Genomic DNA, 57,671 nt, shown 5'->3' with positions numbered 1-57,671 from the left:
TGAACACGGAGCAACGAATGACGTCGACCCCCTCCCCGACCGGACCCTCGAGCGACCAGGATCAGGCCCCGCACACGGCCGCACAGGTGCACGAGGGTGCACCCGGCATCGAAGAGGTGGATCGTCCCACCGCCGAGGCCGACTCCCGCCCCCAGGGCGAGGGCGACGGCCGCGCCAACATCGGCGTCGTGGGCCTCGCGGTCATGGGCTCGAACCTCGCCCGCAACCTCGCGAGCCGCGAGGGCAACACGGTTGCGATCTTCAACCGCAGCAAGGACAAGACCGAGCACGTGCTCGAGCAGCACCCCGAAGCGAACTTCGTCGCCTCGTTCTCGTACGAGGACTTCGCCGCGTCGCTGTCGAAGCCGCGCACCGCGATCATCATGGTCAAGGCCGGCCGCCCCACCGACTTCGTCATCGACGAGCTCGTCAAGGTCTTCGAACCCGGCGACATCATCGTCGACGGCGGCAACGCGCTGTTCACCGATACCATCCGCCGCGAGAAGGCCGTGCGCGACACCGGCATCAACTTCGTCGGCATGGGCGTCTCGGGCGGCGAAGAGGGTGCCCTCCGCGGCCCCTCGATCATGCCCGGCGGCTCCGACGAGGCCTGGGCCACGCTCGGCCCGATCCTGAAGTCGATCGCCGCGGTCGCCGAGGGCGAGCCCTGCGTCACGCACGTCGGCCACGACGGCGCCGGCCACTTCGTCAAGATGGTGCACAACGGCATCGAGTACGCCGACATGCAGCTCATCGCCGAGGCCTACGACCTCATCCGCCGCGCCACGGGCAAGAGCCCGGCCGAGATCGCCGACGTGTTCGCCGAGTGGAACCGCGGCGAGCTCGAGTCGTACCTCATCGAGATCACCGCCGAGGTGCTGCGCCAGACCGACGCCGACACGGGCAAGCCCCTCGTCGACGTGATCCTCGACCAGGCCGGCGCCAAGGGCACCGGCGCGTGGACCGTGCAGACCGCCCTCGACCTGGGCGTGCCCGTGTCGGGCATCGCCGAGGCCACCTTCGCGCGGTCGCTGTCGAGCCACCCCGAGCAGCGCTCGGTCTCGCGCGAGCTCCCCGGCCCCTCGGGTACCGAGGTGCTGTCGGGAGAGGACGCCGACGCGTTCATCGAGCAGGTGCGCCTGGCGCTGTACGCCTCGAAGATCGTCGCCTACTCGCAGGGCTTCGACGAGATCCGCGCCGGTGCCGCCCAGTACGACTGGAGCATCGACCTGGGTGCCGTATCGAAGATCTGGCGCGGCGGCTGCATCATCCGCGCGCAGTTCCTCAACCGCATCGCCGAGGCGTACGACGCCGAGGCCGAGCTGCCGGTGCTGCTGACCGCTCCGTACTTCGTCGAGGCGCTCGGCCGCGCGCAGGACGCGTGGCGCCACATCGTGTCGCTGTCGGCTGCCAGTGGCATCCCGGCCCCCGCCTTCAGCTCGTCGCTGGCGTACTACGACGGCCTGCGCGCCGAGCGTCTGCCCGCCGCCCTCATCCAGGGCCAGCGCGACTTCTTCGGTGCGCACACCTACCGCCGCATCGACAAGGAGGGCACGTTCCACACCCTTTGGTCGGGCGACCGCACCGAGATCGAAGCCGAAGACACCCACTGATCGCGGGATTCCGACAGTGACGAAGCGGCGGCGGGCATGGCTCGTCGCCGCTTCGTGCGTCTACGCGGTCACGGTGTGGTGGATGACGCTGCGACCGTCGATCTACGACCCCGAGGTCGGCGGCCTGCTGGCCCGGGTCCTCGCGGCTCTGCAGCTGTCGCCCCTGACGTCGTGGATCACGTTCGACGTCGTGGAGTCGGCCTCGAACGTCGCGATGTTCGTGCCGCTCGGCGTGCTGGTGATCGCCTGGGGCGGGCGGTGGTGGCACGGCCTCGTGCTGGGGACGGCGGTGTCGAGCGCGATCGAGCTGTGCCAGCTGCTGTTCCTCCCCACCCGGGTGGCCGATCTGCGCGACGTCGCGGCGAACACCCTGGGCGCGGCGATCGGGGTGGGTCTGATGCTCGTTCTCAGCCGGGCGCGACGCAGCTCACAGCATTCCCATAACGCTCGCCATAGAAAGCTCATAGATACGAGCGCACAATGAGTTCCATGACCGCGACCGCCGCCGCCCCCGCCTTCACCCGCCCCGACGGGAGCGCCCTGCGCGTGCTCGTCGTCGATGACGAGCAGATGCTCACCGACCTGTTGTCGATGGCGCTGCGCATGGAGGGCTGGGACGTGCGCACCGCCGGCTCGGGCTTCGACGCCCTGTCGGCCGCCCGGGATTTCGAACCGGATGCCATGGTGCTCGACATCATGATGCCCGACCTCGACGGCATGGCCGTGCTGCAGCGCCTGCGCCATTCGGGCAACGACGTGCCGGTGCTGTTCCTCACCGCGAAGGACGCGGTCGCCGACCGCGTGGCCGGCCTCACCGCGGGCGGCGACGACTACGTGACGAAGCCCTTCAGCCTCGAAGAGGTCGTGGCGCGCCTGCGCGGCCTGATGCGTCGTGCCGGTACCGCCCTCACCCGCGACTCGGAGCCGATCCTGCGCGTGGGCGACCTGTCGCTGAACGAGGACAGCCACGAGGTCGTGCGCGGCGACCGCGAGATCGAGCTGACCGCGACCGAGTTCGAGCTGTTGCGCTTCCTCATGCGCAACCAGCGTCGCGTGGTGTCGAAGGCGCAGATCCTCGACCGCGTGTGGAACTACGACTTCGGCGGGCGCTCGAGCGTCGTCGAGCTGTACATCTCGTACCTGCGCAAGAAGATCGACGCGGGCCACGAGCCGCTGATCCACACCGTGCGCGGCGTCGGCTACATGATCAAAGCTCCGCAGTGAGCCTTCCCCCGCGCCCCGCTCCCCCCGTCCCGCCCGAGCCCCGCGAACCGCTGCGGGCGCGCCTGCGCCGACCGTGGACGCTGCAGGCGCGGTTGATGACCGCCGTGATCGGCATGGTCGCGTTCATCCTCGTGATGATCGGCATCTCGACCAGCGCGATCTTGAGCCAGGTGCTGTTCGTCAACCTCGACGCCTCAGTGACCGAGACGGCATCCGGTCTCCAGCCCCGCGTCGTGTTCCAAGACACCGCCGACGAGGTGCTCGAGTCGGGGCGCTTTCCCGCCGGCACGCTGCTGGTGATGAATTCGCGCTCCGGCTACACCGGCGCCGTGGTCGCCGACGAGGGCGTGCGCGCACTGTCGTCGGATGACCTCGGCCAGATCGTCGACCGGCTGCGCACGGCGGATCCGACCGCCGAGACGGTCGATCTGCCGAACCTCGGCGAGTATTTGGTGCGCCTGTACCCGACCCCGGGCAGCGACGCGGCCTTCCTCGTCGGCCTCCCGCTCTCGAACGTCACCGGCACGATCGGGGCGATCCTCACCACCGTCGCCCTCGTGACCGCCGGCGGACTGCTGCTTCTCGCCGTGGTCATCGCCGTCGTGATCCGCCTCGGTCTGCGCCCCCTGCGCGCCGTGGCAGAGACGGCGACGCGTGTCGCCTCGTTGCGCATGGAAGAAGGCGACATCTCCATCGACGAGCGCGTGCCCGCTGACCTCGTCGACGAGCACACCGAGACGGGACAGGTGGCCGCCGCCCTCAACACCCTGCTCGATCGCGTCGACGCCTCGCTCACCGCGCGCCAGCGCAACGAGGAGCTCATGCGTCGCTTCGTCGCCGACGCGAGCCACGAGTTGCGCACCCCCTTGGCCTCCATCCGCGGGTTCAGCGAGCTGTCGCTGCGCGCGATGCGTCAGGCGCAGGACGACGAGAGCCGCCAGCGCACGGCCCTGGCCGTGGAGACCACCGAGCAGTCGCTCGAGCGCATCCAGGCCCAGTCGTTGCGGATGACCACGCTCGTCGAAGACCTGCTGCTGCTCGCCCGCCTCGACGAGGGGCAGGAGCTGGTCTACGGCTCGGTGGACCTCACGCGGCTCGCCGTCGAGGCCGTCGGCGACGCGCGCCCCGCCGGCCCGGACCACTCGTGGACGATCGACGTGCCCGACACCCCCGTCGAGCTCGCCGGCGACGCCTCACGCCTCCACCAGGTGATCGCGAACCTGCTCGCCAACGCCCGCACCCACACTCCCGCCGGGAGCGTGGTGAACGTCTCGGTCGCGCACGAAGGCGCCGAGGCGGTGCTGCGGGTGCACGACAACGGGCCCGGAATCGACCCCTCGGTCGCCTCGCAGCTGTTCGAGCGCTTCGCCCGCGGCGACCGATCGCGCGACCGCAAGACCGGCGGCACGGGCCTGGGCCTGTCGATCGCGCGGGCGATCGTCGACGCGCACCGCGGCACGATCACGGTGACCAGTTCGCCCGGCGACACGACCTTCGAGGTGCGCCTCCCCGCCAAGCCGGCCGACCCCGCGGGCGCGGCGACGGCCTGAGACGTCCCGCGGACTCGGCGGGTCCGTTGCGGGCGCGGCGACGGCCTGAGCAGAAGACGGCTCCGGATGCCGAGACTCAGGCGCTCAGCGCTCGCCTCAGCCCCACAGCGGCTTCACCGACGGCGCGAGAGCGGCGATCCGCCCGCCGTCGAGGACGACCCGCGACTCGCCGATGCCGAACGCCGGCCACTGCACGACCAGTTCGAGCGGCCCCTCGGGGGGAAGCGGGTGGACCCAGAGCTGATTGCGCATCGTGTAGCGGTCGTCGTCACCGCTCCCGCTGCCGCCGTTGACGCGCATCGTGTGCCGGTCGGGGTCGGCGTCGAAGGGTGCACCGAAGCGATCCTCGGCGAACAGCCGCGTGCCGTCGCCGAGTACGAGACCCCAGCGCAGGCGATCGGGCGCGAGCGCGCCCCTCCCCCAGTGCTCCGCGAACATCTCATGCACCTGACGCCAGTCGCCTTCGTCGATCGAACCGCGCCGCAGGTGACGATCGACCAGCAGTTCGATGCCGTCGGAGAAGACCCGGACACCCGTCAGCGCGATGACGACGTTCTCTCCGCGCGCGATCACCTCGGACACGGCGAACAGCACGGGCAGCTCGTCGGCGGACGGCTCGAACGACGGATTGCGCTCTCGACGCGGCTCGACGGGCGGCTCGGTGGCGGGCGGGTCGGCGGGGAAGAATCCGGACTCCATGCCCCCACTCTCCCCGACGCCGGCCGCGCCCGCCACCTTCTCCGTCAGTACCCCGCGAACGCGTCGGTGGTCAGCGACTTCGCTTTCGACAGGGCCGGGGCGAGTGCGGAGATGAGCCGCGGCGGGCCCGACACATAGGCCGCGCGCTGCGCGAGGTCGGGCACCGCGCGCACGAGCGACGAGGCGTCGACGCGGTCCGGCCCCGCCCACTCCCAGCCCGCCGGCAGGTCACGCGGTTCGTCGCGCGAGAAGATGACGACGCGGATGCCGCTGGCGGCGATGTCGTCGCGGAACGCGAGCTCCTCGGCATCCGACACCACGTACACCAGCACGACGTCGCGCTGCTGATCGGTGGCCACGAGGTGACGCAGCTGCGAGACGAACGGCGTCACACCGATGCCCGCCGCCACCAGCAGGACGGGTGCCGTGGGCCGCGACGGCAGCACGAAATCGCCCCACACGCCCGTCACCGCGAGGGTCGAGCCCGGCTCGACCGCCGCGAGGGCGCGCTTGTACGACGACTGCGAGCCGTCTTTGAAGGCGATCCGCACCTCGGGCAGGTCTTCGGGGGCCGAAGCGATCGAGAACTCGCGACGGGTCCCGCGTCCGTCGGGCTTGCGGTGCGGCACGTCGAGCTCGAGGTACTGCCCGGGCGAGAACGAGAACGGACGCGCCGCGCGGAAGGTCAGCTCGCGCACCGTGGGGGTCAGGTCGCGGCGCCCCTCGACCTGCAGGCGCACGGCAGCGCGCAGGCAGAACAGGAAGGCCACGAGGTTGCCGACCAGCAGGGCGCGCTCCTGACCGAGCGTGACCTCGCCGACGGGGATCGGCCAGCCGGCGAGCACGCCCACCAGCACCGCCACGACGTACTGCTGCATCCGCCGCGGCGGCAGGGTCAGGGGCTCCGACAGCATGAACGCCCCGAGGAACAGGAACGGCGACGAGAACGCCACCTGCAGCAGCACGCTCGGCACATCGACGGGGAAGCCCGCCGCCTGGAACTGCACGCTCGTGCGCGTGAACGCCACCGCCATCGCGACGACCCAGAAGACCACGACGATCGGCAGCTTGTCGGTGCGCAGCAGCAGAAGCACCCCGAGCACGAGCACGGGCGCAGCGAGCCACGGCGACCCCACCCACCAGGCCGAGGAGCCCAGGTCGGGCGCCCAGATGCTGACGATCGTGAGCACCGACGCGCCGGTGGCAGCCGGGTTGAAGATGTGCCGGCCCCGCCACACGAGAAGGTACTTCGACGCGGATGCCACGACCCCGGCCAGCGCGAGTCCGGCGAGTCCCACCGGCTCGAGCGTGGGCCGCAGCACGAACAACAGGATCGCGGCCGTGATGAGCGAGGACTCCACACGCCGCGGCATCCGGAGCACGCCCTGCGCGACCAGGTCCGTCGCCACGCACGCGAGGGCGAGCACGACGGCGCTCGCGACCAGTTCGAGCGGCTCGGGGACGACGAGGCCGGCGAACGACAGCACGAGCGAGATCACCGCGAGCAGGCCGAGAGAGGCCATGACCAGGCGGTACATCGACACGCGGCCGATCAGACCGAGCACGCGGGTCGAGCCCGCGGTGAGCGTGACGCTCATGAGAACACTTCTCCTTCGAATCCGGGCGACCACTCCACGCGGCCGTCGGTGCGCATGCGAACCCACTGCGCGTTCCACGAGGCCGCGAGGCGCGGGCCACCGTCGAAGAACAACGCGGTGGCCAGGGCGTCGGCGTGCATCGCGGTGTCGGCGAGGGCCCAGGTCGCCGCGAACGCGTTCACCGGCGCACCGGTGCGGGCGTCGAGAACGTGGTGCAGGCCCTCGCCCCACGCGCGACGGTTGATGGCCGAGGCCGCCAGCGCGCCATCGGTCACGGTGGCGATACCGATCGCGCGCGAGGCGTCGTACGGGTGCTCGAGACCGACCCGCACGGGCTCCCCGCGAACGGCCAGATCGCCCGAGGCGTCGACGACGACATCGCCCTCCACGTGGGCGGTGACCACGTCGAGCACCAGGTCGACGAGTCGCCCCTTGCCGAGAGCACCGACGTCGATCGTGGCCGGGGCGCCCAGCGACAGCGTGTCGCCCCAGGTGAGCAGATCGCGCCACGCGGGCGCGGGCTGCGGCCCTCCCCACGGGGCGAGGGTGAGGCGCGCGTCGTAGCCGAGGCGCGCCAGCGCGTCGCCGACCAACGGGTTCACGGCCCCGGCGGTCGCCTCGTCGAGCTCGCGGTAGAGCGAGAGCATGGCATCCGCGTCGCTCGGAGCGGGAACGGATGCCGCGCGCCCCTCGGCCAGCTCCGACACGAGCGAGTCGGCACGGAACCTCGACCATTCGCGGTCGAAACGCTCGATGACGGCCGACACGGCGTCGCGGGCGACCGTGGGCAGCTCGGCCGCCGTGTCGATCGCCCACGACGTGCCGATCGCGTCGAACGCCCAGGTCGAGGCCGTCGCGGTCGGGGTGACCATGATCGTCAGGCCTTGGCCTCGGTCTTGATCGTGTCGACCGCCTTGTTGAAGCCGCCGCTGGTCAGCGACGAACCGGCGACCTTGCTGACCGACAGCTCGTCGAGCTTCTTGCCGACGACCTCGCTCTGGATGCCGCCGATGAACTCGCCCTGGTAGCGCTTGGATTCCGCGGCCTGGGGGTCTCCGGTCACCTCGACGGCGGTGACGGTGTCGCCGGCCACCGTGAGGGTGACGTCGATCGTCTCGACGCTCTCGGGGGTCGCGTACTGCCCGGTGGCCTCGTACGTGCCGTCCTTGTACGCACCCGACGTGCTCGAGGCGTCGGCGGCCGCGCTGGTCGACGGCGCCGAGCTCGCCGCGGGGGCGGCCTCGCTCGCGGCGGGGGCCGCGGCGTCCGACGTGCCGCCGGAGCAGCCGGCGAGCGTGACGATGCCGGCCACGCCCAACAGGGCGGTTCCGACGCGGACGGGACGGGGTACGGCTGTGGTGCGGATCATGAGGGTCCTCCTTCGGTCGTGCCTCGCGGCTCGGTCGAGCTCACGCTAGGGACACGACCTTGACGGCGAGCGGGTTCACACATTTGTGCCACCTGTGAGCGCTCGGTGCGCCGTCGTGCGGACGAGACGGTCGACACGCCCCCTCGCTAGCCGTCGGGACCGGCGTGTCGGCCCCGGAGTCCGCACGACGGCGCACGCGCGGCCTTCGAACGAACCCAGCCGCCTCCCCCGGAGGGCAGGCGGCTGGGAATGGTCGATCGGGAACTTGCTACGCGTCGCCGCCGAACATGCTCGTGACCGAGCCGTCTTCGAAGACCTCGTGGATCGCGCGCGCCAGCAGCGGCGCGATCGGCAGGACGGTGAGCCGGTCGAACCGACGCTCGGCGGAGATCGGGATGGTGTCGGTGACGACGACCTCGTCGATCGCGGGATCCTGCAGACGTTCGGTGGCCGGGTCGCTGAAGATCGCGTGCGTCGCCGCGACGATGACCTTGCGGGCACCCGACGCCTTGAGCGCCTGGGCGGCCTTCTGGATCGTGCCGCCGGTGTCGATCATGTCGTCGACGAGCAGGCAGGTGCGGCCCTTCACGTCACCGACGATCTCGTGCACCGAGACCTGGTTGGCGACCTTCGGGTCACGACGCTTGTGGATGATCGCCAGGGGCGCGCCCAGGCTGTCCGACCAGGTGTCGGCCACGCGCACGCGGCCCATGTCGGGCGAGACCACCGTGAGGGTCTCGCGGTCTTCGGTCGACAGGCCCTGCTCGAAGTGCTCGAGCAGCACCGGCTTGGCGAAAAGGTGGTCGACGGGACCGTCGAAGAAGCCCTGGATCTGCGCGGCGTGCAGGTCGACGCTCATGATGCGGTCGGCACCGGCGGTCTTGAGCAGGTCGGCGACGAGGCGCGCGCTGATGGGCTCGCGGCCGCGACCCTTCTTGTCCTGACGCGAGTACGGGAAGTACGGGGCGACCACCGTGATGCGCTTGGCCGAGGCGCGCTTGAGCGCGTCGAGCATGATGAGCAGCTCCATGAGCCACTCGTTGACCGGAGGGCCGAACGACTGGATGACGAACACGTCGCAGCCGCGGATCGACACCTCGAAGCGGGTGTAGATCTCGCCCGAGGCGAAGGTGCGGTGCTCGGTGGGGGCGAGCTCGGTGCCCAGGTGCTGCGTGACCTGCGCGGCGAGCTCGGGGTGCGACCGACCCGAGGCGACGACGAGCCGCTTCTTGGTCTTGGCGACGAGCCCGGGGGCGATGCCGTTGTCGCGGTCGAGGTCTACACGATTCTTCTTACGAGCCATCGGCCGCTTCCTGTTCAGCCCGAGCCCGCGCAGCCACGTCGGCCGCAGCGGTGCCCGGTCGGTTCTTCTCGACCCACCCCTCGATGTTGCGCTGGGGGGACACGCTGAGCGCCAGAGCACCGGCCGGAACGTCCTTGCGGATGACCGCACCGGCACCTGTCTTGGCACCGGCTCCAATCGTAACCGGCGCGACGAAGACGTTGTGCGATCCGCTGTGAACCTGGTCGCCGATGACGGTGCGGTGCTTGGCGACATCGTCGTAGTTCGCGGTGATCGCGCCGGCGCCGAGGTTGACCCCGCGGCCGATCTCGGTGTCGCCGATGTACGACAGGTGGGGCACCTTGCTGCCCTCGCCGATCGAGGAGTTCTTCACCTCGACGAAGGTGCCGACCTTACCGTTCACGCCGACGCGCGCGTTGGCGCGGAGGTAGGCGAACGGGCCGACGGTGGCGCCGGCCTCGACGACCGCGAGCGTGCCGTCGGTGCGGGTCACGGTGGCGTTCTCGCCCACCTCGCAGTCGGTCAGGCTCGTGTCGGGGCCGATGGTCGCGCCCGAGGCGATGGCTGTGGCGCCGCGCACGTGCGTGTTCGGCAGGATCGTGACGTCGGGGGCGAGCGTCGCGGTGACGTCGATCCACGTGGTGGCGGGGTCGACGACGGTGACGCCCTCGAGCTGCCAGCGGCGCACCGTGCGCGCGTTGAGGGTGCGGCCGGCCTCGGACAACTGCACGCGGTCGTTCACGCCGAGCGCCGCGGAGGCGTCGCGGGTGACGGATGCCGCGACCCCGAGCTCGGCCTCGCGCAGCAGGGCGACGACGTCGGTGAGGTACTTCTCGCCCTGCGCGTTGGCGGTGCCCACGCGCGCGAGCTGCGTGCGCAGCGGTGACGCCTGGAACACGTACACGCCGACGTTGATCTCGGTGACCGCGGCCTCTTCGGCCGAGGCGTCCTTCTGCTCGACGATGCGGCTCACGCCGTCGGTGTGATCGCGCAGGATGCGGCCGTAGCCGAAGGGCTCGTCGACGCGCGCGCTCAACAGCGTCACGGCGGTCCCGCCGGAGCGGTGGGTGGCGAGCAGCTCGGTGAGGGTGCCGGTCTCGAGCAGCGGGACGTCGGCACTGAGCACGAGGACGTCGCCCTCGAAGCCGTCGAGCGCGTCGAGGGCGACCTCGACCGCGCGCCCCGTGCCGGGCACCTCGTCCTGATCGACGACGACGACGCCGGGAGCGAGCTCCGACACCGTCTCGGCGACGAGCTCGCGCTCGTGCCGCACGACGACGACGATGCGCGCCGGGTCGAGCGAGGCGGCGGTGTCGAGCACGTGCCCGACGAGCGGGCGACCGCCCACCGGATGCAGCACCTTGGGGGTGCGCGACTTCATACGGGTGCCTTGACCCGCGGCGAGGACGACGACGGCCAGCTCGGTCGATGATGTCATGCTCCGCCGCCAGGATTCGAACCTGGACCTAACAGCTCCAAAGGCTGTCGTGCTGCCGTTACACCACGGCGGACCGCGCCCGAGGGCACCGGTCAAGTCTGCCAGACGCGGGCCCCACCGATGAGGGGCGCGCTGTCGCGACGCGGTGGGCTGGCCATAATGAGAGCGTGAGCACGAGCCAGGACAGCGACGAGGTCGACCGCATCGTCGAGGCCTGGATGCGTCAGCGCCCCGACCTCGACTTCTCGCCCCTCGAGGTGCTCTCCCGCGTCGCGCGCCTGTCGCGCCATCTCGACATCGCCCGCAAAGAGGCCTTCCGCCGCAGCGACATCGAGTCGTGGGAGTGGGACGTGCTCTCGGCCCTGCGCCGCGCGGGCGAGCCGTACCAGCTGAGCCCCAAGCAGCTGCTGCAGCAGACCCTCGTCTCGAGCGGCACGATGACCAACCGCATCGATCGCTTGGTGGCCCGCCGGTTCGTGCGCCGCGAGGCCGATCCCGGCGACGGACGCAGCATCCTGGTCACGCTCACCGAAGACGGACGCGTTCGGGTGGATGCCGCGATCACGCGCCTGGTCGACGCCGAGGCCCTGCTGCTCGACGGGCTCGCCCGCAACGACCGCGACCGCCTCGCCACGCTGCTGCGCAAGCTCAGCCTGGGGTTCGACGCGTGAGCGCGCCGACGGACGCCCCCACCCGCTGGCAGCGGGTGAAGTCGTGGTTCGACGTACGCTTCCGCTCCCCCGCCGCCATCTACGGCCTCATCGTGTTCGCGGCGTTCGTGACCATCGCCGACGACCACGCCGATTCCGTCGGCGAGGTGCTGCTGAGCGCCGCCACCTCGCTCGTCGTCTTCTTCATCGCCCACGTTTTCGCCCACACGCTCACCGAGCACGCCGATCACGGTCTGCGGCACGCGACCCGCGAGGGCATGCGGCACGGCGCGGGCATGCTCTACGCCTCGGTCCCCTCGGTGCTCGTGCTGCTCATCGCGGGCGCGACGGGCGTGTCGGTCGACGACGCGGCCGACCTGAGCATGTGGTCGACCTTCATCGTGCTCGCCCTGCTGGGCTACAACGCCTACCGCCGTCGCGGCGCGGGCCTCGCGGGCCGACTGCTCGGGGCGTTCGCCACCGCGTGCCTGGGGGTCTTCATCGTGCTACTGGAGTACGCGATCCACTGACGCGCACGAAGGCGGTTCCGGATGCCGTCAGCCGATCGTCTCGGTGAGCTCGAACCACCGCATCTCGAGCTCGTCGCGCTCGCCCTCGAGAGCGGAGATGCGCTGCATCTCCTTGCCGAGCCCCTCGTAGTCCGCCTGGTCGTGGTCGACGAGCGCGGCCTTGGCCTTGTCGATCTGCTGCTGCAGCTTCTCGATGCGCCGCTCGGTGGCAGAGGCCTCCTTCTGCGCGGCACGGAGTTCCGCGCCCTGCAGGCCCGGAGTCGAGGCGGAACCGCCGGTCGACGCGGACCGCGACGGCTCGGCATCCTGCATCGCCCGAAGACGGAGGTATTCGTCGACTCCTCCGGGGAGGTGCCGGAGCTTGGCGTCGAGGATCGCGTACTGCTGGTCGGTGACGCGCTCGAGGAAGTAGCGGTCGTGCGAGACGACGAGGAGGGTGCCCGACCACGAGTCGAGCAGGTCTTCCATCGCCGCGAGCATGTCGGTGTCGAGGTCGTTGGTGGGCTCGTCGAGGATCAGCACGTTCGGCTGGTCGAGGATGACCAGCAGCAGCTGGAGGCGCCGCTTCTGCCCACCCGAGAGGTCTTTCACCGGCGTCGACAGCTGCGCGCTCGAGAAGCCGAGTCGCTCGAGAAGCTGACCTGGAGTGAGCTCCTGCGACTTCGAGCCGGCACCGAAGGCGTAGGTCGTGCGGAGTCCCGCGATGACGACGCGCACCGGGTCGTTCAGGTGCTGGTCGAGCTCGTCGAGGCGCTGGGTGAGGGTGGCGACCTTGACCGTCTTGCCACGCTTGACGCGGCCGCTCGTCGGCTCGAGCGATCCGGTGACGAGGCTCAACAGCGTGGACTTGCCCGCGCCGTTCACGCCCAGGATGCCGGTGCGCTCGCCCGGCGCGATGCGCCACTCGACGTCCTTCAGCACCGTCTTGCCGCCGAAGGAGACGCCCGCGTCGAGCAGATCGACGACGTCTTTGCCCAGCCGCGCGACCGCGAGGGACTGCAGGGCCACCTTGTCGCGGATCTCGGGCACGTCGGCGATGAGCTCGTTCGCCGCGTCGATGCGGAACTTCGGCTTCGACGTGCGCGCCGGGGCGCCGCGGCGCAGCCACGCGAGCTCTTTGCGCGCGAGGTTCTGCCGGCGCTGCTCGATCGACGCCGCCTGGCGGTCGCGCTCGACGCGCTGCAGGATGTACGCCGCGTACCCGCCCTCGAACGGCTCGACGATGCGGTCGTGCACCTCCCAGGTCGCGGTGCAGATCTCGTCGAGGAACCACCGGTCGTGCGTGACGACGAGCAGGCCGCCCGCCGAGGGCGCCCACCGCTTCTTGAGGTGGGCGGCGAGCCAGGTGATGGCCTCGACGTCGAGGTGGTTGGTGGGCTCGTCGAGGAACAGCACGTCCCAGTCGCCTGAGAGCAGCTTCGCCAACGCGACGCGGCGGCGCTGACCACCCGAGAGGTCGCCGAGACGGGCGTCCCACGGCAGGTCGCCGAGCAGTCCCGCGATCACGTCGCGCGTGCGGGAGTCGCCCGCCCACTCGTGCTCGGCGCGATCTCCGACCACCGCGTGGCCGATCGTGTCGTCGTCGTCGAGCGTGTCCTGCTGGTCGAGCACGCCGACGGTGACCCCGCCACGCACGGTCACGCGACCGCCGTCGGGTTCGCGGATGCCGGCGAGCATGCCGAGCAGACTCGACTTGCCGTCACCGTTGCGGCCGACGATCCCGATGCGATCGCCCTCGTTCACGCCGAGCGAGACGGAGTCGAAGACGACCTTGGTCGGGTATTCCAGGTGCAGGGCTTCGCCCCCGAGCAGGTGTGCCATATCCGTCCCAGGCTACGCGGTGCCCGGGGCGTCGGCATCCGCCCGCCTTTTCCGCGCGAAACGCTCGGACGCGGGCCCCTCCTTCGCGCCGAGACGGCAACCCGCTGACAACCGGGCTGCACCCTGACATCGACATGTCAGCGAGATGCAGTCTCGCGGGCGAAAACGACGCGGGGCCGCCCGGCGAACCGGACGACCCCGCGTGAGCGGTACGGGCTCAGAAGCCGTTGGCCGAGAGCCACTCCTTGGCGATGTCGGGCGTCGACTCCTCGTCGACCGTGGACTTCACGTTCAGCTCGACGAGTCCCTCAGGGGTGAGCGCGGCGCTGACCTTGTTCAGCACGTCCGACACCTCGGACGCGACGTTCGAGTTGACGACCGGTACCACGTTGGACGCGAGGAACAGGCCCTTCGGGTCGGTCAGGGTGACGAGGTCGTCGGTCTGGATGCGAGGCTCCGACGTGTACACGTTCGCGACCTGCACGGTGCCGGCGACCAGGTCGTCGACGGTGGTCTCGCCGGTTGCCGAGAACTGCACCTTCACGCCGTAGGTCGACTCGAGTCCGGCGGGCCCGTACGGGCGCTCGGCGAGCTCGGCGTTGCCGCCCAGGGTGAGCCCCGTCGTCACCTTGGCGAGGTCGGCGATGCTGGTCAGGCCGTTCGCGTCGGCGAACGCCTTCGTGACCGTGTAGGAGTCCTGGTCGGTTGCGGACGACTGGTCGAGGACCTCGAGGCCCTCGGGGAGGGCCGCCGGCAGCGCCGCATACACATCGTCTGCGGTGCGCGCGGTGGTGTCCTTCTCGAAGAACTGCAGGAGGTTGCCGGTGTACTCCGGGAAGACCGAGACGGTTCCGTCTTCGAGGAGCGGGATGTACGCGTCGCGCTGACCGATCTGGAACTGGCGCGTCACGGTCTTGCCGGCGCCCTCGAGGGCCTGGGCGTAGATCTCGGCGATGATCTCATTCGAGTAGTACGCCTGCGATCCGACGACGATGGTGTCGGACGAGCCGCTGGCGGCGCCGCCGCCGTTGCTCAGCGGGTCGGACGAGCCGCCGCTGCAGCCTGCGAAGGCGAGCGAGGCGACCGCGAGGCCGGCGATCAGGCCGAGGCCCTTGGTGGTTCGTGCTGTGAACATGGGTGCTCTCTTTTCTGGTGGTTCGGGAGTCGGGTGGGGTCAGGGCGCGGTCGGCGGTGCAGCCGGGGCACCCACGGCGATGGCCTCCGCGCGTCGCTGTCGTGCGGATCGACGCTGCGGCTGCGCAGCACCGGCCGCGCGGATGCCGCGGGGTACGACCAGGTGCTGGAGGAGGGCGAAGAGACCGTCGATCACCAGGGCCAGCACGGCCACGAGAATGGCGCCGCCGATGAGGATGTCGAAGCGGCGCAGCGGGATGGCGGCGATGATGTACTGGCCGAGTCCACCGAGGCCGATGTAGGCCGCGATCGTGACGGTTGCGAGCACCTGCAGGGTCGCCGCGCGGATGCCTCCGACGAGCAGGGGGAGCCCGAGGGGCACCTCGATGCGCCAGAACACCTGCGTCTCGGTCATCCCCATCGACCGTCCCGCGTCGATGACGCGACGATCGATCGCCTCGAACCCGGTGTACGCGCCCGCGAGCAGCGACGGGATGGCGAGAACGATGAAAGAGATGACCGCCGCTTCGGGCTTGTGCAGCACTCCCAGCAGCAGGGTCAGCAGGATGAGGAGACCGAACGAGGGGATCGCCCGCGCGGCCCCGGAGATCGCGACGGCGGTCTCGCGCCCCTTGCCGGTGTGACCGATGAACCAGCCGAGGGGGATGGCGATCGTGCCGGCGATGACCATGGCGATGAGCGTGTACAGCAGCTGGCCTGCGATGGCGACCGGGATGGGGTCGAACTGCCCCGTGTCGCCGCCGAAGATCCATCCGATCGCGTCGCCGATGAGGTTCATGCCTTCACCAACGTCCGGTTGCCCTGCCGGGACACGGTCTTCGCTCCCCGCGTCCAGGGCATGAGAAGCCGTCCCGCCACGACGAGGAGCAGGTCGATGACCAGAGCGAGAACGACGACCGCGATCACGCCCGCGAAGACTTCAGGGATGATGCGCCGCTGCAACCCGTTGGTGAAGAGATAGCCGATGTTCTGGATGCCGACGAGGATGCCCACCGTCGCCAGCGCGATTGTGCTCGCGGAGGCCACGCGGAGCCCGGCGAGGACGACCGGACCGGCCAGGGGGAAGTCCACGGCCACAAAGCGCCGGAACGACCCGTAGCCGATCGCAGTGGAGGCTTGGCGAACCCCCGCGTCGACCGAGTCGAGGCCGTCGGCCACCGCTCGCACGAGGATCGCCACGGCGTAGATGGCCAGCGCCACGACGAGGTTCGTCTCGCTGACGATGCTGTACCACCCGGTCACGACGGGCACCAGGATGAGAAGGGCCAGCGACGGGATCGTGTAGAGCAGCCCGGTGATGGTGATGACACTGCTGCGCACCAGGCGGTACCGCCAGGCCACCCACCCGAGCGGAATGCTGATGACGAAACCGACCACGAGCGCAATGAGGCTCTGCCGCAGGTGCACGACGGTCAGCTGCGCGATGAGGTCGAGGTTGTTCCCTACCCAATTCACGGGTGAGCATCCTCCACGATCGCGCCCTGCGTACGCCCCTCGGCGTCGACCACGACCGTGCCGGTCGGCGTCTGCTTCAGGTGCAGCGCGCGCTTACCCTTGACCGCGCCGATGAAGCTGGCCACGAAGTCGCTCGCGGGGTTCTCGATGATCTCGCTGGGGGTGCCGACCTGGGCGATCTTGGCACCCTTCTCGAGGATCACGACCTGGTCGCCGAGCAGGAACGCCTCATCGATGTCGTGCGTGACGAAGACGATCGTCTTGCCGATGTCGCGCTGCAGGCGGAGGAGCTCCTGCTGCAGTTCGTCGCGCACGATCGGGTCGACGGCTCCGAACGGCTCGTCCATGAGCAGGATGTTGGGGTCGGCCGCGAGCCCGCGGGCGACACCGACGCGCTGCTGCTGGCCGCCCGAGAGCTGGCTCGGGTACCGGTCGGCCATGGCCGTGTCGAGACCGACGGTGGTCATGAGCTCGAGCGCACGCGCACGAGCGGCCTTGCGGCTCTGGCCCTGCAGCACGGGGACCGTGGAGATGTTGTCGGCCACGGTGAAGTGCGGCATGAGCCCGGAATTCTGCATGACGTAGCCGATGCTGCGACGCAACTGCACGGCGGGCTTGCCGCTGATGTCGGCACCGTCGATCTGGATCGTGCCCGACGAGGGCTCGACCATGCGGTTGATCATGCGCAGCAGCGTCGTCTTGCCGCAGCCGGACGACCCGACGAACACGGTGGTCTGGCGAGAGGGGATGACGAGGTTGAAGTCGTCGACGGCGCGCGTGCCGTCGGGAAACACCTTCGAGACGGCGGAGAACTCGATCATGTGAGTGCCCGACCTCAGTCGGAGACCACGACCTTGCGGTCGAACGCGACGAATCCGGCGAAGTCCTTGCCGACGCGATCCACAGCGCCCGGGTACAGATCGGGGTACGACCATGCGCCGTCGGGGAGTTCCGCACCGTCGACCGAGATGTTCCAGTACTGGGCGGCGCCCTTCCACGGGCAGGTGTAGGGCGTGGGGCTCTCGTGCAGCGCGCCCTCGCGCACCGCCTGCGGCGGGAAGTACCAGTTGCCCTCGATCGAGGCCAGGTCGTCGCGGTCGGCTTCGGCGATTACGACGCCGTCGAGTGTTGCCTTCATGGGAAACCCCCTTCGTGGCGCCCCGCGGGCACGGCACCCAGCGGTGACGAACCACCTCGAACGAGGCTAACCAGGTCGCGGGGCCCCGAGGCGAAGATTGCTCCGTGTGTCGACCTGCACTATGGTGCGCCGCGGTCAGACCACACGGGCGCCCGGCACGGGGCCGTGCACGTGCAGAGCGACGAGTCCCGCCGCGCTGAGGGTGACCTGCAGGTCGATCGCGGAAGACTCGTCGGCGGTGAGGAACGCGAGCGTGGGACCGGATCCCGACACGATGCCCGCGAGCGCTCCCGAGCTCTCGCCGCGCTCGAGCACGCGCGCGAGATCGGGCCGCAGGTGCAGCGCGGGCGCCTGCAGATCGTTGCGCAGGGTCTGAGCGAGCATCTCGGCGTCGCCCTGGCGCAGCGCGTGCAGCACGTCGGGGTCGACAGCGGGCACGCGCGGCGCCGGGCCGATGTCGACGGCGTGGCGGCGGCGGTGCGCGTCGAGCTCGCCGTAGACGACGGGTGTCGACATGCCCTCGTCGTTGGGCACGAGCACCCAGTCGAACCGCCCGCGTGCGAGAGCGGGGCTGAGCTCGTCGCCGCGGCCTGTTCCGACCGCGGTCCCGCCGAGCAGGGCGAACGGAACGTCCGCGCCCAGTCGCGCCGCGAGACGGGCCAGCTCGCTCATCGGCATGCCGAGTCCCCACAGTGCATCGCACGCAACCAGGGCGGCGGCGGCATCCGCCGATCCCCCGCCCATCCCGCCGGCCACCGGAACGGCCTTGCGGATCGACAGATGGGCACCGCGGTCGATGCCGGCGGTCTGCGCGAGCAGGCGCGCGGCGCGCACGGCGAGGTTGCGGTCGTCGGTGGGCACGCCCCCGATGTCGACGGGGCCCTTCGCCGTCACGCTCAAGGTGATGTCATCGGCAGGGGTCGCCGTCATCTCCTCGTACAGCGACACCGCTTGGAAGGCCGTGGCGAGCTCGTGATACCCGTCGTCCTGGACGTCGCCGACCTCGAGGAAGACGTTGATCTTGCCGGGGGCGCGGACGCGGACGGATGCCGGCGGAGCAGCGCTCATCGCGCGGGCCGCTCGAACGTGCGTCCGACGGAGCCGGCGTGTGCGAAACTGGAACGTCGGCCCGGTTCCCGCCGTCGCTCGCAAAGCGGTTCGGGACAGACCGGGCCGGAGCGAGCGATTCGAGTCACTCTTCGACAGTAGCGCGCCGCTCCCCGCCGTTCGGCGCCGCCGCCGAAACGTCTTCGTAACCCCGGAACCCTACGGTGACGGGAGCCCGTCACCTATCCCCGTGGAGGCACTATGCGCCCGATGGTCCCCCTGTCGATCGACACCGACCCCTGGCGCGCGCTGCTCTCCCGCTCCGATATCCGGATGCACGACGGCATCCTGCACGTCGTCGACGACTCCTCCACGCCCTCGATGTCCGAGCGCGACGACCTTCTCACCGCGGCCGCCGCGATCGAGGCCGCGGGCGTGCGCGTCATGCTCGTGCGCGACGCGAACCGTCGCCCCAAGCTCGTCGTCGACACGGCGGATGCCGAGGCGGCGCTCACCGCTCTGCGCGACCCCGAGCTGGGCCCGGTGTACCTGAAGGCCCGCGGCGAAGACCCCGTGCCCGCGCACAGCGTGCACCCCTCGCCCGGCTCCGTGCAGGCGTACGCGGTGTTCCGCCCCCGCACCTCGACCGAGGGCTCGTACCGTTACGGGGCGTCGCTCGCCCCGCGACTCGAGCTCTGGCGTTTCGGCGACAAGACCATCGAGGCCCCGCGGCCCAGCGCCCTCACCCGCCGCAAGTTCGCCGCGGCCGACCTCGACCTGGTCGAGGTGGAGCGCTACGGACGACGGTGGACGACGGTGGCGGGCATGTTCGACCCGCACCCGAACGAGCTCACGGCCGAGGTCGACATGGTCTTCTCGTGGGTCGACGGCTCGTCGAGCGAGTTCCAGCGCCAGCGCGCCGCGCGCATGAAGGGCTACGTCGTCGGCGACGGCGACGACAACGCCGCGCGTTACCGGCAGGTCGACGAGCTGCGCTACGCGCTGCGCAGCGTGCACATGTACGCGCCGTGGGTGCGCCGCATCTTCATCGCGACCGACTCCCCCACCCCCGAGTGGCTCGCCGATCACCCGAAGGTGACGATCGTGCGCAGCGAGGAGTTCTTCGCCGATCCCGCGGTGCTGCCCACCCACAACTCCCACGCCGTCGAGGCGCAGCTCCACCGCATCCCGGGGCTGGCCGAGCACTTCCTCTACAGCAACGACGACATGTTCTTCGGTCGTCCCGTGACCCCCGAGCTGTTCTTCAGCGGCGGCGGGGTCAGCCGGTTCGTCGAGAGCGGCGTGCGCATCGGCAGCGGCCCCGCGCACATCGACCGCTCGGGCCACGACAACGGCCTGCGCGTCAACCGCGCGCTGCTCAAGGAGCGCTTCGGCCGGGTCATCACCCTCGACCTCGAGCACTGCGCGACGCCGCTTCGTCGCTCGGTCGCATTCGAGCTCGAGCAGGAGTTCGCCGACGACTACGCCCGCACCGCCGCGAGCCGGTTCCGTTCGGCGACCGACATCTCGGTGACCAACAGCCTGTACCACCACTACGCGCTGGCGACCGGCCGGGCGGTCATCACGACCGAGCCCCGCACGCGCTACGTGCAGACCACGCAGCTCGACTCGCTGCGCACGATGGAGCGCCTCGTCTCGCGCCGCGACACCGACATGTTCTGCCTGAACGACGGCAGCGTGCCCGAGATCCCCGAAGAGGTGCGCGTCCCCGCGCTCCGGGCGTGCCTCGAGCGCTACTTCCCCGTCGCCGCTCCCTGGGAGAAGACGGCGGTCAACGAAGGATCGGCAGCGGCGTCGTCGGCGGCGACACCGGTCCGCTGAACGCCCGCGACGCCGGCACCACGATGCCAGCGTCGTGCAGGCGTCGCTGCGACTCCGCGGCATCCACGTACTGCAGAGCCTGAGTCGCCGCGAGCGGCACGACCGAGTGCACCACGGTGTCGTCGTAGACGTGCACGGTGTTGAACCCCTGCGCGGCGTCCTGCGGGCGGGTTCCGCCCACGGGCACCATGAGGTCTTGCGTGTAGCAGGTGGCGGATGCCACTGACACGGGGATTCCGGCGAACGTGGCGAACGTCGAGTAGTGCAGGTGACCCGCGAGGATCGCGCGCACGTCGGTGCCGCGCAGCACCGCGGCGAGGCTGCGCTGGTCGCGCAGTTCGACGGAGGCGGCGAGGTCGAGCACGCTGGGCACGGGCGGGTGGTGCATCGCAAGGATCGTGCCGAGCGGGGCCGGCGTCGCCAGCACCTCGGTGAGCCACTCGAGCTGGGCGGCGGTGACCTCTCCGTGGTGCGCGCCGGGCACCGAGGTGTCGAGGGTCACGACGCGCAGGCCGTCGATCTCGTCGACGCGGTCGACCGGGGCGGTCGCATCGGCGGCATCGCCGGGAAGCAGTTCGGCGCGGAACGCCGCGCGGTCGTCGTGGTTGCCCATCACCCAGATGACGCGCGTGCCGAGGCGCTCCGCGAGCGGCTCGACCAGTCGGCGCACGCGCTCGTAGGCGTCAGCCTCGCCGAAGTCGGCCAGATCACCCGTGAACACCAGGGCGTGGGGGCGGATTCCCGAGGCACCGATCGCCTCGACCGCCCGGGCGAGGTAGGCCTCGGAGTCGACGCTGTCGTACAGCGGCGCACCGCCGGCGCGCAGGTGGGTGTCACTCAGGTGCAGCAGCACCCTCTCAGCACGGGGGTACTCGGCGTAACGCATCTCGTTCCTTCCGGGCCGTCGGGTACGGCCTCGTGACCGGCGTGATGCTCCCGGTTGCCTCGAAATGTTACAGACATGTTTCGCAAACGCGTGATGAACACGGCGGGAATTCACCCTGCGCGCGTTGTGGGTCGGCAGAGCAGGCGGTGGGCCGAGCACAACCGCGGGCGTCGCCGACGACAAGCCGGACACCGGCCGGACCCACGCGGCGTGTCGCCGAACGCCCCGCCGTTGTGCACACGCGGGCCGGATGCCGCGACCACCCACGCGGGCCGGATCCCGCGATCAGCGCGGAATCGTCAGGAGGCGCCGGCGATGCGGGCGTAGTCGTCGACCGTGAGCTGCTCGCCGCGCAGGGTCGGGTCGACACCCGCCGCCTCCAGGCGTGCCGATGCCTCGGCCGCGGTGCCGCCGAGCACGCCCGACAGCGCCTGTCGCAGCATCTTGCGGCGCTGCTGGAACGCGGCATCCACGATCCGGAAAGTCCGCAGCCGGTGCTCTTCGGTGCCGCGGGGCTCGGCGTCGCGATCGAACCCGACGAGCACGCTGTCGACGTTGGGCACCGGCCAGAAGACCTGGCGCGACACGGTGCCCGCGAGACGCCACGAGCCGTACCAGGCGGCCTTGACGCTGGGTGCGCCGTACACCTTCGACCCGGGAGGGGCCGCCAGGCGCTCGCCCACCTCGGCCTGCACCATGACGACGCCGCGCTGCAGATAGGGGAAGCTCTCGAGGAAGTGCAGCAGCACCGGCACCGACACGTTGTACGGCAGGTTCGCGACCAGCACCTCGGGCTCGCCCGGCAGCTCGGTCACGCGCAGGGCGTCGGCGTCGATCACGGTGAGGCGATCGGCGGGCACGTCGTGGGCGGCGGCGGTGACGGGAAGGCGCTCGGCGAGGCGGTGATCGATCTCGACGGCGACCACCGAAGCCCCCGTCTCGAGGATTGCCAGGGTGAGCGAACCGAGGCCCGGTCCGATCTCGACGACACGGTCGGATGCCGTGACCCGGGCCGCGTGCACGATCTTGCGGACCGTGTTGGCGTCGACGACGAAGTTCTGCCCCAGCTTCTTGGTCGGGGTCACGTCGAGGTCGGCGGCGAGCCGACGGATCTCGGCGGCACCGAGGAGCAGAACGGGCATTGTTCCACTGTAGTCAGGGCTCCGCCAGAACCCTTGCTGCGAACCAGCCGGGAGTAGCGTGGTCGGGTGAGTCAGACACAGTCGATCCCCGCCAATGCCTTCACCCTGCGGAGCCCGTACGGGCGACGAGCGATCGGGCTGTCCGTCGCCGCCGCCGTGGGCGGTTTCCTCTTCGGCTTCGACTCCTCCGTCATCAACGGCGCGGTCGATGCGGTCGACGGCAACTTCGAGCTGGGGCAGGTGCTCACCGGTTTCGTCGTCGCGGTCGCCCTGCTGGGTTGCGCGGTGGGAGCCATCATCGCAGGTGCCCTCTCCGATCGCTGGGGTCGCCTGAAGGTCATGCTGCTCGGCGCCGTGCTGTTCTTCGTGTCGTCGATCGGTGCGGCGCTCACCTTCAGCGTCCCCGACCTGATCCTCTGGCGCGTGATGAGCGGCCTCGGCATCGGCATCGCCTCGGTGGTCGCTCCCGCGTACATCGCCGAGGTCGCGCCCCGGCAGATCCGCGGCTCGCTCGCGTCGCTGCAGCAGCTGGCCATCACGCTCGGTATCTTCGGCGCCCTGCTGTCCGACGCCCTGCTGGCCAACACCGCGGGCGGTGCGGCCAATCAGCTGTGGCTGGGCCTCGAGGCCTGGCGCTGGATGTTCCTGGTCGGTGTGATCCCCGCCGCCGTCTACGGCATCCTGTCGTTCACTGTTCCCGAGTCGCCGCGCTATCTGCTCGCCAAGGGCAAGCGCGACGAGGCCAAGGCGATCTTCGCCCGCCTGGTGCCGCCGGCCGATCTCGACAAGACGATGAACGAGCTGTCGAACACGATCGAAGCCGACCGCAAGAACAAGAACGTGTCGCTGCGCGGACCTGTGCTGGGTCTGCAGGGCATCGTCTGGACCGGCATTCTGCTGTCGATGTTCCAGCAGTTCGTCGGCATCAACGTGATCTTCTACTACTCCACGACCCTCTGGAAGGCCGTCGGCTTCGACGAGAGCAACTCGCTGTTGATCTCGGTGATCACCTCGATCACCAACGTCGTGGTCACCTTCGTCGCGATCTTCCTCGTTGACCGCGTCGGCCGGAAGCCGATCCTGCTCACCGGCTCGATCCTGATGACCGTGTCGCTGGGCGCCATGGCGCTGGCGTTCACGTTCGCGACCGGCTCGGGCCAGGACGTGTCGCTCCCCGCTCCCTGGGGCAGCGTCGCCCTCGTCGCCGCGAACGTGTTCGTCGTCGGCTTCGGCGCCTCGTGGGGCCCGCTGGTGTGGGTGCTGCTGGGCGAGATCTTCCCGAGCCGCATCCGCGGTAAGGCGCTCGGCGTGGCCGCCGGTGCGCAGTGGATCGCGAACTTCGCCATCACGGTGTCGTTCCCGGCGATGTCGAGCTGGTCGCTCCCGCTCACCTACGGCATGTACGCGCTGTTCGCCGGCCTGTCGTTCGTCTACGTGCTGCTGCGCATCCCCGAGACGAAGGGCATGGAGCTCGAGCAGACCGAGACGCTCTTCGTGCGCAAACCGAAGGACAAGGCCAAGGCCTGATCTCGGATGCCAGAAGGCCGGCGCCCCGTGGGGTGCCGGCCTTCGTCGTTCTCGGTGTCGTCGCGCCCGCGCAATCTCCGCGATCCGCGCAACCTCAGCGGCATCCGCGGCCATCCGGCTGAGGATGCGCAAATCACTGAGGTTGTGCAGCGCCAGCGGCACCTGCCGCCACAACCTCCGCGATCAGCGCATACTCAGCGGCGTCCTCAGGATTCCGGCTGAAGACGTGCGAACAACTGAGCCAGTGCAGCGCCAGCGGCACCCGCCGCCACAACCTCCCCGATCCGCACAATCTCAGCGGCATCCCCGGCCATCGCGATGAAGATGCGCGGAATCACTCAACCTGCGCCACGCCCGCGACAGCGGCGCACGCCGTCACAACCTCCGCGATCCGCACAACCTCAGCGGCATCCGCGGCCATCCGGCTGGAGATGCGCGAATCACCGAGGATCCGCGCGCTCAGCCCTCGAACGCGCCGTAGACCTCGAGGGTGTTCGCGGCGACCTGGGCGGCGAGCTCGTCGGCATCCATCGCCAACTCGGCCGCGAGGAAGCGCAGCGTCACGGGGATCAGGTACGGCGCGTTGGGCCGGCCGCGATACGGCGCGGGGGTCAGGAACGGGGCGTCGGTCTCGACCAGGATGCGGTCGAGAGGCGTGACCGCGAGTGCGTCGCGCAGGTTCTGCGCGTTCTTGAACGTGACGTTGCCGGCGAACGAGAGGTAGTAGCCGCGGTCGGCGGCGATGCGCGCCATGTCGGCGTCGCCCGAGAAGCAGTGGAAGACCGTCTTGTCGGGAGCGCCGACGCGCAGCAGGGTCTCGAGCACGGCGTCGTGGGCGTCGCGGTCGTGGATCTGCATCGCGATCCCGTGCTTCTTCGCCAGCGCGATGTGCGCCTCGAACGAGCGGCTCTGGGCCGGGATGCCGTCGGCCTCGGTGCGGAAGAAGTCGAGCCCCGTCTCGCCGATGGCCCTCACCCGCGGCTCGGCGGCGAGTTCGTCGATGACGGCGATCGCGGCATCCAACTCCCCCGCCTGCTCGTACGCGGGAGCCTCGTTGGGGTGGATCGCCACCGCCGCGAGGACGCGCGGGTGCGACCGTGCCGCCCACGCCGACCACCGCGAGGAGTCGATGTCGCCGCCCGCCTGCACGACCCCGTGCACACCGACCGCGAGAGCGCGCTCGAGCTGCTCGTCCAGTGACAATCCGTCGATGGTCCCTGAGCCTGTCGAAGGGCCGTCTTCGATCTCGAGGTGCGTGTGGTTGTCGTAGACCGGGATGCCGAGGGGCTCGGGCGCCGGCGGATAGCTCACGTCGCGACGGCCGTCGACCGAACGCTCGCGCACGTACTGGCTCGGGTCGCCGTCGCCGATCGTGTCGCGGGGACGCTCGACCGGCGTGGAGCCGGGCGCGGCGGGCCGGGCGGCGGACCCTTCGACAGGCTCAGGGACCGTCGCCGACGCCGCCGATTCGGAAGGCACCTGCGTCACGCCTGCTCGACGCGCGGGAAGAGCGGGGTGAGCGGCGTGACCGTGGCGCCCGCCGGCAGCAGGCCCCAGGTGCCCGCCTCGCGGATCGGCTGCTCGACGAGAGCACCGAGCCCCTCAGCCGCCCCCAGCGCGACCCAGAGCTTAGACGTCGACTCCGGCATGACCGGCGACAGCAGCACCGCGAGGGCGCGCAGGCCCTCGGCCGCGGTGTACAGCACCGTGCCGAGGCGCTTGCGCGTCGACTCGTCCTTGGCAAGAGCCCACGGCTCGTTCTCGGTGATGTAACCGTTCAGCGCGTCGACGATCGTCCAGATCGCCGCGATCGCCTCGTCGGTGCGGAAGCGCTCGATGGCGGCGTCGGCGGTGGTCGCGGCATCCGCCACGATCTTCTGGATCGTCAGATCGCCCTCGGTGTACGAGGCCGGTGCCGGCACGACGCCCTCGAAGTACTTCGAGATCATCGCGACCGTGCGCGACGCCAGGTTGCCGAAACCGTTGGCGAGCTCGGCCTGGTAGCGCGCCGACAGGTCTTCCCACGAGAACGAGCCGTCTTGACCGAACGCGATCGCCGAGAGGAAGTAGAACCGGTACGCGTCGGACCCGAAGACGTCGGTGATCTCGGTGGGCGCGATGCCGGTGAGCTTCGACTTCGACATCTTCTCGCCGCCGACGAGCAGCCACCCGTGTGCGAAGACGCCGCGCGGCACGTCGAGGCCCGCGGCCATCAGCATGGCCGGCCAGATCACGGCGTGGAAGCGCAGGATGTCTTTGCCGACCACGTGGAACGCCGGCCAGCGGCGCTCGAACTCGGCGGGGTCGGTGCCGTAGCCCACGGCGGTGGCGTAGTTGAGCAGCGCGTCGACCCACACGTAGATGACGTGCGAGGGATCCCACGGAACCGTGATGCCCCAGTCGAACGCCGAACGCGAGATCGAGAGGTCTTTCAGGCCGCTGCGCACGAACGACACGACCTCGTTGCGCGCCGATTCGGGGCGCACGAAGTCGGGCTCGGTCTTGTACAGCTCGAGCAGGCGGTCCTGGAACTCACTGAGCTTGAAGAAGTAGTTCTTCTCCTGCAGCAGCTCGAGGGGCTTGGAGTGGATCGCGCAGACTTTGAGGCCCTCGAAGGGCCCGGTGCCGTCGACGATCTCGGCCTCGGGCTTGAACTCCTCGCAGCCGACGCAGTACAGGGCCTCGTACTCGCCCGCGTAGATGTAGCCGCGGTCGAACAACGCCTTCACGAACTGCTGCACGCGCTCTTCGTGGCGGGGCTGCGTCGTGCGGATGAAGTCGTCGTTGGCGACGTCGAGCGTCTCGAGCAGCGGGAACCACGACTCGGTGACGAGCTTGTCGACCCACTCCTGCGGAGTGACGCCGTTGGCGGCGGCGGCGCGGAGCATCTTCTGCCCGTGCTCGTCGGTGCCGGTCAGCATCCAGGTGTCATCCCCCGCCTGGCGATGCCAGCGGGCGAGCGTGTCGACGGCGACGGTCGTGTACCCGTGCCCGATGTGGGGCAGATCGCTGGGGTAGTAGATCGGCGTCGTGATGTAGAAGGATCGGCCGGAAGTCACCTGGAGATTCTACGGGGAGCCTCCGACACTCCCGCCGCGTGTGACGCGCCCCCGCGCGTGAGGGGTCGAGAACTGGCGCCGAGACAGGGGCAGGGCGACGCTTCTCGACCCCTCGCGCGCGACGACGCGGGGAGACGCTCAGCGCTTGACGGCCAGCGCCGCCTGGTACAGCTCGCGCGACGAGTGCCCCGTCTGCGACGCCACCTCGGCGGCGGCCTCCTTGAGCCGCGTGCCGCCGCGCACGAGCTCGAGCACCTGGGTCACGGCATCCGGGAACGCGACCTCACGCGCCGAGGCGCCGCCGACGACGATCGCGATCTCTCCGCGCACGCCCTCGGCCGCCCACGCGGCGAGTTCGGCCAGAGTGCCGCGCTTGACCTCTTCGTAGAGCTTCGTCAGCTCGCGGCAGACGGCGGCGGGACGATCGGCGCCGAACGCGCTCGCGAGATCTTCGAGAGTGGATGCCACGCGCGAAGGCGACTCGAAGAAGACGAGGGTCCGTTCCTCCGACGCGAGCTGCGCGAAGGCCTTGCGGCGATCCCCCGGCTTGCGGCGCGGGAAGCCCTCGAAGGCGAAGCGGTCGGTGGGGAGCCCCGCGACCGCGAGAGCGGTGACGACGGCGCTCGGCCCGGGGATGGCCGTAACGGTGACGCCGGCGGCGGCCGCGGCGGCGACGAGGCCGAAGCCCGGGTCGCTGACGGTGGGCATTCCCGCGTCGCTCAGCACGAGCAGGTCGTCTTCGCGCGCGAGTTCGACGAGCTCCGCCGCGCGCTCCTTCTCGTTGTGGTCGTGCAGGGCGATCAGGCGCGGGCGGTTCTCGACCCCGAGGCCCGCGAGCAGACGCTGCGTGGTGCGGGTGTCTTCGGCCGCGACGACCGTGGCGTTCTCGAGCGCCTCGACCAGGCGGCGCGACGCATCGCCCAGGTTGCCGATGGGGGTCGCCGCGAGGATGATCACCGTTCCACCTTAGGCTGGGGCACGTGACCACCGCCGTGCCTCCGCTGCTCCCCACGGTCGAGCAGACGCGCATCGACCGGTGGCGCGACGCCCTCCTCGCGAGCCCCCGCGGGTACCGCCTGTGGAGATGGCTCGCACCCTTGCTCGTCACGGTCGTGGCGGCGGTGCTGCGCCTGATCGACATCGGCAACCCGCACCAGCTGGTGTTCGACGAGACCTATTACGTGAAGGACTCGTGGAGTCAGTGGGTGCTCGGCTACCCCTCCACTTGGGAGCCCGACGACACCGACGCCCGCTTCGCGGCGGGCCAGACCGACATCTTCACCGGCATCGGCAGCTACGTCGTACACCCGCCGCTCGGGCGCATCCTCATCGGCGCGGGCATGGCCTTGTTCGGGCCCGACTCCGCGACCGGCTGGCGCATCTCGGCCGCGGTCTTCGGCACCGCGACCGTGCTGCTGGTCTACCTCGTCGCGCGCACGCTCACGCGGTCGATCCCCTTCGCCACCGTGGCATCCGGTCTCATCGCGATCGACGGCCTCGGCATCGTTCTCAGCCGCATCGCGCTGCTCGACATCTTCCTCACGTTCTTCATCCTGCTGACGTTCTGGTTCGTCGCCCTCGACCATCTGCGCACCGGTGATCGCATCGCCGAGCTCGTCGCGAGGCGCGGCGAACGGCCGATGTGGGGCCCGATCCTCTGGAACCGGCCGTGGCTGATCGCCGCCGGCACCGCCGCGGGCGCTGCGACCGCCGTGAAGTGGTCGGGGCTGTACGTGCTCGCCGCGATCGGCGTCTACGCGGTCGTGACCGACGCGCTCGCCCGGCGTCGCGCGGGTGTCGTGCAATGGCCGATGGATGCCGTGCGCCAGGGCCTCGCCTCGTTCGTGCTGCTCGTGCCCGTGGCGCTGGTGGTCTACCTCGCGAGCTGGTCGGGATGGCTCTTCACCAGCGGCGGATACATGCGCAGCACGCCGGTGGCGACGAGTCCGCTGTGGTCGTGGGTTCCCGAAGCGCTCCAACGGCTGTGGGCCTACCACCAGGCGATGTACGCCTTCCACGTCGGGCTCGTCACGCCGCACAGCTACGCGAGTCCCGCGTGGCAGTGGCCGCTGCTCATCCGTCCGACCTCGATGTACTGGCATCAGGATGCCGCAGGCGTGAACGGCTGCACCCTGCCGACCGGCTGCACCGAGGCGATCTCGAGCCTGGCGAACCCGATCATCTGGTGGGCCGGGATCGCGGCATCCGTCTTCTTGCTCGTGCGCTTCGTGATGGTGCGCGACTGGCGCTACGCCCTGGTGCTGACGGGCCTGGCCGCCACCTACGTGCCGTGGCTGCTCTACCCCGAGCGCACGATCTTCCAGTTCTACACGGTCGCGATGCTGCCCTTCCTCGTGATCGCCCTCACCTTCGCGCTGCGCGAGATCGCGAGCCCGGCGCGCGCGGCATCGCGGATCACCGGACAGGTGGGAGTGCTGGTGTTCCTCGGCTTCTGCGTCGTGGTCTCGGCGTTCTGGTACCCCGTGTGGGCCGGGCTGCCGGTGCCCTACGAGTTCTGGCGCCTGCACAACTGGCTGCCGACCTGGATCTGAGCGCGATGTCGGTGCGCGTTCGGCTGGTGGCGTCGCCGCTCCTCGGCACGCGCGCGCAACGGATTCGGACAGGCGCAACGGATGCGGATCACCGCGCGCTGCGAATCCGAATCCGGTGCACGGATCTGAATCTGTGAAGAGTGAGGCCATGAGAAGCGCGGATGACTGGCTGCACGACCCGCGACCCGTGCAGGGGGTCAAGCTCTTCTCCGACGCCGGCATCGACCCGGCGGCGTGGCCGGCGACGGTGCCCGCGGTGGCGCAGTTCCTCGAGGTGGCCGGCCGGGACGGCTGGGAGTTCGGCCCCGGCGTGACGTTCCTCGTCGGAGAGAACGGCTCGGGCAAGTCCACGCTCATCGAGGGGATCGCCGAGGCCGCGGGACTCCCCGCCGAGGGCGGGTCGACCAACGGCGGCGGCGAGACGCGGCGCACCGAGAGCCCTGTCGGAGTGGTTGCGCATCGAGCGGAGCCCTCGGGCGCCGCGGTGGGGATTCTTCCTGCGCGCCGAGACGATGCACGGCTACTACTCGTGGCGCGACGACCTGCCCGATGCCCCGCCGAGCCTGCACACGATGAGCCACGGAGAGTCGTTCAACGCCCTGCTCGACGAGGTGCTCGACCACCCGCACTACGTCTCAGGACTCGCGTGCCTCGATGAGCCCGAGGCCGCGCTGTCGTTCTCGTCGACCTTGCGCTGGCTCGCCTCTCTCGACCGTATGCGCTCGCGCGGCACCCAGGTGATCTGCGCGACCCACTCCCCCGTGCTCGCCGCGCTGCCCGGGGCGACGATCCTCGAGCTGGGCGACTGGGGCATCCGCGAGAGCGCGTGGGAAGACCTCGAGCTGGTCCGGTTACACCGCGGCTTCTTGGATGCGCCGGGGCGGTATCTGCGGCACCTGCTGGAATGAAGTGACGGGGACGGATGCCGCGGGAGCGGGCGATCACTCGACCCCCTCGCGCCCCGTGGGGTCAAGCTGGTCTGGACTAGGCCGCGAGTCACTGCCCCTCTGAAGCCGAGCGCAAGTTGCTGCGGTGCCTCTCGGAAGAGGGCGCTCGGGCTTCCGGGCACTGCGCACGATCAGGTGAGGTCACTTCCGTCGGTGCGACGGTGTTTCCCACGCACCCGCCGCGGCGGAAGCCTCCAACCTGGCGCGCGATCCGCATCCGTGAGACGGAGGTTTCGACCTCCTTCCACTCGCCGGCGCCGCTGCTGACGGCCTGCGGCTCGGTCGGCACGCTGAGGCCGCTGTCGCCCGACGCAGAACTCTTGAGCGGCATGGATCGCGAACGCCGTGCCGCTTCATTCGTCGCGCGCATCAACTCTTCAAACTTCTCCCCGACGACCGGGGGCGTGACAGGCTCCACAGCTGCGGGATACGGCGTGGTCACGGGTGACGGAATGTCGAACGACCCTGCGGGCATCTGTGGCGGTGTGTACGGCTCGATCCCTGGATCGCCGGTCGAGGGAGGGGCCGAGCTTTCCTCGGGCGCCGCGGACGGGTCTGTTGACTCCGTCTCCGCGTGTGCTCCGGCGTCTGGAATGACCGGTCCGCCGAGGAGTGCGGCCGAGACCACGACGCCCGCCACGGCGAAACGAGAGATGGAGAGCACGATTCCCCCTACAGCCGCCGGCGTGGCGGTCGACGTCGCCTGGGTTCAGACTGTGCCGATCATGCGCAAAGGGTCCGGCTCGAGGCGGGCGCGTGACGCAGATTCGCGCGCGTCTCGTGCTGCGAATTCACCCCGCGGCTCAGCACTCCGCTGCGCCGCACCAGCTCGTGCGGCTACGCGACAGGATTCGTTCACGTGTCCCGCTCACCGCCGAGCCGCGGATTGGCGTCGAAGGGTGAGCGCGTGAGATCCCCACCACGCCGAGCCTCAGCGAATATCGCGCGCGCCTGCTCGAATTCGTCGTTCTCGTGATGGAGCACGCCGAGATTGAATGCGGAATGGGCGTCTACGGAGGCAACTCCCTCCCGATACATGTGCGCGGCTGCATCCCGGTTTCCGATCTGCGCCAACACGTTGCCGAGCAGGATGTGGGAGCCGTACACGCCCCTCACCACGGCGAGTTCGAGGAGCGCGCGGTACTCGACCGAGTCATCGCGCGACAACATGACGCGGGCGAGGGAAAGGAGACAGCAAGGGTTGCATGAAGCGCTCGCACCCTCCGGGAGATTCAGGGAGCATCATGCCGCGTGCGCCCGCGCCTTCGCTCGACCAATTGACCAATGAGTCTGAGAAACTCGCCTAGCCCAAGAATCGCTAGAAAGATGAACGCGGTAAATCCAAACCACGAGATTCCCGCGACCGAAGGCCAAATGCACAGGATGAATGAGGCCGGCCCCATCGTGCACAACCAGAAGACACGACGGCGTGGTGAGACCCCTTCCAGGAAGCGATCGTTCGAACGCATCATTTAATTCTCCAACCTCGGCTGCCGGTCTTGAACATTGACCCACCCGCGCGCCAATTGGATCAGGCCTCGTTCCTCGTCACGAATGACATTCTCCGTAGCGATATTGTTGGGTGCAGAAAAACCCCAACACAAGATAACTCGTCTACGACGGAGTCACCATCGCCGACAACTCCCCCAATCGAACACGAAGACGATTCCTCAGCGGCGCGCTCTTTCGGAACGCCCCGAGAAACCCGACCGGAGAAAAGTACACAAGTTCCGGGAACTCATCGCTCAAGTCCAGAGATTCCAAAATTTCATATAGCAATTCTGGCCCATCGGTTAGCAACCATCCGTCGTACAATTCGCTTGCCGTCGCGAAGAACCATATCTTACGCGCGCGAAGATCCTCGCGGTCGTCAACGTCGAGACTCCTCAAAGCCTCTTCCACTGTATCCGCTTCGTCTGACAATGCAAGCGCGAAGGACTCTTCTATTTGCGAGATGGGGATTCCGTCGTTCATCCTCGCCAACGCTAGATCGATCACTTGCCTAGGCCTCATAAAACCCCCGAGTAATCCCGTGCGGTAAACGCAAACATCGATTGAACTCAGTGGGACCCACTTCATCAAGCTTCTGAAGGCGTTCAAAGAAATGGCCTCTCGCTTAATATGGTCGAAAGTGTTGATGATGCGTCTGCCCCCTCCTCATATACCACTGATACTCCCCCGCCCGCCCGTTCACGGCGCCTCGCATGCGCACGTAGGTATTCCACCGCCCATCACGGCCCCTCCCGAACCTGACCGCCCCTCGCCAGGCGACTTGACTCTTGATCAGTGTGCTTGAAAGGGATCCATGCATGAGGTCGCGTTTGGCCAGGGCTGTCCCCACCGTGGGCAGCTTTTTCAGCATCGAGGCGGCGGCAACCCGGACGCCTGCGCCGGCGCCCCCAGGCAGAGCACCCAAGGCACCACCTACGAGAGCGGCGCGGGCCAATCCCCCACCCGAGAAGGCTTGCGTTCCAGCAGTTTCGGCAACGAATGCGCCAGCCCCCGCAGCGGCGCCAATGGCGACACTCGCTCCCACGGCTACCGCGGTGCCGCAGACGACAGACGCTACGCATGCTGCGACCGCGGCCGCTGCGCCGATGATTCCGACGACAGTGATAGTCGTGGATAGCGCAGACCGCCACCACTCCCCTCCTTCAGCGTTCCCGCTTAAATCGTTCTTCCCGATCGGGTCCGTCGGCCACACATAGTCGTTGTCGACGCCGCCCTCGACCGGGTCGACCTGCAAGAACCGCCCCAGCGTCGGCACGTACAACCGGGCGCCCATCTCGACGATCAGCGTGTCTTCGGTCGCCTCCACCAGCTTCTACGCACCCTGATGCCACCCCGAGGTCTCGTCGACCACACCCGACGCGTTCGCCGCAGCCGTGCCGATCGCCAAGGTCGCGGCATCCAACGGCTGACCGAACGGGTTGTACAGCTGCACCCCCGTCGACGTCGTCCCGTCACCGGTCGTCAAGGTGTGCCCCTGCAACGACGGATACGACCACGTCGACGCCCCCGCCGACGGCACATCCACCATCACCCCACCAGGCAGCGACAACATCCACACCGACGCCCCATCAGCCGACACCACCCCGACCGGAATATCACCCGCACCGGCATACAAGTAGCGCTTGGTCACCGCAGGCGCATCACCCGCCGGATCCACCATGCGCGACACCACACGACCCGCGGCATCCCGCACCAACGACGTGCGCGAACCCTTGTACGTCACCGTGCCGATGTGCTGGTTATCAGCGTCGTACGAGAACTGCAGATCAGCCAGACGGCGCGTGTTGCCGCGGACGTCGAATTATGGGGCACCTTGGAGAGGCAGTGGCCAACGTCATCGCAGGCAACTTATTCGCAGATAGGTGACGTCGCACTTGCGATCTGTGGAGCTCCAAGCGGGCCATCTGTTTAGCTCATGGGTATTTGCAGGTGCAAACTGGGCACCACCTCCGCAAACGAGGTAACACGCGCGGCCGGACTTCAGCCTTCGCGCGGCTCCGAAGACGACGCATCGCACCAACCTCTCCGCGAACGCCTGATCCTCCTTGTCTGACGAAAGGTCGGACCAGAACACCTGCCCCAAGGAGAGGAACGTAAGACATCCGTCCCGGACAATGAGTTCGACAGGAAGCCCACGGCCGTCTTGACTCTCCGCGAACATCAGATCCCCGCTCGCCAGGGCGTGTGTCGAAACGCGACCGCTCATCTGAAGCAGTTGCAAGATCCCGCGTGACTTCGGTTCCTCGTTCGATACAGCGACCTTTCGCGGAAAAGGTTGTAATGGCCCTTGCCCGGTCCCGGTATGCCTCTGCCGCGCCTCGATAGTCGCCCTGCTTATACAGGATCTGGCCGAGGTTGTAGTGCATCGTTGCGTCCCCGGCGCCGAGTTTGAACGCGCGACACATACGGCTTTCGGCAATGGCAAAGCCTTCGCGCCCGTATGCCGACTGCGCAAGGTCTTCTCAGTATTCGGAGGACTGAGATCCACCTTCCGCACCCCCACCGTGCACGCGTTCCTCCGATCCGTGGGCTCGCGCCGACGGCGGCCGCAGACCTAGGGTGAGAAGCTCGCCGGGTTTTCGCCCCTCCCCCGAGCCCACTATGAAGACGGGGTGAAGCCGGGAGGCGGTCGGCGCTCATCGACAGTTCGGCCGCCACACGACCGCGCTAGCCCCGCTCGGGACTACGGTCCCCGCGCCTGGTGGCGATTCGCCGCCGCGATCTCCTACAGGGGCACACGGCATTCGGCGCAACGCTCACTCATTCGGTCGGTCCGCGTGGTTATAGCAATTCTCCGCATCCATCCTTGTGCGACGCCTGTTCCGTCGATATCGAAGCAGCTCGAAGCACGCGAGAAGAAGCATGAATCCGGGAGGAAGAGAGATCATCCAGTACGCGGTCGGGAAAGCGTAATACGCATAGCCTGTCACTGACGAGAAGAGAGTGCATACGTACCACACCGCCTTACGCCCGACTGAGAAGTCGCTCATATATTGCTGCTTGTAGTCACCGGGGACCTGAGCGGGATCATCTTTCCAGGGAGGCATAGGCGTCACGCCTCCCCTCTATTCGCGCTTCCATCGGGTGTTGCCGCGCGCCTTCGATGCCGGCGGCCCCTACTATTGCCGTTGCACTGATTACCCGCACGGTGCCCTCGACCAGTCAATCATCAAGAAGACGCCACGACATCCGGGCCTGAGAGCGTCGAAGCCTTGAGGGGAATGGAAGTCCGCAAGGGCAAGGGTCGGTTCCCAGTCACTCATTCGCAACTCCGCGGCTCGCGCTTTTTGCATATGTGGCCTTCGGACACCTCAACGTCAGCCGTCTGCGCTGAGCGAAATTTCAGACACGTCCGGAGAACCAGCATCACGCCGTCGGCGCCGCTCGATCACGAACCTGAGGAGTTCGCCCAGCGCAAGAACAAGAAGAAATATGAGCGACAGGAGCCAAAACCACGGCATCCCTTTCACTAATGGCCACACGCATAGGATGAGCGAAGCCGGGCCCATGGTGATGAGCCAGAAGAGGCTCCGCCGCGGTGAGACACCTCTCATTATCTCAGTGCTAGTTTTCTTCATTTGACTCTCCAACCTCTGCTACCTGTTTTAAACATTGAACCCCCGGACCGCCATCCCGTGGCTGACGGCAGGGCGAAACCACTCGCTCGGAGCGCGGATCTCAGCCCGCTAAGCGCGGCGCTCACTACGCGCTGTCGCGCGGCCTGAAGGGGAACGCCTAACGCGCCGCGAAGTGGTGCGCCTGCGACGTACCCCACCGCCTCGCTCGCTGTGGTCTTGTAGCCCATCGCTCGGTCGATGACAAAATGTGGGACCACGTTGGTGAGCAGACCAAATGCTGCCCCGGCGGCGAAAACACATCCCACCCCGACAGTCCCTGCGCAAACAGCCGCGGTCGCGGCAACCGTCAGTACCCCAGCCGCAATATTCATGGCCGTGTGTGCCAGTTCTCGTCGGTTGTCCCAGACCCACTGGTTGGCGGCTTTGAGCGCCTGACCGGCCACGCTCGCGATGTCATCCCACCAGGCGCGCCCGCTCAGGTCGCTGTAACCGATCGGATCCGTCGGCCACACATAGTCGTTGTCGACGCCACCCTCGACCGGGTCGACCTGCAGGAATCGACCCAGCGTCGGCACGTACAACCGGGCGCCCATCTCGACGATCAGCGTGTCCTCGGTCGCCTCCACCAGCTTTTGCGCACCCTGATGCCAGCCCGAGGTCTCGTCGACCACGCCCGACGCGTTCGCCGCAGCCGTGCCGATCGCCAAGGTAGCGGCATCCAACGGCTGACCGAACGGGTCGTACAGCTGCACCCCCGTTGACGTCGTCCCGTCACCGGTCGTGAGGGTGTGGCCCTGCAACGACGGGTACGCCCACGTCGACGCCCCCGCCGACGGCACATCCACCGTCACCCCACCGGGCAGCGACAGCATCCACACCGAAGACGCATCCGCCGACACCACCGCCACCGGGCTATCCCCGGCACCGGCGTACAGGTACCGCTTCGTCACCGCCGGCGCATCACCCGCCGGATCCACCGTCCGCGAGACCACACGACCCGCCGCATCCCGCACCAACGACGTCCGCGAACCCTTATAGGTCGCTATGGCTCCGAAGGCGCGCCTCAACTCGCCGCTTTCGGCCCACGCCAGACGCATTCCATGCGGTCGTGCCGTTGGCGAACGTCGCGGAATCCAACCGCCTATCGAATGAGTCATACAGGTGCAATCACCGCGTCGAGTGCCGGTGTTCGAGCGAAGACCGTCGCGACAGCCTTCGGACCCCTGGGTTGTTCGGCTGTCACCTTCCGCGTCCCTCGTTTCGGGAGTTCCGTCTGCGTGGCCCATCACCTGCGCCCGCTTCAAGACCAAGCCAACGGTTGATTCGCTCCGCCTCTTCACGTGCGCAGCCAAGGGATGTGACCGTTCCACTGAGCGTTCTGACAGCGCCGGCAACCTCGACTTCTATAGCTCCGCTCTGCCACGACCCGCTCACGACCGGCCACCCGAAGACATAGAACCAACCTCGATAAGGGACGGCATAAGCCCGGCGGATCATCGATTTCTCGATGACGCTTGTTTTCCACCACCCCACAACGTGAAGAGCGTCCACACCAGGAAAGGCCCCGGTCCGCCAGACGCGCAACCAAGCCCACCCGTAGAACAGCAAAACAGGGCTCGAACAAGTCGCAAGGAGGACGAGCTCTGCGGGAGTTGCGCCCGAGGTCGCGACGACCGCCGCGGTTGGCAACATCCCCATGAGTGCGCTGGAGACACCGAGACGGCGAATCCGACCTCCCCGTCCCATTTGTCGATCTACTTGCTTTGGCGCAGTCATCAGGCGTAGATCTCTCCGCGCTTCGGCGCGCGCCGGTTGACCGATCGCGGTGTGGCGGGTGCCATAGGCGAACTCACCGGGGTGCGTCGCGATACCACTCCCCAAGCATTGGCCGTAAACACCTCGGCCAACCGCCCGTAAGCGCGAGCCGCAGCGGCCGTCGGCCGCAACGTCGCCCTTGTGACACTGCCGGCCCTAGAGAAGACCACTTTGGTCGAAATCACCAGCACATGAGCAGCAGCAACCGCTTTGGAGGCGAGCCCACCGGTTACCGCGCCGGCAACCTCAATTGCGACTCCTGCAGCATCACCCTGCAGCGCGTATCCGGCCCCCTTGACGATAGAGCAAATCGTTCCAGCAACACCGAATGCGAACATGCATCCGAACTCAAGGGCCTTGTTGTCCGTAATTGCCCGCCCGACGTCTTCCCACCAGGCGCGCCCGCTCAGGTCGTTCTTCCCGATCGGGTCCGTCGGCCATACATAGTCGTTGTCAACGCCGCCCTCGACCGGGTCCACCTGCAAGAACCTGCACAGCGTCGGCACGTACAACCGGGCGCCCATCTCGACGATCAGCGTGTCCTCGGTCGCCTCCACCAGCTTCTGCGCACCCTGCTGCCACCCCGACGTCTCATCGACCACACCAGACGCGTTCGCCGCAGCCGTGCCGATCGCCAAGGTCGCGGCATCCAACGGCTGACCGAACGGGTCGTACAGCTGCACCCCCGTCGACGTCGTCCCGTCCCCGGTCGTCAAGGTGTGGCCTTGCAGGGAAGGGTAGGCCCATGTCGGCGCCCCGGCCGACGGCACATCGACCGTCACCCCGCCGGGCAACGACAGCATCCAGACGGACGAGGCATCCGCCGACACCACCGCGACCGGGCTATCGCCCGCACCGGCGTACAGGCACGACAAGTTGGACGCTCTCGGTCCAGCGACAGTTGCCGCCCGCGCTTGAATGATGAATGAGGCGACGCCGACTACCACGACGTCGACAGACTGCGCACGCCTCACAACGTGTCCGGATCGTTGAGGTCGAAGCGCGGCGGCGCGAGCCGAGCCGCCTCGCGTATAGACCGACGCAGTTTGAGGACTGTACGCAGCCGGCCCACTGTGGAGGGGAAGTCCCTGCATCGACCAGATGTCGTCCGAATCTCGATAGTCGCGATGACGCCAGCGACAGGTAGCCAGCCCACTGCCGTCTTCGCCATAAGGCCTTGGTATCGCGTGTAGCCTACTGCGGCAATTTCGGTGTATGGAATGCGGTAAGTGCGATACCAACTGCGGATCTGGATGGCATCCTCCATTATCACAACACCCATGAACCACGGCCTGCATATCCAATATAGGAAGATCACATAGAATAGCCACGGCAATCGGTCCGACTGGCTCGACGCTTCAGCAAACGATGTCACGGCGATGCCAACAACCCCAAAACAAGCTCCGCCCACTCGCGCTCCGCGCGCCGAGCCAGGAATTACATTCGTCACGCGACCCGGGCCCATCTTCTCATCAGTGATGATTGAAGCGCGGGAGCGTAGGATCTCCACTTTGACACTAAGGGTCGAACGGCGTCAGCGGTCGCATTGTTGGCGATATTCATCGCAGCATTCAAGGGTAATTCAATCTGTGACTCGGCGGCCCGGTATTTTGCGCGGTACTGAGCGCGTCCCGTTAAGGCGCCCACCTGCCGGACTAAGCGAACTCTTGCCGTGGCTTCTATAACGGAGGCAGTCGCTTTCAAAGCGCTTTTCATCCCCACCGCGCTGACCGCGATGCCAGCGGCGGAAACTGCAGCCTCCCCCCACCTTCCTTGCGCTAGGTAGGAAAGTGTCTCGACGACGGCACAGGCGGTCCCGATCGCGCCCGGGATGAAACCACAAGCGAACAGAGCAGCCTTTCCAACAGAGGAATCAGTGATCAGCTTGCCGACATCCCCCAGGCTCCAGCGCCCGCTCAGGTCGTTCTTCCCGATCGGGTCCGTCGGCCACACATAGTCGTTGTCGACGCCCCCCTCGACCGGGTCGACCTGCAAGAACCGACCCAGCGTCGGCACGTACAACCGGGCGCCCATCTCGACGATCAGCGTGTCTTCGGTCGCCTCCACCAGCTTCTGCGCACCCTGATGCCACCCCGACGTCTCGTCGACCACACCCGACGCGTTCGCCGCAGCCGTGCCGATCGCCAGGGTCACGGCATCCAACGGCTGACCGAACGGGTCGTACAGCTGCACCCCCGTCGACGTTGTCCCGTCGCCGGTGGTCAGGGTGTGCCCCTGCAGCGACGGGTACGCCCACGTCGACGCCCCCGCAGACGGCACATCCACCGTCACCCCACCGGGAAGCGGCAACATCCACACCGAAGACGCATCCGCCGACACCACCGCCAGCGGGGTATCGCCCGCACCGGCATACAAGTGCCGCTTCGTCACCGCCGGTGCATCACCCGCCGGATCCACCGTCCGCGACACCACACGACCCGCCGCATCCCACACCAGAGACGTGCGCGAACCCCTGTAGGTCACGGTGCCGATGTGCTGGTTGTCAGCGTCGTACGAGAACCGCAGATCAGCCAGACGTCGCGTGTTGCCGCGCACGTCGAATGCGGGCGCACTTCGATCGGCAGCGGCCAACGTCATCACAGGCAACCTATTCGCACAGGGGTGGCGTCGTACTCGCGAGCTGGGGAGGTCCATGCGGGCCATCTGTGCAGTTCACGGGCGTTGGCGGGTGCGAAGTGTGCGTAATCACCGCACACGAGGTAACACGCGCGGCCAGACTTGAGCGTTCGCGCACCGCCGAAGACGACGCATCGCACAACCCGCTCCGCGAACGCCTGATCCTCCTCGTCTGACGAAAGGTCGGACCAGAACACCTGCCCCAAGGACAGGAACGCCAGACGTTCGTCCAAGAGAATGAGTTCGACCGGCAGCCCAGAGCCGTCACGACTCTCCGCGAAGATCAGATCCCCGCTCCCCAGGGCGTGTTTCGAGATCCGGCCGTTTGCCTGAAGCAGCCGCAATGTTGCGCGTGACTTCGATTCCTCGTTCAATAGGGCGACCTTCCGCGGAAGAGGTTGTAATGGCCCTTACCCGGTCCCGCAACCTGGAAGATGGCGTGTGTGGTTGTGCCGGTTCTCATGGGGCGGCATCCACGGCAGACTCAACGGGTCGTGTACCGAGGCGGTCGATGTCAGATCTCCGAGCTGCGCTCGCTAGTCACTCAGCCTCGCGAGCATCGCGTTCTGCCGGATTCTTCGCTCGCCTCTCGTTTCGTACGTAGCGAACGATTTCGAAACACGCGAGAGTGACCATCAACGCAGCCGGGAACGGTATGAGCCACAATGTGTGTGGAAATAACGTGGACACTGTGACGAGGATTGACGCGGGGGCGATACATGCATACCAAACGAGTCGCCGCCTTCTAGTGAAGCCAGCCATGAACTGTTGCCTGTAATCATTCACTTGACGTTCCATCCTCGGCTCCCTGTCGAAAAACTTCCCCGCCCCGTCCGCCACCCCGCAGAGTTAGCTGAGCCGCTTCGGCCCACCACTGCTTTCAGAGCCTGAGCCGCAGCGGATAGAACCGCTTGACGGATCTTGCCGACGGCTATGCCCGCTCGACACCGTCGCCGCTGATCTGTTCCCGCAACGACGGGACCCCCAGTCGACAACACCGACCGCCTAAAGATTCCTCAACTTCGCGCGCACCTCTTCGAGCTGGATGGACGCCCTCTGCTCTCCGGTCGCGACTGCCGTCTCGAGGGCGTCCGCCGCCAAGGCAAGTTCGCCGGACTCTACATACGCGTCAGCCAGTTGCCAATTACACCTCGGGTCGAGCGCTGCCGCCCGCGACAGGTAGTTCGTCGCTAGACCTACGTTTTTTTCACTGAGTTCGAGGGTGCCAATATTCACTAGAGCATCGACATTTCGAGAATTAATGTCGAGGGCAGCGAGGTAGTCTGTTCGCGCATTCTCAAAGTCCCCCACGAGCTCCCAGCACAACCCTCGATTGACTAACGCCTCATCGACTTCGGGGATCGACTTGCCATACGCGTCAATCGCGCCGAGGTAGTCACCAGATTCGTAAAGAATTTGCCCCAGGTTGTAGTAATTCGTCGCGTCCGCGCCACCAAGCCGAAGCGCTGACCGAATATATTTTTCGGCGACAGGGAAATTCCCATTTTCGAACTCAATTTGCGCCATTTCTTCCCAGCGCGAAACGCTTTTTGTCTCGTCGCCCGGACTAGAATCGTTACTCGGGACGTTCATCATCTTCTCCTGACCTCACTTCTTCTGCTTCCACGTGGGGGCTCGACGCTTTCGGTCATTGACTACCTGCGCCTTTCGAGCCTGCCCCTTCTGATGTTTGTTGAGCGACGATGGCCTGGCATTTTTCGTGTGCTCTTTCGGCTGAGAATTCTCGCGCTTGCGCGCGAACAGGGTACCTAGCCCGCGCTGGAAGCCGGGCGTCGAGGCGATCGAGACCAGGATGACCACGACTACGACAGCCGCGAGTGCCGCCCAACCCCACGGTCCGAAGGCGAGAAGTGGGGCGGCCGCAGCGAGAGCGAACTGACCGCTCAGGTCGTTCTTCCCGATCGGATCCGTCGGCCACACATAGTCGTTGTCGACTCCGCCCTCGACCGGGTCGACCTGCAAGAACCGACCTAGCGTCGGCACGTACAACCGGGCGCCCATCTCGACGATCAGCGTGTCTTCGGTCGCCTCCACCAGCTTCTGCGCACCCTGATGCCACCCGGATGTCTCATCGACCACGCCCGACGCGTTCGCCGCAGCCGTGCCGATCGCCAGGGTCACGGCATCCAACGGCTGACCGAACGGGTCGTACAGCTGCACCCCCGTCGACGACGCCCCGTCGCCGGTGGTCAGGGTGTGCCCCTGCAGCGACGGGTACGCCCACGTCGACGCCCCCGCAGACGGCACATCCACCGTCACCCCACCGGGCAACGACAGCATCCACACCGAAGACGCATCCGCCGACACCACACCGACCGGGGTATCGCCCGCACCGGCATACAAGTACCGCTTCGTCACCGCCGGCGCATCGCCCGCCGGATCCACCGTGCGCGACACCACACGACCCGCCGCATCCCGCACCAACGACGTGCGCGAACCCTTGTAGGTCACCGTGCCGATGTGCTGGTTGTCGGCGTCGTACGAGAACTGCAGATCGGCCAGACGGCGCGTGTTGCCGCGCACGTCGTACCAGATCTCATCCGCACCGAACCCGTCGGTGATCTGATTCGCCCCGGCGACAGTGCCGCTGTTCGCCGTCGACAACAGCCGGTCGGCCCAGTCGTAACAGAACTGCATCGTCGCCACCTGCGCCGTCGTCGAACCCGGCGCGGTGTACGCGTCCACCGAGCGCGTGCGGTGACCCGACGCCCCGGCCCACGCGTTCGGACCGCACCCGCTGGATGAAGCGAACTCGTACGACAGCTCGTGCCCGGGGATCTTCGCCGAGACCAAGCGGCCCGCGCCGTCGTAGCCGTACGTCGAGGTGTACGACTGGGTTCCCTGGGTGAAGCTCTCGCGCACGATGCGTCCGGCGAGCGATCTCGTCACCTCATCGGTGATGGATGCCGCCGAGGGGAACGACCACGTCTGCGATCCGATGCTGCCGCGGGTGTCGTCCCACGCCACGGCGAGCGCGGAGCCGCCCCGATACGACACCTGCGACACCCGCTGCTTCGCGTCGTACACGACGGAGGCGTAGGTCTCACCGCGGAACGAGACGGACGTCGTCTTTCCGTCGCGGTCGTAGGTGAAGCCGGTCGTCGACGAGTCGAGGCTCCCGCCGCTGGTGACGACCTGCAGCACGCGCCCGGTCAGCGGCTCGTACTCATGCGCGGTGGTCGTGCCCCACACGTCGGTGTAGGCGATCACCCGGCCCAGGAAGTCGGAGCGCGTCGTGATCGACGACCCGCTCGACCCCTCGATCGCCTCACCGGTCACGACGACTCGGGTGCCCTCCGCCGTCGCGGTGTAGGTCGTGGTGACGGTGCGCGTCGGCACACCCGCGCCACCGATCGACGTGTGCTGCGTCACTCGACCGCGCGCATCGACGGTGCTGCACGACCAGCCGGTGTCGCCCGTGACCCGCGTTCCCGCGGTACGCCCCATCACGTCGTAAACGTAGGAGGTCACGATGGCGGTACCCGTCGCGGGCGTGGGGCCGGTGGAGCTCTTCAGCATGCCGAACTGCCGCGTGCCGGCGGGAACCCCGCACGTGTCGGCCTCGAGCTGCTCGAGGTCGCCGTAGTACGCGCGGGTCGTCCTCGTGGCATCCGTCGTCGATCCCGAGGCGGCGACGGCGGGCAACGTCTTCGACAACTGACGCAGCCACCCGGTGCCGTTGATCTTCTCGAACGCCGCCGTGCTCTTCAGCGCCAGCCCGGCCGGGTCGACGACGTTCTCGGTCGCCTGACCCACCACCGGATCGGCGTAGCTCGTCGCGGTCGTAAGCGAGGGGGCAGCTGCTCCGGCGACCGACGTGCCGTCGGCGACGACCGTCGAGGTGACCAGGCCGTAGTCGGGTCGCAGCTGCGCACCCGGCACGATCGTGAAGTCGCCGTTCGACGGCGTCGACCACTTCAGCTGCAGCACGGCGTAAGCCGTCGTGTCGAAGTACTCCAGGCGGATGCGCCGCACCTCCCCCGCCGAGACCGTGAAAGCAGCGCTCGTCTCGTCGGTCGCCCCCTGAGGGCGCCACCGGTCAATCACCCGGACGTCGTCGAGCCACACCCGTGCGCCGTCATCGCTCGTGGTGCGAAGGCGGTAGGTGCCCGCCTCGGGGAAGGTGATGAGACCCGTCAATCGGAGCGACCAGTGGTCGGCCGAGATGCCCGCGATGGGCGCGGTTTCACCCCAGTCGCGGTCGACCGCTCCCCCGCTCACGCCCTCGAGACCGAGTCCGTACGCCTCGGGCTTGCCCGACAGCTTCTCGGTGTTCGAGTAGTACGCCGCCTGCAGGCCGTTCATGCCGCCGTCGTAGGTCGTTGTCGACGACGGGGGCACGATGCCGCATCCCTGCAGGCTCTCGGATTGCGAGACGGGCATCCCGTCGCTGCCGAAGCACGCGGCGGGTGCGGCCCCGTACGCGGCCACCGGCCGATCGGTGCGGTCGTAGATGCGCGTGGAGACGAGGCCCGTGGCATCCGTCGTCCGTCGCACGAGGTCTTTCGACGCGTCCCACTGCTGGCTGGTCGACACGCCCATGGCGGTGGTCGATGCCGTCTGGCGCCACGAGACGTCGTAGGTGACGGTCTGCGACGGACCCGACAACCCCGCGATGGTCACGGTCGTCTGACCCGAGCCGTAGCCGTAGGTCCGGGAAGGACGAGCGGATGCCGTGACGCCGTCGGGAGCGGGAAGGGTCACGCCGACCGCGCGCCCGCTGTCGTAGGCGATGGTCGTCGAGGCCGGATCGTTCGCCGAGGCCGTAGCGGTGAGGGGCCGCCCGTCGTTCGCCGTGGCATCGCGGATCTGGCTCAGCAGCCCTCCCGCGTTCTCGTAGCCGAACAACGTGAGCTCGTCGCCGGGATCGAGAATTGCCGCGAGCTGCCCGTTGCCGTTGTAGAACAGGCGCGACTCGGAGCCGTCGGGGTACGCGATGCGGCACAGCATGTCGACGGGGGCCTTCGCGAAGCCGTCTCCGGAGCGCTCGGGGCAGGCCGTGCGATCGCCGCTCTGATAGGTGAAGGCGACGGCGCGCAGGTACTGGTCGCCGCTCTTCGACACCGGGTCGACGATCTGCGTCGTGACGCCGTTGGCGTTCAGCAGCGCCTGCGGTGCGGCGGCCTTGCGCACGTCTTCGGGCGGGGTGGCGGATGCCACGCGCCCCTCCTTCGAGAACTGGTAGACCGTCCCGTCTTCGTCGGTGAAGACGACCCAGCCGTTTCCGTCGAGCGAGAGCACGCCGTACTCGCCGGTCGGCGGCGTGTAGCCGCCCGCCGCGACCTTCGTGTACGTGTGCGACTTGCCGGTGACGTCGGTGAGGACGACCGACGCGTCGGTGATCTGCGCCGAGACCCAGCTCGACGCAACCCCCGCGAGCGGCACCGACGCGCCCCACCCCTGCGGCAACGTCGTCACGCGCTTCGTGAACCAGTCGGGCGGGACGTTCATGCGCGTGGAAGCGGAGGCGCCCTCGGGCGTGTATTCGACCCAGAGATCGACCGACGCGATCCCGACGCTCTCGTAATACTCGACCTGGATCGGCTTCGCCCCGCCGGCGCCGGTGACGGTCGCGCCGTCGGTGGTGGTCTGCGAACCGTGCTGCCACCGGTCGATCAACTTGCGTCCGTCGTAGGTGACCCGGATGCCGTCGTCGTGCGAGGCCCCGAACCGCACCTCGCGTCCGATCAGTTCGGGCGGCAGGGTCACGAACCCAGTCCACCGCGCGAGGAAGTAGTCGGCGGGAAGAGCCTCGGCGGGTACACCGGAGCCCCACTGGAACGACACCGCGGGGTCCGTGCGGACCATCGCCGGGACCTTGTCGGCGAAGGTGTATCCGTCGGCAGAGGAGGGCGGGCTGCCGTTCACTCGAGCGTCGAAGTACTCCGCGAGCAACCCACGGTTCGCCTGCGGCACCTCTTGCGAGTTGTAGGTGAACGACATACCCATCGCGCCGCCCAAGGTCTGCACCGTCGGCGAGGCGAACGAGACGTTCACGTTGCCGTTCGAGAGGTTGGTCGTGACCGCCCCGGCCGTGTCGTAGGGCGACGGGCCCGAGGCGCCGAGGCGGAGATCGGTGCGGAGGCGCCGCACCCACGTGTTCTCGGTCGTGGTGTCTTGGCCGTCGTTCGTGGTGACGGTCCACGAGTAGACGCCGCCGTCTTGCAGGGTTCCGGCGGGGACGGTCCACGAGGCGACGCCGTTCACCGCGCTCACCCAGCCTGACGTGACCACGGCGCCCGAGCGGGCGTCTTGACCGGTGGCGATCTTGAACTGGTACGTCATCGAGCCGCCGGTGCCGTCGGTGTCGGAGACCGCGCCGACCTGCAACTGCGGCGTCAGGGTCGTGACGGTGGTCGGGGTCTCGGTGACCGGGGAGCCGGGCGTCGCGGTCGCGGCATCCGGAAGGGGAACCTGGTTCGTCGTGAAGCGGTAGACGGGCGACTGGGTCTCTGTGCTCTGGCCGAGGTGACCGTTGACGTCGTCGACCAACCAGACGCGCCAGTAGTAGGGCGTTCCGGTCCGCAGGATCCCCCAGGGCACCTGATACTGCGTCGCCCCACCCCAGGCCGACCCCGCGATGAGATTGGACATGCCGGGGTCGGTCGCCACCTCGAAGCGGAACCACTGCTGGCGACCACCAGGGTTGGTCGCGGTCAGGCCCAGCGTGGGGGTGAGGCCGACCCCCGTCTGATCTTCGCGGGGGCCGTTGCCCCACACGTGGGGGTAGTCCCACGAGTGAACCCACAGGTTGGTGTCGACACTCTTGAGCGAATACGTCGAGCCCTCGTAGCCGCCGATCATGAAGGCGGGTCGGTCGCCGATGCGCAGTTGGCTGGCCAACCGAGCGGCGACGCCGGTGCCGTCGGTCCATGCCTGACCGTCGCCGAGCGTGAACCAGCCGAGATGCGGTCCCATGCCGTTGTACGAGAAGGCGCTGGCGTGCTGCACCCAGCCTTGCTGAGCCGACCGCGTTCCGCCGCCGTCCCACGCGACGCCGACGGCAGCGTCCGCGATGAACTGACCCGGCAGCGAGCCATAGTCGTACGAGACGACCGATCGCCAGAACCTGTCACGATTTCCCTCGCGCGTGTTGCCGATCAGCGTCGACCCGTTACGCACGGTGCCGTCGGACTTGTACGCCGTGGTCGAGCGGGGGGTCATGACCGTGGGATCGATGCGCACCGGGTACACGCGTTCCGGGTCGCGCAGCCAGTCGCGATCGGCGCGCAGGGTGTAGCGCCACGAGCCGTCGGCTGCCTGTCGGAGCGACGCGTCGAGAGCGACCGTCGCGTCCTCGGAAGCGCCCTCCACGCCGCTCGAGTCGAACGCGACGGGAGTCGGGATCATGAGAACCTCGGCGCCGTCGGCATCCGTGAAGGTCACCGAATCCGCCTCGCCGAGGGTCGGAGTGAGAGCGCCGGCGTCGATGCGCCACGTCCACGACGTTCGCCACGTGGGTGCCGCGTCGAGGACGACGGACTCCTTCACGGCACCGGGCTCGATGCGGTACTCGAGATCGGATGAGCCGACCACGTCGCGGTAGGTCAGCTGCTTCCAGTCGTCCCACCACCAGAACGGCGCCGCCACCTCACCCGGCTCGGCGCCCATCAGCGAGAACGACACGTCGTGGCCCTGTCGCGTCACCGTGACACCCGGCGCCTCGTCGGGACCTCCGCGGAAGACGGGAGCGAGGGGGTGGTCGTCGACGGTCCAGGTCTGGCCGTCGCGCGAGACCGAGGTGTTGATGTCGGACCACGCGCCGTCGCCCTCGCTTGCGCGCTCCGGGTCGGTGGTCAGGCGGGTGATCTCACCGCCCGACGGCGCGCGGTAGGTCGTCGAGGTCTCGGACTCATCGATGATCTCGAGCCCGTCGGTCGACGGCGTGAAGCTCTGGTCGAGGGGCACCTCCGAGGTCGGCGGCGGAGTGACCGTCTCCACCGCCGAGGTCGGCACGTCGGTGGGCGGCGAGGGGATGTCGAACGAGCCCGCGGGCAGCTGCGGCGCAGTGGACGCCTCATCGGTCGACGGAAGAGCCGGACCGTCGGTGACCGGCGCCACGGCATCCGGCTGCGACGCGGCCTGCGCGGCGTCGACCGGGACGGCGAACCCGACGAGGAGGGCGGCTGTCGTGACGACCGACACGACAGCGAGACGAGAGACAGAGAGCACACGCACCCCCGGGGCCCGCCAACGTGGCGGTCAACGTCGTCTGTATCCAGACGGCACTGATCGTGCGCATAGCGTTCACTCAGGGAACGGGCGTCGCCGCGGAATTCCGCGGGGCCGGCGCGAGAGAATCACCTGCCCGTTCAGCCCACTCCGGGCGGGTCACGCTGGGGTCCACCGGAAGGGGGACAGGCGCGGGTCGACCGCCCCGTACTCCGTCGCCCCGCGCATCTCACACGGCCGTGCGCGACCGCCTGAAGCGGCGCTCCCGCGCCGCCTCGCGCCCCGCGCGTCAGACCAGCCGCGCAGTATCCGTCGTCGGCAGGGCGCAGGCGAACGCCCGGCAGTCGTAAGCGGTCGCCTCGCCGCCCTGCGCCACCTTGCCCTCGAAGAGCTCGAAGCCCGCCTCGGCGAACGCCTGAGCCTGGGCGGGTGACACGATCGCGACGACGTCGGCGTTCACTCGTCGCGCGGCCTCGGCGATCTCGGCATCGGCCTCGCCAACCACCACCACTTGGCGCGGCGCCGCCGCGAGCCCCACGGCGACCTCGAGGATCGCTCCGTGTGCGAGGGGCGACGACAGAGCGACCTCGGCGGCAGCGCGCACGAGCGACTCAGCCGCGTCGCGGTAGCCTTCGCCCGCGCCGAGGCGCCAGAGGTCGAGGGCCGCGGCCGCGAACACCGACGGACCCGAGGGCGAGGCGCCGTCGGTGGGCACGGCGTGCGACTGCATGCCCTGGGCGACGAGCACGGCGTCACCGCCTCCGGGTGGGTGGATGCCGTCGTCGCCGAGGCACAGATCGACGAGGGCCCGCGCTCGCTCGGCGTAGGCGACCTCACCGGTCGCGCGGGCGAGGGCGAGCAGGCCGCGCGCGAGCCCGCCGTAGTCTTCGAGCGTCGCGGGGGCGGCGGAGCGGGTCTCCTCGAGCGAGGCGCGGCGCAGGGTTCCGTCGTCGGCCACGTTGCTGTCGAGCACCGCGTCGGCGGCCCACCGGGCTGCTTCGAGAAAGCGGGGGTCGGTGCGGGCGCCGGCGGCAGCGAGAGCGGCGATCGCGTGGCCGTTCCAGCCGCTGACGACCTTCGCGTCGAGCGCCGGGGGCTGCAGGCCGGATCGGTCGACGGCGCGGTAGTACCCGCCCTCGTTGCGGGCGCCGTCGATGATCGACTCGGAGTCTTGAGCGGCGGCGATGCCGCCCGACGGCAGCTGCAGCACGTCGACGACGAACCGGGCGGCGTCGGTCGCCGAGGCCTCGTCGCCCGCGGCGAGGGCGACCTCGATCAGACCGGCGTTGTCGGTGAGCATGCGCTCGTAGTGCGGCACGCTCCAGTCGCGGCGCGTGGCGTAGCGGAAGAATCCGCCGTCGACGGGGTCGTGCAGGTCGGAGCCCGCCATGGCCGCGAGCGCGCGGGAGGCGACGGCCGCGGCATCCGGAACCTCGGAAGACAGCGCGGGGTGCTGCAGGAAGCGCAGCACGGGGGTGTTGGGGAACTTCGGCGTCTCGAAGGCAGGGCCGGCGGCGAAGCCGGCGTACTCGCGGTCTTCGCGCGCGGCGACCGTGCGGGCGGCGGCCGCGAGCTGGTCGAGACTCGGCGGGGCGTCGGCGGGGGCGGATGCCGCGGCCGCGAGCGCCTCGCGCAGCGATGCCCCGGTGGCGTCGACCTCGTCGCGCCGCTCGGTCCAGGCTTCGCGCACGGCGGCGAGCACCTGGCGGAACGAGGGCTGCGGAGGCCGAGGGGCGGGCGGGAAGTAGGTGCCGGCGTAGAAGACGCGCCCCTCGGGAGAGGCGAACACGGTCAACGGCCAGCCGAGGTGCGGGGTGAATGCGGAGGCGGCGTCGAGGTAGGCGGCATCCACCTCGGGATGCTCTTCGCGGTCGACCTTGATCGACACGAAACCGGCGTTGAGCTCGGCCGCGGTCTCGGCGTCTTGAAACGACTCCCGGGCCATCACGTGGCACCAGTGACAGGTGCTGTAGCCGATCGAGACCATCACGGGGACGTCTCTCTCGGCCGCGAGCGCGAACGCCTCGGCCCCCCAGGGGAACCACGCGACGGGATTGTCGGCGTGGGCCCGCAGGTAGGGGCTCGAGGCGTTCGCGAGGCGGTTCATGCGCGCGGGTGCGCCGACGTCAATTGAGGTCGTCGGGGTGCGTGCCGACGCGGCCCGAACCGTCGCCCGGGTCGACCGCGTCGATCGCGGCCATCTCGTCGGCGGTGAGCTCGAAGTCGAACAGGTCGAAGTTCTCCTCGAGGCGCTCACGGCGCACCGACTTGGGGAACACGATGAAGCCGTGCTGGATGTGCCAGCGCAGCACCGCCTGGGCGGGCGACTTGCCGTGCGCCTCAGCGGCGTCCTTGACGGCGGGCAGCTCGAACAGGTCGTACTTGCCCTGGCCGAGCGGGCCCCACGACTCGATGTGCATGTCGTGCTGCTGACCCCAGGCCGCGATCTCGCGCTGGCTGAGGGCGGGGTGCAGCTCGATCTGGTTCACCACGGGGGTGACACCGGTCTCGGAGACGATGCGCTCGAGGTGCGGCACGAGGAAGTTCGAGACGCCGATGGAGCGCGTCTTGCCCGACTCGCGGATCTCGATCATCTTCTGCCACGCGTGCACGTAGTTGTCGTTCTTCGGCGTGGGCCAGTGGATGAGGTAGAGGTCGACGGCGTCGAGCTGGAGCTTCTGCAGGCTCTCGTCGATCGCGGCGAGCGGCTCGTCGCCGTCGTGGCGGTCGTTCCAGAGCTTGGTGGTGACGAAGAGCTCGTCGCGCGCGATGCCGCTGGCGGCGATGGCACGGCCGACGCCCTCTTCGTTCTTGTAGATGGCGGCGGTGTCGATGTGGCGGTAGCCCACCTCGAGCGCCTCGGACACGGCGCGCTCGGCGTCGTCGGCGGGCACGAGGAACACGCCGTAGCCGAGCTGGGGGATGGAGTTTCCGTCGTTGAGCTGAACAGAAGGAACGGTCATGTCCTTCACCCTAGGAGCGGCCTCCGACATGCGGATCGGGGTTGACGGCGGCCTCACGCCAAGGGAGCGGCGTCGGCGGCCCGGGCGAGGGCCTCGGCGACGAGGCGCACGTTCTCGACCACCGATCCGCCCGTGACGCGCACGCGCGGCTCGCGGTCGGACGCGATCGAGGCGTCGGCGACGAACGGGGTTCCGGCGGCGACGGCGATGCCTTCGGCGGCGAGGTGCACGACGGCCGCGCGTTCGTCGCGCACCGGCATCCAGACGTTGATTCCGTCGGGATCGCCCACCTCGACCCCCAGGCGCCGAAGGGCCGTGGCGAGGCGGTCGAGGCGGTCGCGGTAGATGAGCCGGGCGGTGCGCACGGGCGCGATCGACCGGGAGTCGGTGAGCAATTCGAGCAGCACCGCCTGCAGCAGGCGCGAGGTCCACCCGGGACCCAGCATGCGCCGCCGCACGATGCGGTCGACGATCGCCGCGGGTCCGCCGAGGGCGGCGATGCGCAGGTCGGGGCCGTGCGATTTCGAGAACCCGCGCACGTGCACGACCTGCGCGGGAACCCAGAGGGCGAGCGACACCGGCGGCGCCGAGGCGATGAGCGCGGAGTGGTCGTCTTCGATGACCGTGACGCGGCTGCCGCCGGGCACGCTCAGCAGCACGTTCGCGAGGCGGCGAGCGCGATCGAGCGACATCGAGGCGCCCGTGGGGTTCTGCGCACGGGGTTGCAGGATGACCGCCGAGGGACGCTGCGCGAGCGCCCGGGCGAGGGAGGCGGGGAGCACCCCGTCGGCGTCGCTCTCGAGCAGCACCGGCACCGCCCCGGCGGCGTCGACGAGGTCGAAGAAGTGGGGGAAGCCGGGCGACTCGACCGCGACGCGATCGCCGAAGCGCACGACCTGGTCGAGCGTGCGCGAGATGCCGTCGAGAGCGCCGTCGACCACGGTGAGCGCCTCGACCCCGCGCACGGGCCACTGTTCGCGCAGCACGTCGTGCAGATCGGGCAATACCGGGAGGTCGTGGTAGCGCCCGGTGTCGGCGCGGGGCCGCGCCCCGGCGAGCGCGCGCTCGATCGAAGGCAGCATCGCGGGGTCGGGCGTGCCGAGCGAGAGGTCGAGGCGCATCGCGGCGCGGTGCGGACCCGCTCCCAGGCCGCGGGGTGCCCCGGGGGCGGGGGCCACCGCCATGCCCTGCACGCGGGGGCTCAACCATTCGCGGCGCTCGGTGCGCACGAAGGTGCCGGCCCGCCCGCGCGAAGTCACCACTCCCGCGTCGGCGAGCGCGCGCCAGGCTCCCGCGACGGTACCCGTCGAGACGCCCAGGGTCGCGGCGACCTCCCGCACGGTCGGCAGCCGGCTCCCCGGCGCGAGCGCACCTTCGCTGACGCGCCGGGCGATCTCGGCGGCGAGGCCCGCGGAGCTGCGCTCGACCAGCGACTCGGGTGCGAGCATCGGCGGCCCTCCCCCTGGCATCCGGAAACTCCCCCACCACCGAACCGAGACTTTACGGCGGTGACACCGGGAGAAATCGTCGAGAAATGTTCAGGCGCGACAGTAACAGAACTCGAGCAGGCCCATAGGAACGAGGAAGCCCCATGACGACGGTGCGCGCAGCGATCACGCAGACGACCTGGACCGGCGACAAAGCGTCGATGCTCGACAAGCACGAGCAGTTCGCTCGAGACGCCGCCGCGCAGGGAGCGCAGGTGCTGTGCTTCCAAGAGCTGTTCTACGGCCCCTACTTCGGCATCACGCAGGACCAGAAGTACTACCGCTACGCCGAGCCCGTCGACGGCCCCATCGTGCAGCGGTTCGCCGCCCTCGCGAAGGAGCTCGGCCTGGTCACGGTGCTCCCCATCTACGAAGAGGCCCAGACCGGCGTCTACTACAACACCTCGGTGCTGGTCGACGCCGACGGCACCGTGCTCGGCAGCTACCGCAAGAACCACATCCCCCACCTCGACAAGTTCTGGGAGAAGTTCTACTTCCGCCCCGGCAACCTCGGCTACCCCGTGTTCGACACCGCCGTCGGCAAGGTCGGCATGTACATCTGCTACGACCGTCACTTCCCCGAGGGCTGGCGCGAACTGGGCCTGAACGGTGCGCACATGGTCTTCAACCCCAACGCCACCAAGCCCGGGCTGTCGAACCGCCTGTGGGAGGTCGAGGGTCCGTGCGCGGCCGTGGCCAACGGCTACTTCGTGCTGCAGCCCAACCGCGTCGGCCGGGAGGACAACGAGTACGGGGCGGATGCCGTGACCTTCTACGGCACGAGCCAGGTGATCGACCCGCGCGGCAACCACGTCGGCGCGCTCGGCTCGGGTGAGCACGAGGAGATCCTCGTGCGCGACCTCGACATGGACCTCGTGCAGCAGATGCGCGACGACTGGCAGTTCTACCGCGACCGCCGGCCCGACACCTACGGCGAGATCGTGGAGGCCTGAGATGGCGACCACACTGATCTCGGGCGGCACCGTCGTCAACGCCACCGGCACGGGCGCCGCCGACGTGCTCATCGACGGCGAGAAGATCGCCGCCGTGCTGCAGCCGGGCTCGACCCTGCTGGGCCACGACCTCGCGGCATCCGTCGACACCGTCGTCGACGCCACCGGCAAGTACGTGATCCCCGGCGGCATCGACGCGCACACCCACATGCAGATGCCCTTCGGCGGCACCGAGGCCTCGGACACGTTCGAGACCGGCACCCGGGCGGCGGCGATCGGCGGCACGACGAGCATCGTCGACTTCGTCGTGCAGTACCCCGACGAGAACATCCTCGACCGCTACCAGGCCTGGCACGACAAGGCCGCCGGGCAGTGCGCGATCGACTACGGCTTCCACCAGATCCTCTCCGACGTGCAGGACAGCTCGCTGACCGCGATGGACGAGCTCATCGCCGAGGGTGTGACGAGCTTCAAGCTCTTCATGGCCTACAAGGGCGTCTTCCTCTCGGACGACGGCCAGATCCTGCGGGCGTTCCAGAAAGGCGCCGACAACGGCGCGATGATGATGATGCACGCCGAGAACGGCGCCATCATCGACGTGCTCGTGCAGCAGGCCCTCGCCCGCGGCGAGACGAGCCCGTACTTCCACGGCACGACCCGCCCCTGGCAGGCCGAGGAAGAGGCCACCCACCGCGCGATCATGCTCGCCGATCTCACCGGCGCCCCGCTCTACGTCGTGCACGTCAGCGCGAAGCAGGCGGTCGAACAGATCACCGAGGCGCGCGACCGCGGTCTTAACGTGTTCGGCGAGACCTGCCCGCAGTACCTCTATCTCTCGCTCGAAGACCAGCTCGGCGCCTCGAGCGCCGAGTGGGGCGACTTCGAGGGCGCGAAGTGGGTGTGCTCGACACCGCTGCGCTCGAAGCACGAGGGCCACCAGCACCACATGTGGCAGTCGCTGCGCACGAACGACATCCAGATGGTGTCGACCGACCACTGCCCCTTCTGCATGAAGGACCAGAAGGAGCTCGGCGTCGGAGACTTCTCGAAGATCCCCAACGGCATCGGCTCGGTCGAGCACCGCATGGACCTCATGTACCAGGGCGTCGTGACCGGGCAGATCACGCTCCCCCGCTGGGTCGAGCTGACCAGCACGACCCCCGCGCGCATGTTCGGCATGTACGGGCAGAAGGGCGTCATCCAGCCCGGCGCCGACGGCGACGTGGTCGTCTACGACCCGAACGGGCACACCTCGATCGGCATCGGCGAGGGGCGCAGCCACCACATGAACATGGACTACTCCGCGTGGGAGGGCTACGAGATCGACGGTCGCGTCGACACCGTGCTCTCGCGGGGTCGGGTGGTGGTGGATGCCGGCGGCTACATCGGCGACAAGGGTCACGGTCGCTACATCAAGCGCGGCCTGAGCCAGTACCTGGTCTGAGAGGAGACCCCATGGATTTCGGTGTCGTCCTGCAGACGAATCCCCCCGCCGCCCGCACAGTGCAGCTCTCGCAGCTCGCCGAGGCGCACGGCTTCAGCCACGTGTGGACCTTCGACTCGCACCTGCTGTGGCAGGAGCCGTACGTGGTGCACTCGGCGATCCTCGCGGCCACCCGCCGCATCACGGTGGGACCCTTCGTGACCAACCCCGCGACGCGCGACTGGACGGTCACGGCCTCGACCTTCGCGACGCTGAACGAGATGTACGGCAACCGCACGATCTGCGGCATCGGCCGCGGCGACTCGGCGGTGCGCGTCACGAACGGGCGGCCGACGACGCTCACGGCCTTGCGCGAGTCGATCCACGTGATCCGCGAGCTCGGCAACTCCCGCGCCGTGGAGTACAACGGCGCGACGCTGCAGTTCCCCTGGAGCCGCGGATCGGAGCTCGACGTGTGGGTCGCCGCCTACGGCCCCCTCGCGCTCAAGCTCACCGGAGAGGTGGGCGACGGCTTCATCCTGCAGCTGGCCGACCTCGACATCGCCGAGTGGATGATCACGACCGTGCGGGAGGCGGCTGAGAACGTCGGACGCGACCCCGACGAGATCGCCTTCTGCGTCGCCGCCCCGATGTACATCGGCGAGGACACTCCCGAGTCGCGCGCGCACATGATCGAGCAGTGCCGCTGGTTCGGCGGGATGGTGGGCAACCACGTCGCCGACATCGTGGCGAAGTACGGCCCTTCGACAAGCTCAGGGACCCCATCGACAAGCTCAGGGACCCCATCGACAGGCTCAGGGACCGCTGGGAACGTTCCGGCCGCCCTCACCGACTACATCGCCGGGCGCACGGGCTACGACTACAACTCGCACGGCAAGAGCCACAACGACCACGTCGACTTCGTGCCCGACGAGATCGTCGAGCGCTTCTGCGTGCTCGGCACCGCCGAGCAGCACATCGAGAAGCTCGAGAAGCTGCGCGCGCTGGGCGTCACCCAGTTCGCCGGCTATCTGCAGCACGACAACAAAGAGGAAACGATGCGGGTCTACGGCGAGAGCGTGATCCCCGCGCTCACTCCCCCGGTGACGGCGAAGAAGTGACCGACCAGGCGCTGGCCCCCGGCTCGGTGACCGGGGTCGTCCCCGACACGAGCGGACGGATGCCGCGTCGCCGGTCCGCACGTTCGTCGGGGCTCACCGGCCGGGTGGGGTGGGGCGTCGCGGGCGTCGCGAGCCTCGTCGCGATCTGGGAGCTGTACAAACTCCTCGGTCCCGCCGACGGGGTCACCGTCGGCGGCGACGGATCGGCGGGGTCGGGCGTCATCCTGCTCCCCCGCACCCACGACCGCGCCATGCCGCACGTGTGGGACATGGTCGCGCGGATGTTCCAGCCCACGAGCGGCGGGGCGACTCCCCCGCTGATCGTCTCGGTGCTCGAGGCCGCGGGCACCACCCTCGGCCTCGCCGCGGTGGGCTGGGTGATCGGCGTGGTGGTCGGCGGCATCCTGGGCATCGCGATGCAGCGCTGGCGCCTGGTCGAGTGGGGCCTGCTGCCCTGGATCGTGGTGAGTCAGATCGTGCCGCTCATCGCCTTCGCCCCCGTGGTCAACGCGCTGGGCAACCAGATCGACCGCGCGGGCGTGGTGCCGTGGCCGCAGTGGTTCTCGGTCGCCCTCATCGCGTCGTACCTCGCCTTCTTCCCCGTCGCGATCGGAACCCTGCGCGGGCTCGAGTCGCCCGACGCCCTGCACCGCGACCTCTTCCACACCCAGTCGGCGGGATGGTGGCAGACGCTCGTGCACCTGCGCCTGCCCGCCGCCGTTCCGCACCTGCTGCCGGCGCTCCGCCTCGCCGCCGCCTCTGCCGTGGTCGGCGCCGTCGTCGCCGAGGTGTCGATCGGCCTGCGCGGCGGCATCGGCCGCATGCTCATCCAGCTCGCAGGGCAAGCCTCGTCCGACCCCGCCGCCCCCTGGGCGCCGACCTTCGGCACCGTCGTGATCGGGCTCGTCGCCGCCGCGGGCGTCGCGCTCATCGGCGTGACGCTGCGCCGCTTCCGTCGCGGAGAGGAGACCCGATGACAACCCCACCCACCCCCGCCGTGCACGCCACCGGAATCGGAAAGGTGTTCCCCGCGGCATCCGGAGAGGTCACCGCCCTCACCGGCGTCGACCTCGAGGTGGCCGCGGGCGAATTCGTGTCGCTCATCGGGCCGTCGGGCTGCGGCAAGTCGACGCTGCTGCGACTGATCGCCGACCTCGACGACGCCACCGCGGGAGAGCTCACCATCTTCGGCAAGACCGCCCGCCGGGCCCGCCTCGACCAGGACTACGGCATCGCCTTCCAGCAGGCGGGACTGCTGCCCTGGCGCACGGTCGCGGCGAACATCGCGCTGCCACTCGAACTGCACCGGTGGGCGAAGGCGAAGCGCGACGCCCGCGTGGCCGAACTCGCCGAGCTCGTCGGGCTGTCGGACTTCGTCGGCCGCTACCCCGACCAGCTCTCCGGCGGAATGCAGCAGCGCGTCGCCATCGCCCGCTCTCTCGCC

Annotated in this window: 45 protein-coding genes, 1 tRNA gene and 1 pseudogene (1 of these 47 running past the window's edge); 16 read left to right on the top strand and 31 right to left on the bottom strand. The window is 68.8% G+C overall.

Translation table 11 applies throughout. From position 1 onward, the window contains the following. Positions 1-17 precede the first annotated feature (17 nt). The 4 genes from gndA (at position 18) to FS769_RS13560 (ending at position 4,387) form a co-directional block, all read left to right on the top strand. Complete coding sequence (gene gndA, locus FS769_RS13575) at positions 18-1,613, top strand: NADP-dependent phosphogluconate dehydrogenase (RefSeq protein ID WP_144834275.1); 1,596 nt, start codon at positions 18-20, stop codon at positions 1,611-1,613. A 16-nt stretch (positions 1,614-1,629) separates the two neighbouring features. After that, the gene (locus FS769_RS13570) at positions 1,630-2,097 is read left to right on the top strand and encodes a VanZ family protein (protein WP_144834273.1); all 468 of its coding nucleotides are present in this window, start codon (positions 1,630-1,632) and stop codon (positions 2,095-2,097) included. Between the two features lie 5 nt (positions 2,098-2,102). Continuing rightward, complete coding sequence (locus FS769_RS13565; RefSeq protein WP_144834271.1) at positions 2,103-2,837, top strand: response regulator transcription factor; 735 nt, start codon at positions 2,103-2,105, stop codon at positions 2,835-2,837. Positions 2,838-2,950: 113 nt separating this feature from the next. Beyond that, positions 2,951-4,387 carry an ATP-binding protein gene (locus tag FS769_RS13560; protein ID WP_186325554.1) on the top strand — a complete coding sequence of 479 codons (1,437 nt, stop codon included), beginning with the start codon at positions 2,951-2,953 and terminating at the stop codon, positions 4,385-4,387. Between the two features lie 96 nt (positions 4,388-4,483). Here FS769_RS13560 and FS769_RS13555 read toward each other — a convergent pair whose 3' ends face one another. From FS769_RS13555 to FS769_RS13525, 7 genes are all read right to left on the bottom strand, one after another. After that, a complete protein-coding gene (locus FS769_RS13555; RefSeq protein ID WP_144834269.1) occupies positions 4,484-5,086 on the bottom strand; it encodes a hypothetical protein in 603 nt (200 codons plus the stop codon). 44 nt (positions 5,087-5,130) lie between these two features. After that, positions 5,131-6,684, bottom strand: coding sequence for an FAD-dependent oxidoreductase (locus FS769_RS13550; protein WP_144834267.1), 1,554 nt, complete (start codon positions 6,682-6,684; stop codon positions 5,131-5,133). Beyond that, complete coding sequence (locus tag FS769_RS13545) at positions 6,681-7,556, bottom strand: FAD:protein FMN transferase (RefSeq protein ID WP_144834265.1); 876 nt, start codon at positions 7,554-7,556, stop codon at positions 6,681-6,683. The genes FS769_RS13550 and FS769_RS13545 overlap by 4 nt, the downstream gene beginning before the upstream one ends. A 5-nt stretch (positions 7,557-7,561) precedes the next feature. Then, positions 7,562-8,053, bottom strand: a complete 492-nt coding sequence (locus tag FS769_RS13540; protein WP_144834263.1) for a hypothetical protein — start codon at positions 8,051-8,053, stop codon at positions 7,562-7,564. 268 nt (positions 8,054-8,321) lie between these two features. Next, positions 8,322-9,356: a ribose-phosphate diphosphokinase gene (locus FS769_RS13535; RefSeq protein WP_144834261.1), complete on the bottom strand. Its 1,035-nt coding sequence runs from the start codon at positions 9,354-9,356 to the stop codon at positions 8,322-8,324. Further along, positions 9,346-10,794: a bifunctional UDP-N-acetylglucosamine diphosphorylase/glucosamine-1-phosphate N-acetyltransferase GlmU gene (gene glmU, locus FS769_RS13530; RefSeq protein WP_144834259.1), complete on the bottom strand. Its 1,449-nt coding sequence runs from the start codon at positions 10,792-10,794 to the stop codon at positions 9,346-9,348. Before glmU ends, FS769_RS13535 begins: the two co-directional genes overlap by 11 nt. A 1-nt stretch (position 10,795) precedes the next feature. Next, a tRNA-Gln gene (locus tag FS769_RS13525) sits at positions 10,796-10,867 on the bottom strand. Positions 10,868-11,012: 145 nt separating this feature from the next. Between FS769_RS13525 and FS769_RS13520 the strand changes: the two genes are divergently transcribed. Next, positions 11,013-11,465 (top strand): MarR family winged helix-turn-helix transcriptional regulator, encoded by a 453-nt coding sequence (locus FS769_RS13520; RefSeq protein ID WP_144834339.1) that lies wholly within the window; start codon positions 11,013-11,015, stop codon positions 11,463-11,465. Continuing rightward, positions 11,462-11,974 carry a hypothetical protein gene (locus tag FS769_RS13515; protein ID WP_144834257.1) on the top strand — a complete coding sequence of 171 codons (513 nt, stop codon included), beginning with the start codon at positions 11,462-11,464 and terminating at the stop codon, positions 11,972-11,974. The genes FS769_RS13520 and FS769_RS13515 overlap by 4 nt, the downstream gene beginning before the upstream one ends. A gap of 27 nt (positions 11,975-12,001) precedes the next feature. On the opposite strand, the gene FS769_RS13510 is transcribed toward FS769_RS13515, so the two are convergent. From FS769_RS13510 to FS769_RS13480, 7 genes are all read right to left on the bottom strand, one after another. Beyond that, positions 12,002-13,795, bottom strand: a complete 1,794-nt coding sequence (locus FS769_RS13510) for an ABC-F family ATP-binding cassette domain-containing protein (protein ID WP_144834255.1) — start codon at positions 13,793-13,795, stop codon at positions 12,002-12,004. 217 nt (positions 13,796-14,012) lie between these two features. Continuing rightward, a complete protein-coding gene (locus FS769_RS13505) occupies positions 14,013-14,930 on the bottom strand; it encodes an ABC transporter substrate-binding protein (RefSeq protein WP_144834253.1) in 918 nt (305 codons plus the stop codon). Positions 14,931-14,969: 39 nt separating this feature from the next. Next, on the bottom strand, positions 14,970-15,728 hold the full coding sequence (locus FS769_RS13500) for an ABC transporter permease (RefSeq protein WP_144834251.1): 759 nt from the start codon (positions 15,726-15,728) through the stop codon (positions 14,970-14,972). After that, positions 15,725-16,405 (bottom strand): ABC transporter permease, encoded by a 681-nt coding sequence (locus tag FS769_RS13495; RefSeq protein ID WP_144834249.1) that lies wholly within the window; start codon positions 16,403-16,405, stop codon positions 15,725-15,727. Before FS769_RS13495 ends, FS769_RS13500 begins: the two co-directional genes overlap by 4 nt. After that, the gene (locus FS769_RS13490) at positions 16,402-17,226 is read right to left on the bottom strand and encodes an ABC transporter ATP-binding protein (RefSeq protein ID WP_144834247.1); all 825 of its coding nucleotides are present in this window, start codon (positions 17,224-17,226) and stop codon (positions 16,402-16,404) included. Before FS769_RS13490 ends, FS769_RS13495 begins: the two co-directional genes overlap by 4 nt. A 14-nt stretch (positions 17,227-17,240) precedes the next feature. Then, the gene (locus FS769_RS13485) at positions 17,241-17,543 is read right to left on the bottom strand and encodes a DUF427 domain-containing protein (protein ID WP_144834245.1); all 303 of its coding nucleotides are present in this window, start codon (positions 17,541-17,543) and stop codon (positions 17,241-17,243) included. A gap of 135 nt (positions 17,544-17,678) precedes the next feature. Continuing rightward, a complete protein-coding gene (locus FS769_RS13480) occupies positions 17,679-18,611 on the bottom strand; it encodes a 4-(cytidine 5'-diphospho)-2-C-methyl-D-erythritol kinase (RefSeq protein ID WP_144834243.1) in 933 nt (310 codons plus the stop codon). 240 nt (positions 18,612-18,851) lie between these two features. Here FS769_RS13480 and FS769_RS13475 point away from each other — a divergent pair, with 240 nt between their 5' ends. Beyond that, positions 18,852-20,432, top strand: coding sequence for a stealth conserved region 3 domain-containing protein (locus FS769_RS13475; protein ID WP_144834241.1), 1,581 nt, complete (start codon positions 18,852-18,854; stop codon positions 20,430-20,432). Here FS769_RS13475 and FS769_RS13470 read toward each other — a convergent pair. Together FS769_RS13470 and rsmA are read right to left on the bottom strand one after the other, a co-directional pair. Then, the gene (locus FS769_RS13470; RefSeq protein ID WP_144834239.1) at positions 20,383-21,318 is read right to left on the bottom strand and encodes a phosphodiesterase; all 936 of its coding nucleotides are present in this window, start codon (positions 21,316-21,318) and stop codon (positions 20,383-20,385) included. The genes FS769_RS13475 and FS769_RS13470 overlap by 50 nt on opposite strands. Positions 21,319-21,617: 299 nt before the next feature. Further along, the gene (gene rsmA, locus FS769_RS13465) at positions 21,618-22,460 is read right to left on the bottom strand and encodes a 16S rRNA (adenine(1518)-N(6)/adenine(1519)-N(6))-dimethyltransferase RsmA (protein WP_144834237.1); all 843 of its coding nucleotides are present in this window, start codon (positions 22,458-22,460) and stop codon (positions 21,618-21,620) included. Positions 22,461-22,526: 66 nt separating this feature from the next. On the opposite strand from rsmA, the gene FS769_RS13460 reads away from it, so the two are divergent. Continuing rightward, a complete protein-coding gene (locus FS769_RS13460; protein ID WP_144834235.1) occupies positions 22,527-23,987 on the top strand; it encodes a sugar porter family MFS transporter in 1,461 nt (486 codons plus the stop codon). A 459-nt stretch (positions 23,988-24,446) separates the two neighbouring features. Here FS769_RS13460 and FS769_RS13455 read toward each other — a convergent pair whose 3' ends face one another. The 3 genes from FS769_RS13455 to rsmI form a co-directional block, all read right to left on the bottom strand. Beyond that, entirely contained in the window at positions 24,447-25,358 is a 912-nt protein-coding gene (locus FS769_RS13455; protein WP_144834337.1) for a TatD family hydrolase, read from the bottom strand. A 113-nt stretch (positions 25,359-25,471) separates the two neighbouring features. Next, positions 25,472-27,046: a methionine--tRNA ligase gene (metG, locus tag FS769_RS13450; RefSeq protein ID WP_144834233.1), complete on the bottom strand. Its 1,575-nt coding sequence runs from the start codon at positions 27,044-27,046 to the stop codon at positions 25,472-25,474. Between the two features lie 138 nt (positions 27,047-27,184). Beyond that, entirely contained in the window at positions 27,185-28,003 is an 819-nt protein-coding gene (rsmI, locus tag FS769_RS13445) for a 16S rRNA (cytidine(1402)-2'-O)-methyltransferase (protein WP_144834231.1), read from the bottom strand. A gap of 23 nt (positions 28,004-28,026) precedes the next feature. On the opposite strand from rsmI, the gene FS769_RS13440 reads away from it, so the two are divergent. From FS769_RS13440 to FS769_RS17190, 3 genes and pseudogenes are all read left to right on the top strand, one after another. Next, complete coding sequence (locus FS769_RS13440; protein WP_144834229.1) at positions 28,027-29,598, top strand: dolichyl-phosphate-mannose--protein mannosyltransferase; 1,572 nt, start codon at positions 28,027-28,029, stop codon at positions 29,596-29,598. 148 nt (positions 29,599-29,746) lie between these two features. After that, a pseudogene (locus FS769_RS17195) lies at positions 29,747-29,941 on the top strand (AAA family ATPase); the annotation flags it as partial. Between the two features lie 109 nt (positions 29,942-30,050). Further along, a complete protein-coding gene (locus FS769_RS17190; protein ID WP_313959273.1) occupies positions 30,051-30,506 on the top strand; it encodes a hypothetical protein in 456 nt (151 codons plus the stop codon). Positions 30,507-30,594: 88 nt separating this feature from the next. Here the strand turns inward: FS769_RS17190 and FS769_RS13430 are convergent, their stop codons facing one another. From FS769_RS13430 to FS769_RS13375, 12 genes are all read right to left on the bottom strand, one after another. Beyond that, positions 30,595-31,209, bottom strand: a complete 615-nt coding sequence (locus tag FS769_RS13430; RefSeq protein ID WP_144834227.1) for a hypothetical protein — start codon at positions 31,207-31,209, stop codon at positions 30,595-30,597. 191 nt (positions 31,210-31,400) lie between these two features. Further along, entirely contained in the window at positions 31,401-31,715 is a 315-nt protein-coding gene (locus FS769_RS13425; RefSeq protein WP_144834226.1) for a hypothetical protein, read from the bottom strand. 444 nt (positions 31,716-32,159) lie between these two features. Continuing rightward, positions 32,160-32,519, bottom strand: coding sequence for a hypothetical protein (locus tag FS769_RS13420; RefSeq protein WP_144834224.1), 360 nt, complete (start codon positions 32,517-32,519; stop codon positions 32,160-32,162). Between the two features lie 850 nt (positions 32,520-33,369). After that, positions 33,370-33,687 carry a hypothetical protein gene (locus FS769_RS13415; RefSeq protein ID WP_144834222.1) on the bottom strand — a complete coding sequence of 106 codons (318 nt, stop codon included), beginning with the start codon at positions 33,685-33,687 and terminating at the stop codon, positions 33,370-33,372. A 1,944-nt stretch (positions 33,688-35,631) separates the two neighbouring features. Continuing rightward, a complete protein-coding gene (locus FS769_RS13410; RefSeq protein ID WP_144834221.1) occupies positions 35,632-36,585 on the bottom strand; it encodes an RHS repeat-associated core domain-containing protein in 954 nt (317 codons plus the stop codon). 825 nt (positions 36,586-37,410) lie between these two features. Beyond that, a complete protein-coding gene (locus FS769_RS13405) occupies positions 37,411-38,325 on the bottom strand; it encodes a hypothetical protein (RefSeq protein ID WP_144834219.1) in 915 nt (304 codons plus the stop codon). 571 nt (positions 38,326-38,896) lie between these two features. Then, on the bottom strand, positions 38,897-40,048 hold the full coding sequence (locus tag FS769_RS13400; protein ID WP_186325552.1) for a hypothetical protein: 1,152 nt from the start codon (positions 40,046-40,048) through the stop codon (positions 38,897-38,899). Between the two features lie 1,044 nt (positions 40,049-41,092). Then, on the bottom strand, positions 41,093-41,680 hold the full coding sequence (locus FS769_RS13395) for a tetratricopeptide repeat protein (protein WP_186325551.1): 588 nt from the start codon (positions 41,678-41,680) through the stop codon (positions 41,093-41,095). A gap of 15 nt (positions 41,681-41,695) precedes the next feature. Then, positions 41,696-48,280, bottom strand: coding sequence for a PA14 domain-containing protein (locus FS769_RS13390; protein WP_144834213.1), 6,585 nt, complete (start codon positions 48,278-48,280; stop codon positions 41,696-41,698). 289 nt (positions 48,281-48,569) lie between these two features. After that, positions 48,570-50,387 (bottom strand): thioredoxin domain-containing protein, encoded by a 1,818-nt coding sequence (locus FS769_RS13385; protein WP_144834211.1) that lies wholly within the window; start codon positions 50,385-50,387, stop codon positions 48,570-48,572. Positions 50,388-50,406: 19 nt separating this feature from the next. Next, positions 50,407-51,243: an aldo/keto reductase gene (locus FS769_RS13380; RefSeq protein ID WP_144834209.1), complete on the bottom strand. Its 837-nt coding sequence runs from the start codon at positions 51,241-51,243 to the stop codon at positions 50,407-50,409. 53 nt (positions 51,244-51,296) lie between these two features. Next, a complete protein-coding gene (locus FS769_RS13375) occupies positions 51,297-52,691 on the bottom strand; it encodes an aminotransferase class I/II-fold pyridoxal phosphate-dependent enzyme (RefSeq protein WP_144834207.1) in 1,395 nt (464 codons plus the stop codon). 143 nt (positions 52,692-52,834) lie between these two features. On the opposite strand from FS769_RS13375, the gene FS769_RS13370 reads away from it, so the two are divergent. The 5 genes in view from FS769_RS13370 to FS769_RS13350 are tightly spaced (at most 11 nt apart) and all read left to right on the top strand, a layout consistent with a single transcriptional unit that may run on beyond the window. Then, positions 52,835-53,683: a nitrilase-related carbon-nitrogen hydrolase gene (locus tag FS769_RS13370; protein ID WP_144834205.1), complete on the top strand. Its 849-nt coding sequence runs from the start codon at positions 52,835-52,837 to the stop codon at positions 53,681-53,683. A gap of 1 nt (position 53,684) precedes the next feature. Continuing rightward, positions 53,685-55,127, top strand: a complete 1,443-nt coding sequence (hydA, locus tag FS769_RS13365) for a dihydropyrimidinase (protein WP_144834204.1) — start codon at positions 53,685-53,687, stop codon at positions 55,125-55,127. Positions 55,128-55,138: 11 nt separating this feature from the next. Beyond that, positions 55,139-56,227 (top strand): TIGR03842 family LLM class F420-dependent oxidoreductase, encoded by a 1,089-nt coding sequence (locus tag FS769_RS13360; RefSeq protein WP_144834202.1) that lies wholly within the window; start codon positions 55,139-55,141, stop codon positions 56,225-56,227. After that, positions 56,224-57,204: an ABC transporter permease gene (locus FS769_RS13355; protein WP_144834200.1), complete on the top strand. Its 981-nt coding sequence runs from the start codon at positions 56,224-56,226 to the stop codon at positions 57,202-57,204. Before FS769_RS13360 ends, FS769_RS13355 begins: the two co-directional genes overlap by 4 nt. After that, positions 57,201-57,671: the 5' portion of an ABC transporter ATP-binding protein gene (locus FS769_RS13350; protein WP_144834198.1), read on the top strand. The gene runs 330 nt beyond the window's last position; the window shows 471 of its 801 coding nt (coding positions 1-471); its start codon is at positions 57,201-57,203; its stop codon lies beyond the right edge, outside the window. The genes FS769_RS13355 and FS769_RS13350 overlap by 4 nt, the downstream gene beginning before the upstream one ends.

The organism is Microbacterium sp. BH-3-3-3 (genome assembly GCF_007679045.1).
GTDB classification, from domain to species: domain Bacteria; phylum Actinomycetota; class Actinomycetes; order Actinomycetales; family Microbacteriaceae; genus Microbacterium; species Microbacterium algihabitans.
This window is presented reverse-complemented; position numbering and strand designations above follow the sequence as displayed.

Coding starts and splice junctions, on each gene's coding strand:
- FS769_RS13505 (WP_144834253.1), bottom strand. CDS start 14,930: ATGTTCACAGCACGAACCACCAAGGGCCTCGGCCTGATCGCCGGCCTC.
- FS769_RS13565 (WP_144834271.1), top strand. CDS start 2,103: ATGACCGCGACCGCCGCCGCCCCCGCCTTCACCCGCCCCGACGGGAGC.
- gndA (WP_144834275.1), top strand. CDS start 18: ATGACGTCGACCCCCTCCCCGACCGGACCCTCGAGCGACCAGGATCAG.
- FS769_RS13485 (WP_144834245.1), bottom strand. CDS start 17,543: ATGAAGGCAACACTCGACGGCGTCGTAATCGCCGAAGCCGACCGCGAC.
- FS769_RS13395 (WP_186325551.1), bottom strand. CDS start 41,680: ATGAACGTCCCGAGTAACGATTCTAGTCCGGGCGACGAGACAAAAAGC.
- FS769_RS13500 (WP_144834251.1), bottom strand. CDS start 15,728: ATGAACCTCATCGGCGACGCGATCGGATGGATCTTCGGCGGCGACACG.
- FS769_RS13560 (WP_186325554.1), top strand. CDS start 2,951: ATGGTCGCGTTCATCCTCGTGATGATCGGCATCTCGACCAGCGCGATC.
- FS769_RS13360 (WP_144834202.1), top strand. CDS start 55,139: ATGGATTTCGGTGTCGTCCTGCAGACGAATCCCCCCGCCGCCCGCACA.
- glmU (WP_144834259.1), bottom strand. CDS start 10,794: ATGACATCATCGACCGAGCTGGCCGTCGTCGTCCTCGCCGCGGGTCAA.
- FS769_RS13510 (WP_144834255.1), bottom strand. CDS start 13,795: ATGGCACACCTGCTCGGGGGCGAAGCCCTGCACCTGGAATACCCGACC.
- FS769_RS13540 (WP_144834263.1), bottom strand. CDS start 8,053: ATGATCCGCACCACAGCCGTACCCCGTCCCGTCCGCGTCGGAACCGCC.
- FS769_RS13520 (WP_144834339.1), top strand. CDS start 11,013: ATGCGTCAGCGCCCCGACCTCGACTTCTCGCCCCTCGAGGTGCTCTCC.
- FS769_RS13535 (WP_144834261.1), bottom strand. CDS start 9,356: ATGGCTCGTAAGAAGAATCGTGTAGACCTCGACCGCGACAACGGCATC.
- FS769_RS13545 (WP_144834265.1), bottom strand. CDS start 7,556: ATGGTCACCCCGACCGCGACGGCCTCGACCTGGGCGTTCGACGCGATC.
- FS769_RS13420 (WP_144834224.1), bottom strand. CDS start 32,519: ATGAACGACGGAATCCCCATCTCGCAAATAGAAGAGTCCTTCGCGCTT.
- FS769_RS13490 (WP_144834247.1), bottom strand. CDS start 17,226: ATGATCGAGTTCTCCGCCGTCTCGAAGGTGTTTCCCGACGGCACGCGC.
- FS769_RS13475 (WP_144834241.1), top strand. CDS start 18,852: ATGCGCCCGATGGTCCCCCTGTCGATCGACACCGACCCCTGGCGCGCG.
- FS769_RS13375 (WP_144834207.1), bottom strand. CDS start 52,691: ATGCTCGCACCCGAGTCGCTGGTCGAGCGCAGCTCCGCGGGCCTCGCC.
- FS769_RS13400 (WP_186325552.1), bottom strand. CDS start 40,048: ATGACGTTGGCCGCTGCCGATCGAAGTGCGCCCGCATTCGACGTGCGC.
- FS769_RS13480 (WP_144834243.1), bottom strand. CDS start 18,611: ATGAGCGCTGCTCCGCCGGCATCCGTCCGCGTCCGCGCCCCCGGCAAG.
- FS769_RS13550 (WP_144834267.1), bottom strand. CDS start 6,684: ATGAGCGTCACGCTCACCGCGGGCTCGACCCGCGTGCTCGGTCTGATC.
- rsmA (WP_144834237.1), bottom strand. CDS start 22,460: ATGCCCGTTCTGCTCCTCGGTGCCGCCGAGATCCGTCGGCTCGCCGCC.
- hydA (WP_144834204.1), top strand. CDS start 53,685: ATGGCGACCACACTGATCTCGGGCGGCACCGTCGTCAACGCCACCGGC.
- FS769_RS13425 (WP_144834226.1), bottom strand. CDS start 31,715: ATGTTGTCGCGCGATGACTCGGTCGAGTACCGCGCGCTCCTCGAACTC.
- FS769_RS13380 (WP_144834209.1), bottom strand. CDS start 51,243: ATGACCGTTCCTTCTGTTCAGCTCAACGACGGAAACTCCATCCCCCAG.
- FS769_RS13385 (WP_144834211.1), bottom strand. CDS start 50,387: ATGAACCGCCTCGCGAACGCCTCGAGCCCCTACCTGCGGGCCCACGCC.
- FS769_RS13370 (WP_144834205.1), top strand. CDS start 52,835: ATGACGACGGTGCGCGCAGCGATCACGCAGACGACCTGGACCGGCGAC.
- FS769_RS13555 (WP_144834269.1), bottom strand. CDS start 5,086: ATGGAGTCCGGATTCTTCCCCGCCGACCCGCCCGCCACCGAGCCGCCC.
- FS769_RS13470 (WP_144834239.1), bottom strand. CDS start 21,318: ATGCGTTACGCCGAGTACCCCCGTGCTGAGAGGGTGCTGCTGCACCTG.